47 protein-coding genes and 1 tRNA gene are annotated in these 47932 nt (G+C 68.1%); 34 read left to right on the forward strand and 14 right to left on the reverse strand.

Features of this window, described 5'->3' with window-relative positions; all coding sequences use genetic code 11:
• Positions 1–227: transposase (locus BLQ73_RS27155; RefSeq protein WP_338056656.1), on the reverse strand; the 227-nt coding region annotated here is incomplete at its 3' end.
• Between the two features lie 40 nt (positions 228–267).
• On the opposite strand from BLQ73_RS27155, the gene BLQ73_RS27160 reads away from it, so the two are divergent.
• The 4 genes from BLQ73_RS27160 to BLQ73_RS27175 all read left to right on the forward strand — a co-directional run bounded on the left by BLQ73_RS27160 (position 268) and on the right by BLQ73_RS27175 (position 2718).
• On the forward strand, positions 268–861 hold the full coding sequence (locus BLQ73_RS27160) for a DUF5753 domain-containing protein (RefSeq protein ID WP_275936329.1): 594 nt from the start codon (positions 268–270) through the stop codon (positions 859–861).
• Positions 852–1064: a DUF397 domain-containing protein gene (locus BLQ73_RS34735; protein WP_093174826.1), complete on the forward strand. Its 213-nt coding sequence runs from the start codon at positions 852–854 to the stop codon at positions 1062–1064. The genes BLQ73_RS27160 and BLQ73_RS34735 overlap by 10 nt, the downstream gene beginning before the upstream one ends.
• Positions 1065–1528: 464 nt before the next feature.
• Positions 1529–2023, forward strand: coding sequence for an FBP domain-containing protein (locus BLQ73_RS27170; protein ID WP_093174829.1), 495 nt, complete (start codon positions 1529–1531; stop codon positions 2021–2023).
• Positions 2020–2718 (forward strand): NAD(P)H-binding protein, encoded by a 699-nt coding sequence (locus BLQ73_RS27175; protein ID WP_245691460.1) that lies wholly within the window; start codon positions 2020–2022, stop codon positions 2716–2718. The genes BLQ73_RS27170 and BLQ73_RS27175 overlap by 4 nt, the downstream gene beginning before the upstream one ends.
• A 358-nt stretch (positions 2719–3076) precedes the next feature.
• On the opposite strand, the gene BLQ73_RS34740 is transcribed toward BLQ73_RS27175, so the two are convergent.
• Positions 3077–4588: a GNAT family N-acetyltransferase gene (locus tag BLQ73_RS34740; RefSeq protein WP_093174831.1), complete on the reverse strand. Its 1512-nt coding sequence runs from the start codon at positions 4586–4588 to the stop codon at positions 3077–3079.
• A 188-nt stretch (positions 4589–4776) separates the two neighbouring features.
• Between BLQ73_RS34740 and BLQ73_RS33595 the strand changes: the two genes are divergently transcribed.
• A complete protein-coding gene (locus BLQ73_RS33595) occupies positions 4777–5091 on the forward strand; it encodes a hypothetical protein (protein WP_093174834.1) in 315 nt (104 codons plus the stop codon).
• A gap of 311 nt (positions 5092–5402) precedes the next feature.
• On the opposite strand, the gene BLQ73_RS27190 is transcribed toward BLQ73_RS33595, so the two are convergent.
• Both BLQ73_RS27190 and BLQ73_RS27195 read right to left on the reverse strand, forming a co-directional pair.
• Positions 5403–6110 (reverse strand): hypothetical protein, encoded by a 708-nt coding sequence (locus BLQ73_RS27190; protein ID WP_093174836.1) that lies wholly within the window; start codon positions 6108–6110, stop codon positions 5403–5405.
• Positions 6111–6598: 488 nt separating this feature from the next.
• On the reverse strand, positions 6599–7630 hold the full coding sequence (locus BLQ73_RS27195) for a hypothetical protein (RefSeq protein WP_093174839.1): 1032 nt from the start codon (positions 7628–7630) through the stop codon (positions 6599–6601).
• Between the two features lie 666 nt (positions 7631–8296).
• On the opposite strand from BLQ73_RS27195, the gene BLQ73_RS32835 reads away from it, so the two are divergent.
• The 5 genes from BLQ73_RS32835 to BLQ73_RS27215 all read left to right on the forward strand — a co-directional run bounded on the left by BLQ73_RS32835 (position 8297) and on the right by BLQ73_RS27215 (position 13112).
• Positions 8297–8452 (forward strand): hypothetical protein, encoded by a 156-nt coding sequence (locus tag BLQ73_RS32835; protein WP_176955710.1) that lies wholly within the window; start codon positions 8297–8299, stop codon positions 8450–8452.
• A gap of 156 nt (positions 8453–8608) precedes the next feature.
• A complete protein-coding gene (locus tag BLQ73_RS27200) occupies positions 8609–10483 on the forward strand; it encodes a glycosyltransferase (RefSeq protein ID WP_143020464.1) in 1875 nt (624 codons plus the stop codon).
• A gap of 68 nt (positions 10484–10551) precedes the next feature.
• Positions 10552–11559, forward strand: a complete 1008-nt coding sequence (locus BLQ73_RS27205; RefSeq protein ID WP_093174844.1) for an energy-coupling factor ABC transporter permease — start codon at positions 10552–10554, stop codon at positions 11557–11559.
• Between the two features lie 3 nt (positions 11560–11562).
• On the forward strand, positions 11563–12324 hold the full coding sequence (gene cbiQ / locus BLQ73_RS27210; protein WP_093174847.1) for a cobalt ECF transporter T component CbiQ: 762 nt from the start codon (positions 11563–11565) through the stop codon (positions 12322–12324).
• Positions 12321–13112, forward strand: coding sequence for an energy-coupling factor ABC transporter ATP-binding protein (locus tag BLQ73_RS27215; RefSeq protein ID WP_420820043.1), 792 nt, complete (start codon positions 12321–12323; stop codon positions 13110–13112). The genes cbiQ and BLQ73_RS27215 overlap by 4 nt, the downstream gene beginning before the upstream one ends.
• On the opposite strand, the gene BLQ73_RS27220 is transcribed toward BLQ73_RS27215, so the two are convergent.
• Positions 13113–14141, reverse strand: coding sequence for a potassium channel family protein (locus BLQ73_RS27220; protein WP_093174852.1), 1029 nt, complete (start codon positions 14139–14141; stop codon positions 13113–13115).
• Between the two features lie 96 nt (positions 14142–14237).
• Here BLQ73_RS27220 and BLQ73_RS27225 point away from each other — a divergent pair, with 96 nt between their 5' ends.
• From BLQ73_RS27225 to BLQ73_RS27240, 4 genes are all read left to right on the forward strand, one after another.
• Positions 14238–14576, forward strand: coding sequence for an STAS domain-containing protein (locus tag BLQ73_RS27225; RefSeq protein ID WP_093174854.1), 339 nt, complete (start codon positions 14238–14240; stop codon positions 14574–14576).
• A 78-nt stretch (positions 14577–14654) separates the two neighbouring features.
• Positions 14655–15428, forward strand: a complete 774-nt coding sequence (locus BLQ73_RS27230) for an SDR family oxidoreductase (protein ID WP_093174857.1) — start codon at positions 14655–14657, stop codon at positions 15426–15428.
• A 7-nt stretch (positions 15429–15435) separates the two neighbouring features.
• Positions 15436–16209, forward strand: a complete 774-nt coding sequence (locus tag BLQ73_RS27235) for a crotonase/enoyl-CoA hydratase family protein (RefSeq protein ID WP_093174859.1) — start codon at positions 15436–15438, stop codon at positions 16207–16209.
• Between the two features lie 281 nt (positions 16210–16490).
• Entirely contained in the window at positions 16491–17138 is a 648-nt protein-coding gene (locus BLQ73_RS27240; protein WP_093174862.1) for a rhomboid family intramembrane serine protease, read from the forward strand.
• Positions 17139–17369: 231 nt separating this feature from the next.
• On the opposite strand, the gene serC is transcribed toward BLQ73_RS27240, so the two are convergent.
• Both serC and BLQ73_RS27250 read right to left on the reverse strand, forming a co-directional pair.
• A complete protein-coding gene (gene serC, locus BLQ73_RS27245) occupies positions 17370–18482 on the reverse strand; it encodes a phosphoserine transaminase (RefSeq protein WP_093174865.1) in 1113 nt (370 codons plus the stop codon).
• 373 nt (positions 18483–18855) lie between these two features.
• A complete protein-coding gene (locus tag BLQ73_RS27250) occupies positions 18856–19962 on the reverse strand; it encodes a citrate synthase 2 (RefSeq protein WP_093174867.1) in 1107 nt (368 codons plus the stop codon).
• A gap of 200 nt (positions 19963–20162) precedes the next feature.
• On the opposite strand from BLQ73_RS27250, the gene pdxH reads away from it, so the two are divergent.
• The 3 genes from pdxH to BLQ73_RS27265 all read left to right on the forward strand — a co-directional run bounded on the left by pdxH (position 20163) and on the right by BLQ73_RS27265 (position 24162).
• Positions 20163–20816: a pyridoxamine 5'-phosphate oxidase gene (gene pdxH, locus BLQ73_RS27255; RefSeq protein ID WP_093174870.1), complete on the forward strand. Its 654-nt coding sequence runs from the start codon at positions 20163–20165 to the stop codon at positions 20814–20816.
• A gap of 295 nt (positions 20817–21111) precedes the next feature.
• Entirely contained in the window at positions 21112–21816 is a 705-nt protein-coding gene (locus BLQ73_RS27260) for an iron-dependent transcriptional repressor DtxR (protein WP_093174872.1), read from the forward strand.
• Positions 21817–21933: 117 nt separating this feature from the next.
• Positions 21934–24162 carry an ATP-binding SpoIIE family protein phosphatase gene (locus tag BLQ73_RS27265; protein WP_093174875.1) on the forward strand — a complete coding sequence of 743 codons (2229 nt, stop codon included), beginning with the start codon at positions 21934–21936 and terminating at the stop codon, positions 24160–24162.
• Between the two features lie 67 nt (positions 24163–24229).
• Here the strand turns inward: BLQ73_RS27265 and BLQ73_RS32840 are convergent, their stop codons facing one another.
• Positions 24230–24391, reverse strand: a complete 162-nt coding sequence (locus tag BLQ73_RS32840; protein ID WP_176955711.1) for a hypothetical protein — start codon at positions 24389–24391, stop codon at positions 24230–24232.
• A 234-nt stretch (positions 24392–24625) separates the two neighbouring features.
• On the opposite strand from BLQ73_RS32840, the gene BLQ73_RS32845 reads away from it, so the two are divergent.
• The 5 genes from BLQ73_RS32845 (at position 24626) to BLQ73_RS27290 (ending at position 29785) form a co-directional block, all read left to right on the forward strand.
• Entirely contained in the window at positions 24626–25891 is a 1266-nt protein-coding gene (locus BLQ73_RS32845) for a hypothetical protein (protein WP_093174877.1), read from the forward strand.
• Positions 25888–26682, forward strand: coding sequence for a class F sortase (locus tag BLQ73_RS27275; protein WP_093174880.1), 795 nt, complete (start codon positions 25888–25890; stop codon positions 26680–26682). The genes BLQ73_RS32845 and BLQ73_RS27275 overlap by 4 nt, the downstream gene beginning before the upstream one ends.
• Positions 26683–26833: 151 nt before the next feature.
• Positions 26834–27721 (forward strand): hypothetical protein, encoded by an 888-nt coding sequence (locus BLQ73_RS27280; protein WP_143020467.1) that lies wholly within the window; start codon positions 26834–26836, stop codon positions 27719–27721.
• An 18-nt stretch (positions 27722–27739) separates the two neighbouring features.
• Entirely contained in the window at positions 27740–28537 is a 798-nt protein-coding gene (locus BLQ73_RS27285) for a class F sortase (RefSeq protein WP_093174929.1), read from the forward strand.
• A 102-nt stretch (positions 28538–28639) separates the two neighbouring features.
• Positions 28640–29785, forward strand: coding sequence for an acetyl-CoA C-acetyltransferase (locus BLQ73_RS27290; RefSeq protein ID WP_093174885.1), 1146 nt, complete (start codon positions 28640–28642; stop codon positions 29783–29785).
• A gap of 172 nt (positions 29786–29957) precedes the next feature.
• Here the strand turns inward: BLQ73_RS27290 and BLQ73_RS27295 are convergent, their stop codons facing one another.
• The 4 genes from BLQ73_RS27295 to BLQ73_RS27310 all read right to left on the reverse strand — a co-directional run bounded on the left by BLQ73_RS27295 (position 29958) and on the right by BLQ73_RS27310 (position 34318).
• Entirely contained in the window at positions 29958–30860 is a 903-nt protein-coding gene (locus BLQ73_RS27295; protein ID WP_093174889.1) for a carbohydrate ABC transporter permease, read from the reverse strand.
• Positions 30857–31762, reverse strand: coding sequence for a carbohydrate ABC transporter permease (locus tag BLQ73_RS27300; RefSeq protein WP_093174891.1), 906 nt, complete (start codon positions 31760–31762; stop codon positions 30857–30859). The genes BLQ73_RS27295 and BLQ73_RS27300 overlap by 4 nt, the downstream gene beginning before the upstream one ends.
• Before the next feature lie 70 nt (positions 31763–31832).
• Positions 31833–33104 carry an extracellular solute-binding protein gene (locus BLQ73_RS27305; protein ID WP_245691462.1) on the reverse strand — a complete coding sequence of 424 codons (1272 nt, stop codon included), beginning with the start codon at positions 33102–33104 and terminating at the stop codon, positions 31833–31835.
• A gap of 482 nt (positions 33105–33586) precedes the next feature.
• Positions 33587–34318, reverse strand: a complete 732-nt coding sequence (locus tag BLQ73_RS27310; RefSeq protein ID WP_093174894.1) for a class I SAM-dependent methyltransferase — start codon at positions 34316–34318, stop codon at positions 33587–33589.
• A 962-nt stretch (positions 34319–35280) separates the two neighbouring features.
• On the opposite strand from BLQ73_RS27310, the gene BLQ73_RS27315 reads away from it, so the two are divergent.
• Positions 35281–37311 (forward strand): ATP-binding protein, encoded by a 2031-nt coding sequence (locus BLQ73_RS27315; protein WP_093174896.1) that lies wholly within the window; start codon positions 35281–35283, stop codon positions 37309–37311.
• A gap of 64 nt (positions 37312–37375) precedes the next feature.
• Here the strand turns inward: BLQ73_RS27315 and BLQ73_RS27320 are convergent, their stop codons facing one another.
• Together BLQ73_RS27320 and BLQ73_RS27325 are read right to left on the reverse strand one after the other, a co-directional pair.
• Positions 37376–38431, reverse strand: coding sequence for an adenosine deaminase (locus tag BLQ73_RS27320; protein ID WP_093174899.1), 1056 nt, complete (start codon positions 38429–38431; stop codon positions 37376–37378).
• Between the two features lie 274 nt (positions 38432–38705).
• Entirely contained in the window at positions 38706–39923 is a 1218-nt protein-coding gene (locus BLQ73_RS27325) for a pyridoxal phosphate-dependent aminotransferase (RefSeq protein ID WP_176955713.1), read from the reverse strand.
• A gap of 254 nt (positions 39924–40177) precedes the next feature.
• On the opposite strand from BLQ73_RS27325, the gene BLQ73_RS27330 reads away from it, so the two are divergent.
• The 11 genes from BLQ73_RS27330 to BLQ73_RS27385 form a co-directional block, all read left to right on the forward strand.
• Positions 40178–40250: transfer RNA gene (locus BLQ73_RS27330), tRNA-Trp, on the forward strand.
• Between the two features lie 76 nt (positions 40251–40326).
• Positions 40327–40578 carry a preprotein translocase subunit SecE gene (gene secE, locus BLQ73_RS27335; RefSeq protein ID WP_093174934.1) on the forward strand — a complete coding sequence of 84 codons (252 nt, stop codon included), beginning with the start codon at positions 40327–40329 and terminating at the stop codon, positions 40576–40578.
• Between the two features lie 70 nt (positions 40579–40648).
• Positions 40649–41440, forward strand: coding sequence for a transcription termination/antitermination protein NusG (gene nusG, locus BLQ73_RS27340; protein WP_093174904.1), 792 nt, complete (start codon positions 40649–40651; stop codon positions 41438–41440).
• Positions 41441–41675: 235 nt separating this feature from the next.
• Positions 41676–42107: a 50S ribosomal protein L11 gene (rplK, locus tag BLQ73_RS27345; protein WP_093174907.1), complete on the forward strand. Its 432-nt coding sequence runs from the start codon at positions 41676–41678 to the stop codon at positions 42105–42107.
• Between the two features lie 151 nt (positions 42108–42258).
• Positions 42259–42978 carry a 50S ribosomal protein L1 gene (rplA, locus tag BLQ73_RS27350; protein ID WP_218126036.1) on the forward strand — a complete coding sequence of 240 codons (720 nt, stop codon included), beginning with the start codon at positions 42259–42261 and terminating at the stop codon, positions 42976–42978.
• Positions 42979–43246: 268 nt separating this feature from the next.
• Positions 43247–44089, forward strand: coding sequence for an SCO4651 family lipoprotein (locus BLQ73_RS27355; protein WP_093174912.1), 843 nt, complete (start codon positions 43247–43249; stop codon positions 44087–44089).
• A 422-nt stretch (positions 44090–44511) separates the two neighbouring features.
• On the forward strand, positions 44512–45036 hold the full coding sequence (gene rplJ / locus BLQ73_RS27360) for a 50S ribosomal protein L10 (protein WP_093174914.1): 525 nt from the start codon (positions 44512–44514) through the stop codon (positions 45034–45036).
• A gap of 72 nt (positions 45037–45108) precedes the next feature.
• Positions 45109–45501 carry a 50S ribosomal protein L7/L12 gene (gene rplL / locus BLQ73_RS27365; RefSeq protein ID WP_093174917.1) on the forward strand — a complete coding sequence of 131 codons (393 nt, stop codon included), beginning with the start codon at positions 45109–45111 and terminating at the stop codon, positions 45499–45501.
• 746 nt (positions 45502–46247) lie between these two features.
• Positions 46248–46742 carry a hypothetical protein gene (locus tag BLQ73_RS27375; RefSeq protein WP_093174922.1) on the forward strand — a complete coding sequence of 165 codons (495 nt, stop codon included), beginning with the start codon at positions 46248–46250 and terminating at the stop codon, positions 46740–46742.
• The gene (locus BLQ73_RS27380) at positions 46739–47287 is read left to right on the forward strand and encodes a hypothetical protein (protein WP_093174924.1); all 549 of its coding nucleotides are present in this window, start codon (positions 46739–46741) and stop codon (positions 47285–47287) included. The genes BLQ73_RS27375 and BLQ73_RS27380 overlap by 4 nt, the downstream gene beginning before the upstream one ends.
• Before the next feature lie 424 nt (positions 47288–47711).
• Positions 47712–47932: hypothetical protein (locus BLQ73_RS27385; RefSeq protein ID WP_143020468.1), on the forward strand; the 221-nt coding region annotated here is incomplete at its 3' end.

The raw sequence follows: 47932 nt of genomic DNA on the forward strand, positions 1-47932 counted from the left end.
TCGACTGTTCCGGCTCTGGTGTCCCATTCACGTGGCCGGTAGCCGTTGCGGTGGTTGACGCGGTCGTCGCTGCGCTCGCCGTAGCCGGCGCCGCACAGGGTGTCGGCCTCGGCCGACATCAACGCGTCGGCCATGGTCTTCACCATGGATCGCAACATGTCGGGGTCGCCGGTCTCGATCTGCTTCGCCAGCCAGGCGGCAGGGTTCACACTGTTGTTCGCGGCCATCGCCTGTTCTCCTTCGATCATGGTTTCAGCAACCTGAAGGATCACGCGATGGCCGTGTTCATTTCACGGTCGCCACGCTTGTGGCCAGGTCAAACTCGTACACCACTTCCGTGGACGCAACCCGTGGCAGCCGCTCCTTGTTCCGGGACTGCTGCAGACCGAGGACTATGCGCGAGCCGTACTGCGGGGCATACCCGGCGCGACGGAGGAGGAGATAGAACAGCTGGTCCAAGCACGGATGGAGAGGCAGAAGATACTTACGCGCTCGAACCCTCCGACGTTCTGGGTTGTGCTCGACGAAGGGGTGCTGCATCGGCCGATCGGAGGCAGAGAGGTCCTCCGGCTGGAGTTGGAGCATCTTATCCGGGCGGTCGATTCTCGCCGCGTGTCCATTCAGGTGGTTCCCTTGTCGCTGGGAGTCGCAACGGGTCTGCTGGGAGGGTTCATGATCGCCCAACTCGCGAGTGGTGGAGATATCGTGTACTTGGAATCGCCTAATGGGCACGCTCAAGTTACGAACCGGGTCGAAGACGTCAAAGAGATCAAGTTCCGATACGACTCCATACGCGTTGAGGCTAATCCCGCTCACGTATCGGTCGCGATGATCAGAGAGGCGGTGCAGGCGTGGACCTGACTGACGAGCTTCGGAATGCTGCTTGGCGCAAAGCCACGAAGAGCGGCCCCAGCGGAGGAGACTGTTTGGAGGTGGCCGCTCTGTCGGGTGGGCGTGTGGCTCTGCGTGATACGGAGAGTCCTGGGCAGGCGCCGTTCGTGGTGAGTGCCGGAGTCTGGGATGCGTTCATCGATGGCGCGAAGAACGGTGAGTTCGACTTCTAGCCTCATCGAGCCCAATGTGAAGGCCCTGTCCCGGGGCCTTCACATTGACTTACGTGGCCACGTCTCAATACGCCAGACTGGCGCTGCATCTGGCCTGACCCGGAACTCGGACCTACCGTCAGAGTGAATCGTCTTCTCTCGGAGGTTCCCATGAGCATGCCGAGCGGTCTCCCCATGCGACCTTGAGGCTTGGGGCGGATGACTGAGCATCTCCCGGAGTCGCCGTCGCTGTACGAAATGGTTGCGCTCGACCCCGTCACCCAGATCACCCACTTCTACGATGCATAAGGAGAGGATAGGTCTGATCGGATGGTGCTGGTGTCGCGGTTTCCGCTGGTCGTGGCACTTGCGGGCGTAGGCGCTCGATGGTCACTTCCGCGCGCGCCATGCGTTGCCTTACCTCACTCCACCTAGGGCTTTTAATGGTTTGCCTAGGACCTCTAGGAAAACTAGCGTCTCTTCTTATGAGACCGGTGACCGAGCGCGAGGTCCGCGCGTCCTTCGTGAACTGCACCAAAGGTGAGGCGAAGCGCCTTGCCGTACCTCGGAATCTGTCCACGTGGCCGTGGGAGGACCTGGACTTTCTGGGCTGGCAGGACCCGGCCGCGCCGGAACGTGCCTACCTGGTCGCCGAGGTGGGTGACGGTCTCGTGGGGGTGGCGCTGCGGCGCGCCGCGCCGCATGCCGGGCATGTACGGCGCAGCATGTGTTCGCTGTGCCTGACCACGCACTCGCGCGACGGGGTTTCGCTGATGACCGCCGCCCGCAGTGGCCGGAACGGGCAGCAGGGTAATTCGGTCGGCGCGTATTTCTGCAGTGATCTGGCCTGCTCCCTCTACCTCAGAGGCAAGAAGCAGGTCGGCCCCGGCGGGCGGCCGCATGAGACGCTCTCTCTGGAGGAGAAGATCCAGAGGACCGCGGAGTACCTGGCCGGGTTCCTGGGCAAGGTCGTCGCTTGACAGAGAGGTCGATCACGATCATGAAGGTGTTCCAGATCGGCGCCGCCGGCGGCGTGGGACGTCGGCTCGCCCGCCTGCTCGCCACCCTCGGTGACCAGGTGACCGGCATGCACCGCGACCCCGCCCAGGCCGAGATCGTGCGCGCCTCCGGGGCGGCACCGCTCGCCGGGGACCTCATCCACGACTCGGTGGAGGAACTCGCGGCGAAGATCGGCGGGCACGACGCGGTCGTGTTCTCCGCCGGGGCGCACGGCACAGGAGTGGACAAGACCAGCGCGATCGATGGCGCAGGGTTGGAGAAGGCCGCCGCGGCGGCCGACCGGGCTGGGGTGTCGCGGTTCGTGCTCGTGTCGGCTTTCCCAGACGCGGGCCGCGGACGCCAGACCACCGAGGGCTTCGAGCACTACATCCGGGTGAAGAAGGCCGCCGACGCCCACCTCGCCCGTACCGACCTCGACTGGCTCATCGTTCGCCCGGGCACTCTTCTCGACGACCCCGGCACCGGTCGTGTCACCGCCGGCCTCGCACTCGAATACGGCAGTGTGCACCGCGACGACGTGGCCGCCTTCCTCGCCGCCGCCCTCCATGAGCCGAGGCTGAACCGCGTCATCGTCGAACTCACATCCGGCGCCACCCCGGTCGCCGACGCGGTAGCCCACCTCGCGGCCACCACCCAGAGCCGTGCCGCCCGATAGGGCCCGGTAGGACCCGGTAGGAATGGACGACCGCGGATGAGCGGCGTCCACGACGCGGGCCGCTCTCTCCGAGAGCGACCGGATCAGCGTCCCCGTGGCCGGCGCCCCTGCGCGGCCACGCCTTCGGCGACGTCGTCGTCCTTGACGCCTGCGGGCTTGAGAGGTCACGCCCGCGAGCGCTCAAGGATGAGCGCTCCCTGGGCAGCGACGTGGCGTTGCGCGAACGCTCATTTCGCGGCCTGCGCCGACGCTGGTCCGGGCCGGGTTGGCGGTCGCCTCTGGGGAGGGGAGGTCCCACTGCAGCGGCCTTGTCGGGAGAGGTCGGGCCCGAGGTCGCCTCCGCGCGAAGGGCTTGGCGTTAGGGGAAGACGCGGTAGTGGTAGCTGTGCGAGTGGGTGAAACCGCTGCGGGTGTAGAGGCGGTGGGCGGCGGTGTTGTCCTCTTCGACCTGGAGGTAGAGGCGGGGGGCCGCGTGGGCGATGGCCCACTGGGCGGCGGCGTGGAGGAGGCTGCCGCCGACGCCGGTGCGGCGGTGGTCGGAGCTGGTGGTCATGCTGAAGATGCCGGTCCAGCCGGTGTTGGCGACGAGGAGGGCCATGCCGATGAGCTGGGCGTCCTTGACGGCGGTGAGCATGGCTGCGGGGGGAGGGGCGTGGCCGACGATGTCGGTGGCCACAGCGGTGCTGCCGGGGTTGCCGTCGAGTTGGGTGAAGACCTTGGCCATGGTGGCGGGATCGTCGGTCGCCCGGACCTCGACGGTGGGGGTGGTGGCGGTGATGACGTCGTGGGCGGCGGCTGTGAGCGCAAGGGTCGGGGCGGCGCGGCGGTAGCCCCGGTGTGCGAGAAGCTCGTCGAGCTGGGTGTGGTGTTCGGCGGGGCTTACTTGGATGAGGGCGGAAAGGTCACGCTCCTCGTAGAAGCTCACGATGTGTTGAAGCTCCCGATCGACGTCCGCGGAGATCTGGTACGGCGGGAGCGCGGAGTTGGTCCGTTTCCTGGTGACGCCGGGGGTGTGCCTGAGAAGCCATCCGTGCAGTTTTTCGATGATGGGGGCCGGCCAGGCGAGGGCGGCGCGCTGTTCGATCTGCCAGGGGGTGGAGGCGCGGCAGTGCCGTACGAGCTCGGGGATGAGTTTGGTGAGCAGGACGTGGTCTTCGGGACGCGCGGGTTCGTATTCGGTGATGCCCAGACCGATGATCTCGAAGCGCTCGGCGAGGGCCGAGACATGCGTGATCAGCTCGTAGGGAAGGAAGCCGGAGGGTTCGGGGACGCCGACGGAGGCGAAGGTGTCGGGGTCGAGGACATCAAGGTCGATGTGGATATAGACCGCGCGTGCGCCGGTGTGCCGGACTGCCTCGATGAGGGCTGACATGTCGGGTTTGCTGATGTGGGTGATGCCCGAGGTGTTGACGTAGTCCTGCTCGGCGGGGTCCAGGGCGCGTGCTCCCGCCAAGATCACTTGTTGTGGGCGGAGCCGGTGCGGGGGCAGGAGGTCCGGCGGGCCTTCGCCGAGGAGGGTGCGCAGCACCATGCCGTGGAAGGCGCCGGAGGGGGAGGTGTCGGGGGTGTTGAGGTCGGCGTGGGCGTCGAACCACACCACGGCGAGGTCGTCGCCGTGCTCGCGCACGGCCGCCGAGACCGGCGCCAGCTCGACGCCGCAGTCGCCGCCGACCGTGACCGTGAATCGCTTGGCCGCGTCGGTGAACACGGCGTGGGCGCGAGCTGCCGTTTGGGCGAGCGCGGGGCCGGCCTCGACGGTTATGCGCTCGGTGCCGTGGGTGAGGTCGGCCAGGATCGCCGCGCCTTCCCGCAACCTTTCGGCTGTGGCGGAGGACGACCCCTGCCACTGGGGCACCTCGACGACGGTCATATCCGGCAACTGTCCGTCCTTTCACCATAAGGATGGTTACGGGGTTCTTCTCCTATGGTCGCATCGTCGTAGAGAGATGTGGTGTCTCCGCGATCTGCTGGCTGCGTGGTGCTTGCGTGTCAGGAGGGGGAATCGGGCCTCGGCGGGCTGCTGAGAGTGTCTGTGGTGAAAGCAACTGTTTCAATCGCGTGCTCGAAGTCTCTGGCGAGGTGGTGGAATTGCCGGAGGCATCGAGGCTTCGCCAGGCGGACGTGCCGCTCTTCGTGCCGGCCGTGGGAATGATCGGCACCATCGGAGGGCGGTCGGCGGTCGACGCGGACCGTGTATTCGAGATGCTGCCGCGACCGGTGTGGGCACCCGATGTGGTTGTCCGGTGGGGCATGGGCGGTGGGGCATGGGCGGTGCTGCATGGGCGGTGGGGCGTAGGCGGTGCTGCGTCCGCTGATCGCCGTGGCCGGTCGGCCGGCCTGGCCGGCGAGGGCGTGGCCGGGTCGGCGAGGTGAGGGCGTCGCGCTCCGCCACGGTGGTCGGTCTATGCGCTGCGGCTCGTGTGCAACATGCCGTGGGCACCGGTGCTTTGTGGGCTTGGCGCTTTTCTGTCGTGCGGCACACGGCATGGCCTCGCGCTGATCGTCGCGCTGTCCGGGATTGATCGCGGTCGGCGCGATGAGGGCGGATCAGGCGGTCGGCTGGGGTGCTGCTTGTGCCGTATGTGCCGGGGGTGACTTCGCTGCGGCCTTGAACGCGGGGGTGTGGCGGCTCAATCAGAGGGCGACCGGGTGGAGGGAAGGCGCCGGGGCTCCGGTCGGGTGGGTCAGGGGGTGTCGCCGAGCAGGGTGTCGATGAATTCCTGGACGCTCAGGTGGACGTCGGTCTCGGGGAGTTTGATCGGACGGCGTGTGGTGGGACGCAGGTCGAGTGTCACCAGGCGGGGCGGGAGTGAAAGCTCGGGGTCGGGGGCGTCAAGGCCGGGGATCTCTACCTCGACGGTGTTGACGAAGCCGTCGGGGGAGATGGTCACTTTGCCGGTGGCGCGCTGCCGGGAGAGGCCGGGGTGGTTTTCCTCCAAGCCCTCCTTCAGGGTGGTGCCGAGGCTGGGAGGGGAGTCGTGCACGACCTTGGCGAAGTCGACGTCGATCTCGATGGAGCGGGTGGCGGGCCCGGCGGTGCGCTCGGTGGCCGAGGTCACGCCGTAGAGCCAGTAGAGGGGGGCGACGGGGGTGACGCCGATGCCGTGGACCTCGATCTCGACCCACTGGACGGGCTCTTCGCTGACGCGCTGGAAGACCGACTGGTGTGAGAAGAAGCCGGGCATCGTGACGATGTCACCGCCCTCCTCGGACAGCACGTCGAGCACCATGCTGGTCGCGACGGCGGGGATGGCGAGGTCCATGTAGCCGTTGCCGCTGCCGCCGAGCGAGACCCCCTCGCGGGTGCCGACGAACCAGTCGAAGTTAAATGTTCCATGCTTGAGGGTCTTTCCCAGCGCTGTCTGGATTTTTCCGATTTGGTTGGTTGTCACTGCTGTCTCCTGGTGGTGCGTGTGTCATTCCCGGTTCCCTGATAGGCGAGATTTACAGGTCGATCGGGGGCCCATTAATGGTCGGGGCCTGGCGCTAAGGAAGTTTACCCGCACTATCGACCGCTGATCGACGGGTAGTCGATCAGAAATTTCTCTCCTCGACCCCCATTGGAGACGGTGCCGTGTTTTCTGCCTTTTCTCGGTTAAGGGTTGGAAGCCGGGAATGGTGGTGATCGGATGGGGATGAATACCCGTAGGGCTCTGGTCTGGAGCGAAAGAAGAGCTCGCCGGACGAGCCCCGGAGGGCGCGGGCCGCAAACGACGAGTGGCCTGGTCGTGGTCGCGAAAACGCTGCCACGGCCAGGCCACATCATCGGACAATGCCACCGGGATCGGCTTACGGGTGCGGTGCGGGGAAGGGCTTTCGCTCCCACTTTCGCCCGTCGGCTCCGGCATGGACCGGCTGACGGGCGAACGCGCCCCCGGTGTCACCAGAAGCGTCTGCAGCCCCCGTGACAGCTCCGCGCCTTGGAACCGCACACGGCCACCATGCACGCGAGAACAGCCGACATGAATATCAGTCCCCTGCACCGCATGGCGGGCGCGGCGCAATTGGCTCCGACACAGGCCAACATGCAACTGAAATACTGCCGCGACCCGGCGGGGGCCGCCAGGGCACTCGGCTCGGCCGCGCTGATCGTGAAATCGTTGCGGTCGACAGTGTTCTTCTTCTTGATGACGTCAAGGTCGGCGGCCACATGTTCCACAATGGTCTTCGGGCGATCGAGGTCACCGCCGAACTCGTGGGAGAGCACGGCGGCCCGAACCCTTGCCTCCCTCCTGTCCTCCGGAGCGAAGAAGAGCATGACGAGTGTCGAGCCGGCGTCGGTGGCGAAGGCCACGGTCTCCTTGATCTCACCGCCGAACCCGCTTTGCGGAAGCCGGGCGATGGCGTCCTTCACCTGATCGGTCGAAGTGGCGGTCCGGACGGCCCGCTTGAGGTCCGTGCCCTTGAGGAGACCGGACGGGTCGTCGGCCGAAGATCGCGCGGCGGAGGTGCCGGTGCCGAGGGTGAGGCCGAGGAGGGCGAGTGCGCCGGTGCCGGTGGCGCGGAGCATGGCGCGGCGGCTGGTGCCGCCGCCGGCGGCGGCGGTGGCGGTTTCGCGGGTGATGCGGCGGGCGATGCGGGCGGCGCGGCGGATGCCGACTCCGGCGGTGAGGCGGGCGGACATGGCCAGGCCGGTGGCGATGTGGACGGTGGTGCCGTCGTCGATGACGAGGGTGGGCCGGTGTTTCCAGCCCGGCTTGTGGGTGTCGAGCAGGGCCTTCATTTCGGGATCGTGGAGGCTGCGGGTTTCGAGCCACTGCCCGGCCTCCTCGTCGATGCCCTTGGCCGTCGAGGTGCAGACGTGACACCCGTCGTCGAACAGCAGGTATCGCTTCACGATGTTCCTCTTTCCGATCGGTGGAAATATCTCGGGCTGCTCATCGGCCTCCTTGGTCAGATCCGTGAGTCGCAAGACGTGTTCCGCGGATCGCGAGGGGGCCTGGTTCTTCGTCTCCTCAAATGCCGGATTTATCGTGGCGATGGGGGCGGCACGGGTGTTCCCCGGGCCGTGTGATCCGCCTGGGCCCGATCCCGTTCGGGGTCGGTGGCGGACATCTGGATGAGCGGTGTTCTCTGAATAGGCGTATTGCGGTCGGGTCGAGGACGGAGAAGGCGACGGCGGTGGAAGGCGGTGAATTCGGTTTGCGCTTGCTTCGGTGCTCATAGGCAGTGCGATCGGCGAATCGGCGAATCGGCGAATGAATCACGGATGGCAGGCCGAAAGAAATTGTTATGGCTTGACTGAAGAGTGCTGGGCAGGCGGCAGGCCGTCGATGCCGTCGGTGTAATTTTTTCGGGTGCCTGTCGGGTCGCGCACAACAGTATCTTGCTCTATTAGGCCGAGCCGAACATCCACGGGGAGAACTCCGAGGGTGTGTCTCATGGCAGAGGCGGAAAAATCACCTCAATTTCGGGAGTGGGGGACGGGAGATGTGAGGAATCTCCTAGACTCCCTTTCGGTTCCTGAGTTACTTGAAACTCGGATTTGTCACGCCATTCCAGAGGAACAGCCGGTCCGGTCCGCCGCCCGTGAAGGTGGCCACGCGCTTCCGGCGTCCACTGCCGGGCCGCTGCCCCGTTGAACGCCCGCCTGTCGATGCCCACCCCGTCGAACGTCCGCCCCGTGCGCGCCTGGCGGGTGCCGTGCGGCGGGTGCCGTACGGCGGGTGCCGTGCGGCGGGTGCCGTACGGCCCCGGCGAGGCCGTGCGGCCCGGGCGGAAGCCGTACGGCTGAAGGCGCCGCGCCCGAAACATGCCCCGAAATATGGCGTTATCGCTGGCAGTGCCCCCAGCAGTCGCCCAACGAACAGGGGGGATCGCCCACGCACGGAGGCACCTTCATCACATACTGAAGCGTAAGAGAAGCGTTACGTAACCGCAGGGGGCGACGGTGGCGAGTCTGATCAGCCGTATGGCGAGGCAGTCGAGACCTCCAGAGGCGGGCGGGGGCCCTCACCGCATCGACGAGGGCGATATCGACGTCACCGTGATCGTGCCCGTGCGCAACTGCCGCCCCTACCTCGACACCTGCCTGACGTCCATCCTGGTCCAGCGGGTCGCCAAGGAGATCGTCGTCGTGGACGACGGCTCGACCGACGGGTCGCGCGAGCTGCTCGACCTCTACGCGAGCTACCACCGCGGAGTGGTCAAGGTCGTGCGGCACGAGCACTCCGGGGGCGCCGGCGGACCGCGCAACACGGGGCTGGCGCACGCCCGCGGGCGCTATGTGTTCTTCTGCGATGCCGACGACCACATGGGGCCGGAGGCGTTGGAGCGCATGCTCGCCATGGCCGACGGCAACGGCTCGGACATCGTGCTGGGCCGCATCGTGGGGCACGGCCGTCGGGCGCCCGAGTCGATGTTCCACCAGAACCTCGACCGGGCCGATCTGGGCGACAGCCCCGTCTACAACAGTCTGAGCTGCTTCAAGCTGTTCAGGCGGGAGATGCTCGTCAAATACGGCGTCCGCTTCGACGAGAGGCTTCTCGTGGGGGAGGACATCGTGTTCACCACCCACGCCTACTGCCACGCCGACGTCATCTCGGTGCTCGCGGACTACGACTGCTACCACCTCGTGGACCGTCCCGACGGCAGCAGTGTCATGCAGCAGCCCGGAAGCCGAGACCCCGTGGCGTGGCTGCGCATGATCAAGGGGCCGATCGAGCTCATGACCAAACATGTCCGGCCCGGGCCGCTCCGCGACCACCTGCTGCGGAGGCATTTCCGGCTCGACGCGCTCGCGCAGCTCGGACGGCCGTTCCTCGTGGCCGAGGAGGTCGAGCGCAAGCAGATCGCCGAGGAGGTGGCCGAGCTGTGCGACGAGTGGATGACCGAGGGCGTGCGCAAGCGGCTGCCTTCGATCGACCGCCAGCGCCTCGAATCCCTCGCCGACATCGACAGGCTCGTACGGCTGGCGCAGATCGAGGCCGCCTCCGTGGACAGCAGGCTCACCGGGCTGTGGTGGCAGGAGGGCAGCCTCGCGGTCGCCGGCACGGCGACGCTCGAAGGGCTGGAACCCCCCGGCGATTACGAGGTCGCCCTGGTGCTGCGCCTCCGCCGGGGAGGGCTTCACGATGTCACGGTGCCGGTGTCCGGGGGGCCGCGCGGGTTCACCGCCTCCGTGGAGGTCGCCGGGTTGGCGTCGGGCGTGTGGGACATCTACGCGGCGGTCACCTGTGAGGGCGTGACACGGCTCGGCCGGCTCGGCGCGGACCGCGACGAGAAGGTCGTACGGCCGTCGGCCCGCGTACACGACGACATCGTGCTCATGCCGTACTTCACGCGCACGCACGGCAACCTCAGCATCGACGTCGGCGGGCATGTGACGTCGGTGCCGGGGCGGGTGCGCCTGCGCGGCACGCGGTGGGCGTTCGGGCACAGGCTCGTGGTGGACGGCGAGGTCAAGGTGGGGGAGGGCGAGATCGGAGGCGGCGGTCTGCGGCATCTGGTCTGGCGTGAGCGCACTTCGGGGCAGGAGCACCTTGAGCGGGTGGTCGCGCACCCGGGTAACCTGTTCGCCGCGCGGACCGCCGCCGGTCGGCTCGGTCCGGGCACGTGGGACGCTTATCTGGAGGTCCGGCTCGGCGGCCCGCCCGCGAGGTTCAGGATCGAGGCCGAGCCCGAGGCAGTGACGAGGCCGAGGAGCTGGTGGCGAGGGCCGGTGCGGCGCACGGTGCGGCCCTATGTGACGAACGGCAAGGGCAGGCTGAGCGCGACGGTGAGGGTCATGAGGCCGACCGCCGCCCTCAGGCGGTTCATAAGTTGATGCCACCCTCTTGCAGGTGCGAATAGACGGCGTAACGTGGTGGGCGATCCAGCACCACGGAGGCCACTTTGCATGTTCCCGATGGCTTCTTCAACCTCGCCGTTTCCCTCTCGGCGGGTGTGGTCGCAGCAGCCGGTGTGGCGGTGTGCCTGCGCGGCGCCCGGAGGGAGCTCGACGATCGCGCCGCCCCGATGGCCGGGCTCGTCGCCGCCTTCATCTTCGCGGTTCAGATGCTCAACTTCCCCGTGGCGGCGGGGACCAGCGGTCACCTCCTCGGCGGGGCGCTGGCCGCGATCCTCGTCGGCCCCTACACCGCGGTGCTGTGCATCACCGTCGTGCTCGCCGTACAGGCGTTCTTCTTCGCCGACGGAGGGCTCACCGCGCTGGGCGTCAACATCACCCTGATGGGCATCGTCACGGTGCTGGTGGGCTGGGGAGTGTTCAAGCTTATCGCCCCGCGTAGGCCGCCCGCGGTGGTGGCAGCGTCGTTCGTGGCGGCTCTGGTGTCGGTGCCGGTCTCCGCACTGGTCTTCACGCTTCTGTTCTGGATCGGAGGCAATGCCCCGATCGAGGTTTCCACGGTCGCCGCGGCCATGGGCGGCGTTCACGTGCTCATCGGTCTGGGCGAGGGCGCGATCACCGCGCTCACCGTGGGGGCGGTGCTCGCGGTGCGCCCCGATCTCGTGTACGGCGCCCGCCGCCTGGCCCCCGCCCTCACCTTGAGGACGGCCGACGGCGAGGTGCCGGTGGCGGGTGCCGCGGCGGGCGGGGCGCCGCGCCCGGCCCGGCCGGGCGGTTTCATGGTCGCCGGCATCGTCGTCACCGCGCTGCTCGCCGGGGTGCTCAGCTTCTTCGCCTCGGCCTCTCCCGACGGGCTTGAGCGTGTGGCGCAGGACCAGGGGTTCGGCAGTGCTGCGGTCGATCACGCCCTGGGGAGTCAACCATTCGCCGACTACGGTGAGGCGGGCGGCGTCCCGGTCGGCGTCGCCGGGGTGATCGGCGCGGGCGTGACGCTCGGCGTCGGCGGCGGCCTGTTCCTCGCCGTACGGCGCAGGCGCCCGAAGGCCCAGGTCTGACCTGTGGGAGCGGGGCACCACCACCGGATCTTCCGGCCAGGGGATTCGGTCGTCCACCGGCTGCCGCCGGAATGCAAGATCCCGGCGCTGGCCGGGTTCGTCCTGGTCGTTGTGGCCACTTCGCGCGAGTGCATGTGGGCGTTCGGCGTCTACGCCCTGCTGCTGGCCGGTGTGGCGGTCGCGGCGCGCGTACCCGCCGGGTTCGTTCTCAAGCGCATGGTGATCGAGACCCCGTTCGTGCTGTTCGCCGTGATCATCCCGTTCATCGGGCTGGGTGAGCGGGTCGAGGTGGCGGGGCTGTCGCTGAGCGTCGAGGGCCTCTGGGCGGCGTGGAACATCCTCGCCAAGGCAACGCTCGGCGTGGTGGCCGGCATTCTGCTGGCGGCCACCACAGAGCCGCGTGCGATGCTCCTGGGGGCGCGGCGGCTCAAGGTGCCGCCCCTGCTCGTGCAGATCGCGATGTTCATGCTGCGCTACATGGACGTGATCGTCGATGAGATGCGCCGCATGCGCGTCGCCCGCGAGTCGCGCGGGTTCACCCCCAGGGACATCAGGCACCTGCCCGTGGTGGCCCGCTCGGCGGGGGCGTTGTTCATCAGGTCCTACGAACGGGGGGAGCGCGTGCACCTGGCCATGATGAGCAGGGGATACGCGGGCGCGATGCCGATGGCCGACGGGCCGGGCGCCTCATGGCGGCAGTGGGCGACCGCGGCGGCGCTGCCGGCGGCGGCGCTGGTCGTGGCCGTCGCGGGGAGCCTGTGGTGAACGCACCGCCGTCCCCGTCCCCATCCCCGTCCCCGTCGCGGTCGCCGTCCCCGTCGCCGCCGTCGCTCGCGGTCCGATCGCTCGCCTACGCCTACCCGGACGGCACCCAGGCGCTGTACGGCGTGGACCTCACGATCGCGCGCGGGGAACGCGTCGCCCTGCTCGGGCCGAACGGCGCGGGCAAGACCACGCTCGTGATGCACCTCAACGGCATCCTGACCGCCGGGCACGGCTCGGTGAGCGTCGCGGGCCTGCCGGTGCGGCCCGACACGGTCAAGGAGATCAGACGCCGGGTCGGCCTGGTGTTCCAGGACCCCGACGATCAGCTTTTCATGCCCACGGTCAGAGACGACGTCGCCTTCGGACCGGCCAACATGGGCCTGCGCGGCGAAGCGCTGGACCACCGGGTCAAGCACGCGCTCGACCGGGTGGGCATGCTGGACGTCATCGACCGGGCGCCGCACCACCTGTCGTTCGGGCAGCGGCGGCGGGTGGCCGTGGCCACGGTCCTCGCGATGGAGCCGGAGATCCTCGTGCTGGACGAGCCGTCGTCGAACCTCGACCCGTTCTCACGCCGAGAGCTGGGCGAGATCCTGCGGGGGCTGGACATCACCCTGCTCATGGTCACCCACGACCTGCCGTACGCCCTGGAGCTGTGCGAGCGGTCGCTGATCCTGTCGGGCGGGGTGATCGCGGCGGACGGCCCGACGAGGGGCGTCCTCGCCGACGCCGAACTGCTCGCGGCGCACCGGCTGGAACTGCCGTACGGCTTCGCGCCCCCCACCTGATCAACTGTGGGTCTGGCCGGTGTCCGGCGCGTGGATCACGACGAGCCGGTCCCCGATCTTGAGCGTGGCGGCGCGCGGGTCGGCAAAGGTCATCACGGTCCCGTCGCGCACGACGGCGACGATGATGTCGACGGAGTCGCGCGGGGATCCGCCGATCTCCTCCGCCCTGACGGTCCGCTCGCAGAGGTCCAGGCCGCTCCCGTAGACCAGGAAGTCCTCGATCATGGAGCTGACGGCCGGGCTCTGCGTGGCGATGCCCAGCATGCGGCCCGCGGCCTCGGAGGAGGTGATGACGACGTCGGCGCCGCTCTGCCGTACCAGGGGGTCGTTCTCGGCCTCGCGGACGGCGGCCACGATCGTGGCGGCCGGGTTGAGCTGGCGGGCGGTGAGGGTGACCAGCGCGCTGGTGTCGTCGCGCTGGGTCGCGATGATCACCTGCCTGGCCTCGGCGATGCCGGCGCGGTTGAGCACGTCGCTGCGTGTGCCGTCGCCGACCACCCCGGCCAGGCCGTCGCGGTTGGCCTCCTCCACGGATTCGGGGCGGGGGTCGACGACGACGATGGTCTCTTTGGTCCGCTCGTTCTCCAGCAGGGTGCGGATCGCGGCCCGGCCCTTGGTGCCGTATCCCACCACGATGGTGTGGTTGCGCAAGCGTGACCTCCAGCGTTTGGCAGCCATCTCTTCCCGCGTGCGCCTGGTCAGCACTTCAAGGGTGGTGCCCACGAGGATGACCAGGAAGACGACCCGTAGGGGAGTGATCGCCACGATGTTCACTAATCGGGCCGTCGGTGTGACCGGGGTGATATCACCGTAACCTGTCGTCGAAACGGTGACCGTGGCGTAGTAAAGCGCGTCCAGGAGCGACACGTCCCCGTCGTAGTTGTCCTTGTAGCCATCAAGATCGATCGCGACCAGCAAGAACACCACGGACAGCGCGACTGCCGCGTAAAGCACGCGGAACATGACCGCACCGAACGGGCTCACCGCAATAGACGGCAGGCGGACGGCGGTTCTCTTGTCCCCCTTCATGTAGATGATCCTAGAGTTGCGTGCCGTCGCCTCCGGTGATGGCCGAGTAAAGTGGGGCTGCCTCATCGCCGCGATATCCGCCATGAGGAGGACTGGATGAAGCTTCGGCTAGCGCGGCGCGTCATCGACGGCGCCGTAGTGGTGGCCGTCGAAGGCGAGCTCGATCTGTATACGGCCCCCGTTCTGCGGGATGAGGTGCGGGAGGCGATCCGCCAAGACGGTCCGCGACTGGTGCTCGACCTCGAATCCCTCTCGTTCATGGACTCCAGCGGCCTATCCGTCCTCATCGAGGCGTGGCGCCTCGCCACGGGCGACGGGGGCGGCGTGTGCCTGGCGAGGCCGCAGTCGCCGGTGGCCCGCATCCTCGCCACGACAGGGCTCGACCGGCGCATCAAGGTCTATCCGGACGTGCAGGCCGCCGTCGACGGCGTCTGACGGCGGGCCTGAGGACCCGCCCTCGGCAACCGGCACCCCGTGGAGAACTTTCTTCGGTGCCCGCGTTATGGTCCCGTCATGGACCTCAATGGAGCAGGAGCAATCGTCACCGGCGGCGCCAGCGGTCTCGGCGCCGCCACGGCCCGTGAACTCGCAGGCCACGGTGCGAAAGTCGTCATCGCCGACCTCGGCGAGGAGAAGGGCAAGGCTCTCGCCGACGAGATCGGCGGCGTCTTCGTCAAGTGCGACGTCTCCGACGAAGACCAGGTGCAGGCGCTCGTGGACGCCGCGGTCGCCTCCGGCGCCCCGCTGCGCGTCGTCGTCAACAGCGCGGGCATCGGCTGGGCCGGCCGTACGGTGAACCGCGACGGTTCCCCGCACGCCCTCGCCGACTACCGCAAGGTCATCGAGGTCAACCTCGTCGGCACGTTCAACGTGATGCGCATCGGCGCGGCGGCCATCGCCAAGACCGAGCCCACCGACGCCGACGGCCAGCGCGGCGTGATCGTCAACACGGCGTCGGTCGCCGCCCTCGAAGGCCAGACCGGGCAGATCGCCTACTCCGCGTCCAAGGGCGGCATCGTCGGTATGACGCTGCCCGCCGCCCGCGACCTCGCGGCGATCGGCGTGCGCGTCAACACCGTCTGCCCCGGCATCATCGACACGCCGATCTACGGGTTCAACCCCAACGCCGAGGAGTTCAAGGCCAAGCTGGTCGCGCCGGTCGTGTTCCCCAAGCGGATGGGGCAGCCGGCGGAGTTCGCCCACCTCGTGCGCGCGCTGATCGAGAACGACTACATGAACGGCGAGGTCATCCGTTTCGACGGCGGCATCCGATTCCAGCCGAAGTGAGGGGCCAGTGTCTGACGAGGTAGACGAGGTACTCGTAGAGTCCGCGGACGGCATCGCCGTCATCACGATCAACCGGCCTCGGGTCAGGAACGCCGTCAACGGCGCGGTGGCCAGAGGCATCGCCGCGGCGCTCGACGAGCTGGAGGAGCGGTCCGACGTCTCCGTCTACGTGCTGACGGGCGCCGGCGGCACCTTCTGCTCAGGGATGGACCTCAAGGGTTTCCAGGCCGGTGACATCCCGCGCGTCGAGGGGCGCGGCTTCGCCGGCATCGCCGAGGCCCCGCCGCGCAAGCCGATCATCGCGGCGGTCGAGGGCTACGCGCTGGCGGGCGGGTTCGAGCTGGCGCTGTCCTGCGACCTCATCGTCGCCTCGGAGCAGGCCGTCTTCGGGCTGCCCGAGCCCAAGCGCGGGCTGATCGCCTCGGCGGGCGGGGTGCTGCGGCTGCCGAGGCGCGTGCCGTACCACGTCGCGATGGAGATGGCTTTGACCGGTGACCACTACCCGGCCGCCAGGCTCTACGAGATCGGCCTGGTCAACCGGGTTACCCCCGTCGGGGAGGCGCTCGCGACGGCCAAGGAGCTCGCCGCGCGGATCGCCGCCAACGCGCCGCTGGCGCTCGCGGGGACCAAGCGGCTGATCGTCGAGTCGCGTGACTGGCCCCTTGGTGAGATGTTCGCCCGGCAGAGGGAGATCACCGACCCGGTGTTCACGTCCAAGGACGCCCTGGAGGGCGCGGCGGCCTTCACCGAGAAGCGCGCTCCGCGCTGGAAGGGCGAATAGGCCGGCCTTCTTCCTTCCCGCGGTCCCGTGGTCCCCGGTTCCGCGGTCCTCTCATGGTCCCGTGGTCCCGCGGTCCCAGGCCCCTCTCGTGGTCCCAGGCTCCTCTCGTGGTCCCCGGTCCGGCGAACGGGCCGGGGACCGCGCGTGATGGGGCCGTTTCGCCGTACGGCGGGCTCAAGTGTGTGCGAGGCGCGATTTTTCGTATGCGAGGCAGAATGGTCCACAAGAGCAGTTGTGCGGCCGACCCCGCATAACGCCGGTTCCACAGGCCAGGAGTGCGCATGACTGGACTTCCCCCCGCAGGCCGATCCCCGTATGACGACGCCCGGAGCCGTTCCGTCAGTCTGCTGGCCGGGGCGGCGGGCAGTGCGATCCTCATGGTCCTGATCGTCGCCGCCATGTGGGCGGTGGAGATCGCGGACTATCTCCTCCCGGGCGACCTCGACCGGTTCGGCATCCGCTCCTGGGACCCGGACGGCCTGCCCGGCATCCTGTTCGCGCCGTTCCTCCACGCCGGCTTCGGCCATCTGATGGCCAACTCACTGCCGCTGCTGGTCCTCGGCTTCCTTGCGGCGCTCAGGGGGGTCGGCAGGTTCGTCGGGGCCAGCGCCATCATCGTGCTGGTGAGCGGCATCGGGGTGTGGCTGACGACGCCGCCGTTCTACATCACGGTGGGGGCAAGCGGCCTGGTGTTCGGGTATTTCGGGTTTGTGGTGGCCCGGGGGCTGTTCGACAGGCGGGCGTTCGACATCGTCGTGGGGATCGTGGTCGCGGCGGTCTACTACTCGCTGCTGTGGGGCGTGCTCCCGAGCGAACAGGGCATCTCCTGGCAGGGGCACCTGTTCGGCCTGATCGGAGGCGTGATCGCGGCCTGGGTCCTGCGCCGCAAGCGCCCCGCCGTCACCCCGGTGCCGTCGCCTTACCTCTGAGGCGCCGCGGCCTTGGAGGAGCCCCCATCACTGAGGCTCTGTGATCTTTGAGGCGCCGTCGCCGCACTGCCGTGCCGCCTGCGCGTCGCCGGTGTACGGCCTGCGCCCGGCCGACAGGGACCGCCTCGGCGTGCGGGGTGCCCGGTGGCGGGGGCTGTGCCCTACAAGCCCTTGGAAGGCGTGGAGGGGCGCCGGAACGGCGCCCCTCACGGGCCGGTCGGCGACGCGCGGTCAGAGGCGCTCGACCACGTGGTCGATGCACACGGTGAGGGCCTCGACGTCGGCCGGGTCCACCGCGGGGAACATCGCGATGCGCAGCTGGTTGCGGCCCAGCTTGCGGTAGGGCTCGGTGTCGACGATGCCGTTGGCGCGCAGCGTCTTGGCGACCGCGGCGGCGTCGACGGAGTCGGCGAAGTCGATCGTGGCGACGACGTTGGACCGCTGGGCCGGGTCGGCGACGAACGGGGTCGCGAACTCCGACTTCTCCGCCCAGGTGTAGAGCCGCTGCGCGGAGTCGGCGGAGCGTGCGGCGCTCCACGCGAGGCCGCCGTTGCCGTTCATCCAGTCGAGCTGCTCGGCCAGCAGGAACAGCGTGGCGACCGCGGGCGTGTTGTAGGTCTGGTCCTTGACCGAGTTGTCGACCGCGACCGGCAGGCTGAAGAACTCGGGCACGTAGCGGTCGGTGGCCGCGATCTCGGAGACGCGGGCGAGGGCCCGGGGCGACATGATCGCGATCCACAGGCCGCCGTCGGAGGCGAAGCTCTTCTGCGGTGCGAAGTAGTAGACGTCGTATTCGCTCGCCTGGACGGGCAGGCCGCCGGCGCCGGAGGTCGCGTCGACGAGCACCAGCGAGTCGTCGTCGCCGACCCGCGCGATCGGCATGGCGACACCGGTCGAGGTCTCGTTGTGGGTCAGCGCGTAGGCGTCGACACCGGCCTCGGCGCGGGCCGTCGGGTGCGTGCCCACCTCGGACTTGATGACGCTCGGGTCGGCCAGCCAGGGGGCCTTCTTCGTCACGGCGGCGAACTTGGAGGAGAACTCGCCGAAGGTCAGGTGCTGGGAGCGCTCGCGGATCAGCCCGAAGGCGGCGATGTCCCAGAACGCGGTCGTGCCGCCGTTGCCGAGCACGACCTCGTAGCCCTCGGGGAGGTCGAACAGGCTCCGCACCCCGCTGCGGACCCGGTTGACGAGGCCCTTGACCGGCTTCTGCCGGTGGGAGGTGCCCATCAGGGAGGCTCCGGTGGAGGCGAGCGCCGCGAGCTGCTCGGGTCGAACCTTGGAGGGCCCGCAGCCGAAACGGCCGTCCGCGGGCTTGATGTCAGCGGGAATCACGATGTCAGCCACCCGCCAAGCCTACTGAGTGCCGAGATGGTCCAGACCATGGGCTCACCTGTTAGGCCCCGATGCCCGACGACGGCCGAACAACAACCGAACAATGGCCGGACGACGGGCGAACCGCGGCCGCTCGGCGGCGGCGCGACGGCGGTCTGACGGATGCACGGCGGCAGCCTGGCGGATGCACGGCGGCGGCCTGACGGCGGCCTGACGGAGGCACGACAAAGGCCCACGATCTTCGTGATCGCGGGCCTTGACGTGAGATGCCGTCGCCCTCGGCATCAGCGCCCTTGAACCGACCGGTCTGAACGGACCCCTGAACCGGTCAGGCCGGTTTCGCGGTCCTCAGGCATCCGCCGGCGGGGAGGGCACTCGGTGTTCCTCAGACCTTGCCGACGACCTCGGAGGCACCGGGGACCTCGTCGATCGACCGCTGCGGAGGTCCGACGTAGTTCGCACTCGGGCGGACCAGCCGACCGGTGCGCTTCTGCTCAAGGATGTGCGCCGCCCAGCCGGCCGTGCGCGCGCACGTGAACATCGACGTGAACATGTTCGCGGGGACGTCGGCGAAGTCCAGCACGATGGCCGCCCAGAATTCCACGTTCGTGGCGAGGGTCCGGTCGGGCTTCCTGGACTGGAGTTCGGCGAGAGCGGCGTTCTCCAGCGCGACCGCGACCTCGTAGCGCGGTGCGTTGAGCTCCCTGGCGGTACGGCGGAGCACGCGGGCCCGCGGGTCCTCCGCGCGGTAGACGCGGTGGCCGAAGCCCATGAGCCGTTCGCCCTGGTCGAGGGCCTGCTTGACGTAGACCTCGGCGTTGCCGATGCGCTCCACCTCTTCGATCATGTGGAGCACACGGGCGGGGGCGCCGCCGTGCAGCGGGCCTGACATGGCGCCCACCGCACCCGACATGGCGGCGGCGACGTCGGCGCCGGTGGAGGCGATGACGCGGGCGGTGAACGTCGAGGCGTTCATGCCATGTTCGGCGGCGGAGGTCCAGTAGGCGTCGATGGCCTTGACGTGCCTGGGGTCGGGCTCACCGCGCCAGCGGATCATGAAGCGCTCGACGATCGACGTGGCCTCGTCCACCCGGCTCTGGGGAACCATGGGCAGGTCGAGGCCGCGCGCGGACTGAGCCACGAACGACAGCGCCAGGACGGAGGCGCGCGCCAGATCTGCCCTTGCCTGCTCGTCGGAGATGTCGAGCAGCGGCTTGAAGCCGTAGGCCGGGGCGAGCATGGCGAGTGCGCTCTGCACATCGACGCGGATGTCACCGGAGTGGACGGGAACGGGGTACTGCTCCGCAGGGGAAAGACCCGGCTGGAACTCGTTGTCGACGAGCAGGCCCCACACATGTCCATAGGAGACATGGCCGACCAGCTCTTCGATGTCGACGCCCCTGTAACGAAGAGCGCCCCCTTCTTTGTCCGGTTCCGCGATCTCGGTCTCGAAAGCTACGACGCCTTCGAGCCCGGGTTTGAAGTCGGACATTCTCGGCTGCCTCCCTTTCATAGCGGTTCTTGATCCAAACGGGCAAAGCCTTGATGTCGAGATACCGGCGCTCATATTCAACCCCCTGCCTTGCTCTGCTCCGCCCCCGGACCCGCCCAAAGGCCATCCTCGCTGGTAGGAGCCCTGTTTTTGATGGGTGGGCACCGCTTGCCCGGTCAGGCGAGGAAGAATGCCTAACTGTGAACGCCACTTCCCGCCCGCCCTCCTTGGCGGGGCTCCGCCGTACCTATGAGGGTGAGCCGTTGATCGAGGGAGACCTCGCGGCCGACCCTGTGACGCAATTCACCTTGTGGTTCGCCGATGCGGTCGCCGCCGGGCTGCCCGAACCCAACGCCGTCGTGCTGGCCACCAGCTCCGCCGGGGGGCGCCCCTCGGCCAGGACCGTGCTGCTCAAGGGGTTCGACCAGCGAGGCTTCGTTTTCTACACCAACTACGAGTCACGCAAGGGCCGTGATCTGGCCGAGAATCCCCGCGCCTGCCTGATGTTCCCGTGGCATCAGATCCGCCGGCAGGTCCGGGTCGAGGGCCAGGTCGTACGGCTGCCGCGCGAGGACTCGGCCGCCTACTTCCACTCCCGCCCGTACGGCTCCCGCATCGGGGCCTGGGCCTCCCGCCAGTCGGCGGTGGTCGCCTCGCGGGAGGAGCTCGACGCTCGTTACGTGGAGCTGGCGGACCGGTGGCCCGAAGATCCACCCATGCCAGACTTCTGGGGTGGTTTCCGGGTGATTCCCACGGAGGTGGAGTTCTGGCAGGGCCAGACCGACCGGATGCATGACCGGCTGCGCTACCGCCGTACCGCCGTCGGATGGGTTCTGGAGCGTCTCGCGCCCTGAGAGGCCCTGAGACACTGGGACCTGAGGCGGAAGCCCTGAGGCGGAAGCCTTGCGGCGGAGGCCTTGACTCAGCCCTGAGTCGCCGTCACGCACAGTGACTTGTTGTCCCAAATGTGTGCGGTGAGTGTTTAGGGAAGCAAGATGGCCCCTCCGGTGTTGCTGTCCTTTGCCACCGTGCACCGTTCTGCCAATAGGGTCGGCAGCAGCGTTAAGGGAAACGAGCTTGGAACGCTGCCATGGCCACGGGGAACACACGGTGCGACGGACGTAGCATCGAGGTAGGACGGGAGGAACCTTGACCGCACATGGCTTGATCGACACGACGGAGATGTATCTCCGGACGATCTATGAGTTGGAGGAAGAGGGGATTGTCCCGCTGCGTGCGCGTATCGCCGAGCGCCTGCAGCAGAGCGGCCCTACCGTCAGCCAGACCGTCGCCCGTATGGAGCGAGATGGCCTGGTGAGGGTCGAAGGGGACCGTCACCTTGCGATGACCGAGCTCGGGCGCACGCTTGCCACGCGTGTCATGCGCAAGCACCGTCTCGCGGAGCTCCTGCTGACCCAGGTGATCGGCCTTCCATGGGAAGAGGTCCACGTGGAGGCGTGCCGCTGGGAGCACGTCATGTCCGAGTCCGTGGAGGCGCGCCTCATCGTGCTCCTCGACAACCCTGTGATGTGTCCTCACGGCAACCCGATCCCCGGCCTTGAGGAACTGGGCATGAAGACCGGGCCGGACGCCGGTGAGGACGCCATCCTGACGATGGTCGAGGCCGCGGGCCCGAAAGACGTGCCCGTTGTGGTGCGTCGAATTAGCGAACAAGTGCAAAGTGATCCTGCTGTGATGCTTAAACTCAAGCAAGTTGGGATACAACCCGGACGCGAGGTCACGCTCGCGGCGAGCGACGACGGTGTGCGGGTGACAGGTGACGAGAAGGCGGATGGCACTCCTGCGGACCTCCCGCGCGACGTCGCCGTACACGTCTTCGTCTCCAAGCGCTGAACCCGGTCCTGCTTGGTTGAATCCCCGCCGGGAGACCCTCCTCTCCCTTCAGGCCAAGACTGCAGGAGCGCCCGTGGCCCCCTTTGCGCACATGCCTCCCCGAGGAGTGGTCCCCCGATGAAGAGATGGGGGGACCTGTCGAAGGACGTGGCTGAGCACCTTGAGGCTGATGCCGTGCTCGACCACGCCGAGATGGCGGTGGTCGTCACCGACAGGTTCAGCAATCTGCTCTACTGGAACCCCTACGCCGAGACGCTCTTCGGACGGCCGGGCACCTCCGGCGGTCGCGACCAGTCGCTGCTGGGCGCCGGAATCACGGAGAAGGACCACCCGCTCGCGGTGGAGCTCGCCAAATACGTCCTGAAGGGCGGGGTCTGGGAGGGCACCTTCGACGTCAAGCGCGGCGACGGCACGATGATCTACGTGCGTGCCCAGGCCGTGCCACTGCGGCATCCGTCGGGTTCGGTGTCGGGCATCGTGATCACCGCCCGCGAGGCGATGCGCAGCAACGAGCGGGAGAAAGACCGCTTCGGCCTGCTTGAGCGCATCGGAGAGCGCCTCGCAGGCTCCCTGTACGTCGAGGAGACGCTCAAGCGCGTCGCGGAGATGCTTGTCCCGCAGTTCGCCGACCACTGCTTCATCGAGCTGGTGGAGGGCGACCGGATGATCCGCCGGGTCTCCCAGCACGTGCAGGGCTGGACGCCCCCGCCCGGCACCTGGACCCCCATCGGCGGCGACATCCGCTATCCGGCCGGGCATTACGCCGACACCGCCGTGCGCCGCCAGGAGACCATCCTCGTCGAGGACTTCTCACAGGTGAGCTACCCCGCTCCGAGCCCCGGCAGCGCGCGCCTCGCCGGCGAGATCGGTCTGACCTCGGCCATCGTGGCGCCGCTGTGCGTGCGCGGCCAGACCCTCGGGCTGATGTATCTCGGCCTGTCCAACCTGACCGACCGGCGCAGCCCCCACTACGACGCCTTCGACCGCGACTTCGTCGGAGCCATCGCCACCCGGGTCGCCCTCGCCGTCGACAACGCGCTCCTGTTCGAGGAGGAGCGCCACACTGCCGAGTCATTCCAAAAGCACCTCCTGCCGCGCGAGCTTCCCCAGCTCGACGGCATGGAGATCGCGGTGCGCTACGAGCCGGCGGCGCCGCTGGCGAGCCACGGGCAGGGCATCCAGACGCAGGTCGGTGGCGACTGGTACGACGTGATCCCTCTGTCGGCGGGCAGGGTCGGCATCGTCATCGGCGATGTGGAGGGCCGGGGCCCCAAGGCGGCGGCCATCATGGGGCAGCTCCGCGCGGCGCTGCGGGCGTTCGCCCAGGACGACAAGCCGCCCGCGGAGATCCTCGCCAGGCTCGACGAGTGGACGCGCATCCTCGCCACCCCCGAGCGCGACGAGACGGGGGCCGACATCGGTGTCCCGCCCATCGTCACCTGCCAGTACATGGTCTACGACGCGTGGTCGCGGGAGCTGTCGCTCGCCAACGCCGGGCACGCCCCACCGCTGCTCCTGGCCGACGGCGCATGCGGCGAGCTGGCGCTCAGCGAGGTCGGCCAGCCGCTCGGCGTGAGGGCCAAGGGCATGCCGGTGGACCTTGTCTACAAGGAGGAGTGCATCACCCTCGCGCCGGGGGCGGCTCTGCTGCTCTACACCGACGGGCTGGTGGACCGGCGTCCTCTCCGGGACGCGGATGGCAGAGCACAGGAGGAGGACATCGTCCTCACGACGCTGTGCGAGAAGCTGGGCAGGATGTCGGGCGCCTCGGTCGAGGCGATCGCAGACAGCGCCACCCAGGCGGTGCCCGGCGACATCGACGACGACATGGCCGTGCTGGTGGTGCGCTCCAGCGCCGTCGACCTCGATGTCGAGGAGCGGGTGTTCCCCGCCCAGCCGATCATGGTCGGTGAGGCGCGGCGCATGGCGGCCGAGGCGTTCGCGGGATGGGATGTCCCCGAGGAGCGGGCGGAGCTCGCCTGCCTGCTCGTCTCCGAGGTGGTTACCAACGTGGTGCTGCACGCCGCCGGAGCGGGGGTGCCGCGCCGTGAGCTGTCCATGGACGGTCCGCCACTGCCGTTCGACGAGTCCTGGGACGTGCCGGGGTTCGAGGACGAGGTGAACGGCGACAAGGAGTTCACGCTGAGACTGCGGCGCGGCGCCAAGGCGGTCTGGGTCGAGGTCTTCGACCAGGATCTGCGCCTGCCGCGCATCCGCAGCGCGGGGGAGAACGACGAGGGGGGCCGCGGCCTCTACCTCGTCGACCAGCTCGCCCGGCGCTGGGGCTCGCGTCCGACGCGGGAGGGCAAGGCGGTCTGGTTCGAGATCCCGATGAGGAGCCGCTGAGACCGTCGGTCGGTCGGTCGGCCGCCCCGCCGACCCTGTCGGCGGCTGGGGCGGCGGACGCGCGACGTCAGCCGTGTGACTGGGCCCAGACCAGGCCCATGAAGACGATGAAGGCGATCATGACGGCCGAGTAGGCGGCCGGGCCGAACCCGAGCCGTCTGCGCACCCGGTTGAGCAGCCAGGCGAACAGGAACGCCAGGAAGAAGAGCAGGATCAGGCCGCTGTTCAATCGTTCACCGCCTCCGGGAGGAACGTCCGTTCCCAGTATGCGGTGACGATCGCCCCCATGGGGGGTGTGTCGCGCGACCAGATCACAACTCCGCCACGGTCAACGCTGTTCACAGGCATTCCCCTGAAAGTTGAAAGTCTTATGATCTACTTTCGTTTGCTTGCACTTTATGTGCGCAACGGAAGTTGATCCAGTACGGCACAGCCGAAAAGACGTCGTGAACGGAGCGTTGTCGTGGACCGGTGGGGAACTGGGCTCCGAAGAGCGGCCCTGGCCGCCTCCGTAGGGCTGACGACGGCCGCCGTCGTGGTGATCCCGGGGAGCGCGAGCCATGCGGCCGGGCCGTACTGGTTCGAGTGCAGCGGCCCGCTCGCCCAGGGCGGGAAGGTGGCCGTCGACATCGCGCTGTCCTCACGAGAGCTGTCGCTCGGGGAGCCGTTGCAGGTGACCTGGCGGCTCGGCGAGCCGCAGTCCCCGCTGGGGGTGCCGAACCCGAACGACCCCAACCTCGACCAGGGCGCCCACCTCGCCGTCACCGGCCGGGTGGGTGTGCACGACCTGTGGACGGGCGGCGGCACGATCGACGCGACCGGCACCCGCGTCGTGGACGCCGCCCGGCTCCGGGACGACAAGCCTTTGGAGTTCGGCACCCTCAACACCGGGCGGGTCGTGGCCGACAAGGTCGGAACGGGAACGGTGTCCGTGGGGTCGCTCATTCTCGACCTCGCGCCTGTCGAGTCGACCTACAACGACATGTTCACATCGGTCGGTGATTTCTCGGCGAACTATCCGGGCACGTGGTCGCCATCGACGGATTCCAGTGGTCTCGGGCACTACAACGGGGACGTCCAGGAGAGCACTACCGACGGTGACAAGGCTGAGTTCACCTTCGTCGGGACGGGCGTGGACCTGATCACCGACCGGCACGTGGACATGGGCAAGATGGAACTGGTCGTGGACGACCTGAACCGGCCGGTCACCGAGGTGCAGACCCTGGACGCCTATCAGGCGCCCGAGGTGCCCCGGAAGGTCCAGCAGAAGTTCACGGTGGCGAGCGACCTGCCGTATGGGAAGTACCGGCTGACCGTCACCAACAAGACCCAGGACAAGCACGCCCGCATCGATGCCTTCCGCGTGCGTGCGGGGACGGCCAACAATCACGCGGTGTCGCCGTACCGGACGGTGTGCGAGCCGACGGGCACCCTGCCGAAGATCCAGATCACGGTGAAGGGCCCGGACTCCACGCCTACGCCCACGCCCCCGGCGACACCCACACCGCGGCCGACGAAAACGCCGACGCCGACTCCCACGGGCACGGGCACTAAGCCGCCGTCCGGTGCCGCGGCTCCGGTGCCGTGGGGCACCCACACGAGCGTGAGCGTCTACAGCTCCAGCACTCCGCGCCCGACGACGACGGTGACGGCCACCGTGACGGCGCGTCCGCAGGTCACCGTGACGCCGAAGGGCGGCGCCGACACCGGGGAAGGACACGGCGGATGAGCGGGATCGACTCCGGGTCGGCTTTCAGGAGCGCCGGCCCCGACAAAACCCCCCGCGGCCGGCTGATCGCCGCGCTGCTCGTGGCGGGTTCGCTCGGCACGATCGCCGTCATCATGGCCGCGCTGCTCACCTACCTCGCGCCGCCCGCGCCGCAGCCCGACGTTCAGGCCGACGGCGCGGAGCTGTCGCTGACGAACATGGCCGAAGCCGGGTACTTCGCCCCCGTGGTGGGGCCCGGCGGCCCCGGCGTGCTCCTCACCGCCGCGCAGCCCAGCGCGCCGCCGCCGGCGCCCGCCGTACGGCCCGTCGCCGGGTTCGCCAAGAACTCCAAGGTGCGGCCGTCGCGCATCGTCATCCCGTCGATCGGCGTCTCGGCTCCGCTGACATCGCTGGGGCTCCAGCCTTCCGGCGCGGTCCAGGCGCCCTCGAAGAGCCGCCCCAACCTGGCCGGGTGGTACAAGCACGGCCCTGAACCCGGTGAGACCGGCCCGGCGGTGATCCTCGGTCACGTCAGCACCAAGCGCGGCGCCGCGGTGTTCAACCGGGTGAAGGATCTGCAGAAGGGGCGCAAGATCCGGGTCGTACGGTCGAACGGCACCGTGGCCGAGTTCACCGTCAGCGGCATCGAGCAGGTGCGCAAGGACGCGTTCCCGACGCAGCGGGTCTACGGCAACGTCAACCGGGCTGAGCTGCGGCTTGTCACGTGCGGCGGGGTGCTCAATGCCAAGGACCACTCCTACAGCGACAACATCATCGTCTACGCCACGCTCTCGGCTAAACGCGCGCGGTAGTCGAGTGGCTTAAGTGAATTTTGGGGTGGTTTTTCGGTCTTTCTCGCATTGGTGGGGATCTCTCCGTAGGATCGCTACCAAACCGTGATCAGAGCCTGTAACCCTGGTATGCCATCGAGAACCGGTCCCCGCCCCGAAACGGAGATTGATAGTGCTCAAGTCCAAGGCGCGACGGCGTGCGATAGCCGCTAAATCAGCCATGGCGGGAGCACTGGGCGCGGGCGCTTTTCTCGCCGTCTCGGTTATGGCCAACGTGGCGGGTGCCGACACCAAGACCGTCAGCTACGCCTGCGCGCCTCCCGCGGCAGGAAGCACTACCTCCACGCCGCAGATCGGGGTCACCCTGACCGCCCCGGCCCAGACTCCGACGATCAACCAGGGAGTGCCGCTCACCTGGGTCAACGGCACACCTGCGCAGTCGCCGCTGGTGGCTCCGACGGCCATGGTGTCGGGGGACAGGGTGGTGTTGGAAGGCGAGATCATCGTGACCGGGCCCAACCCCACCGCCACGGTGACGGTCAAGGCCTCCGGCGTCGCGACGATTCCCGCCGTCGGTCTTGCTCAGAACAACCCTCTTCCCATGCCCACCATGCTGGCCACCGTGACGCCCACCGCCTCGGGCACGACGTTGGCGAAGGTCGGCAGCTTCTGGCTGAAGGTCGGGTCGGGTGTCGCGCAGCCGACGGAGATCTACAAATGCACGATCGCGACCGCCGGCACCAACATCCAGCCCGCCTCCGTGCAGTTGGTGATCGGGGCCTCCGCGTCGCCTACCACCCCCTCGTCGTCGCCGACCACGCCGACGTCCACCCCCACGACACCGAAGCCGACCATCACCGAGACCAAGACCAAGTACGTCACCCCGGAGCAGGACCAGGACGCGGACGAGGAGAGCACCACGCCCAAGGGTGGTGCCGACACCGGCGGCGGTGGCGCGGCGGGTCCGGACGGCAGGATGTTCGTCCTGGTCGGGTCGCTGATGGTGGGTGCCGCGGCGATCGGTGGCCTTTTCCTGCGCCGACGTGCCATCGGGCGCTGATCGGGCGTCGCGGTGACGATGCAGGGGCCTCCGGGCGGCTACGCTGGCGGGCCCCCGCCGTACGGCTATGGGCCTCCGTGGGAGGAACCGCAGCCGGAGCCGGATCGCGGCGGCAGGATCCTGCGGTCGACGCTGCTGATCGCCGCCCTGGTGGGGGTCGTCACCGTGATCGCGGGTCTGCTCATGGTGTTCGGCAATCCGGAGGAGTACGGTCTGGCGGACGAGCGGACGGCGCTGGAACTGCAGGTGCAGCCGAGCGGGAGCCCCGCCGATTCCGGAACGGCGCACTATTTCACTGGGCCGCCCGAGGCCGCCGCGCCGCTGCCGGACATTGTGGCGGCCCCTCCGATGATGCCCGCCACGCCGAAGCGCATCACCATCAAGAAGCTCGGTGTGAACGCCCCGATCACGTCGGTCGGGTTGAACAAGCGCGGCGCGGTGGAGGTGCCGCCGGTGTCGAACGCCAACCTGGTCGGGTGGTACCGCAACATGTCGACGCCGGGCCAGGCGGGGCCGGCGGTGCTGCTCGGGCACAAGGACACGCGGACCACGCCCGCGGTGTTCCGGCGGCTGGGGGAGCTGCGCCACGGCGACGTGATCGAGGTGGAGCGGCAGGGCGGCACGGTGGCGGTGTTCACCGTGGGCGGGGTCGAGCAGGCGGACAAGAGGCTGTTCCCGACCGAGCGGGTCTATGGGAAGTATGACAATCCGCAGCTTCACCTGGTCTCCTGCGGCGGCACCTACAACCATTCCACCGGGCACTACACGGACAACATCATCGTGTACGCCACGATGACCTCGTCGTACCGGCGCTGAGGGCGGGGCTCCCGCCGGAAAAAGATTCTGTTGTAGCCTCGAAAATACCGAACGCTACTCGGTTTGATGTGGCTATGTGCGGGATCGGATCCTGGAGGCATCGTGACAGAGGCGTACATCGTCGGAGCGGTCCGCACCCCCGTCGGACGGAGAAAGGGCGGACTGTCCACCGTTCATCCCGCGGATCTGGCCGCGCATCCGCTGAAGGCACTGATCGAGCGCACCGGGGTCGACCCGGCGGCCGTCGATGACGTGATCATGGGGTGCGTTTCGCAGTTCGGCCCCCAGACCATGGATATCGCCCGTACGGCATGGCTTTCGGCGGGGCTGCCGGAAAGCGTGCCCGGCGTCACCATCGACCGGCAATGCGGCTCCTCGCAGCAGGCGATTCACTTCGCCGCCCAAGGCGTGCTCTCCGGCACCCAGGACCTTGTCCTGGCCGCCGGCGTGGAGTCGATGAGCGTCGTCCCGATGGGTTCGACGGTCACGGCCGCGCTGGAGGCCGGTTTGCCGCTGCCGTACGGCGAAGGCTGGGCCGAGCGCTACGGCACCCAGGAGATCTCGCAGTTCCGGGGCGCCGAGCTGATGTGTGAGAAGTGGGGTTTCTCCCGCGATGAGCTGGAGCGGTACGCCTACGAGAGCCACCAGCGCGCCGCCAAGGCGGTGGCGGGCGGCCATTTCGCCGACCAGATCGCCCCGCTCGCCGGTGTGACCGACGATGAGGGGCCGCGCTCCGACACCACCCTGGAGAAGATGGCGGGGCTCAAGCTTCTGCGGGAGGACGGCAGGCTGACCGCGGCCACGTCGTCGCAGGTGTCCGATGGAGCCGCCGCGGTGCTGATCGCGTCAGGCCAGGCCGTACGCGATCACGGCCTCGCGCCGCGTGCCCGCGTCGTCACCCTCACCCTCGCCGGCGACGACCCCGTCTACATGCTCACCGCGCCCATCCCCGCGACCCGCAAGGCACTCAAGCGGGCCGGGCTGACCATCGACGACATCGACGTCGTCGAGATCAACGAGGCGTTTGCGCCCGTGCCGCTGGCCTGGCTGAAGGAGCTCGACGCCGACCCCGCCAAGACCAACCCGAACGGCGGCGCCATCGCCCTCGGCCACCCGCTCGGCGCGACGGGGGCCGTCCTCATGACCAAGCTCCTGCACGAGTTGGAGCGCACCGGCGGACGCTACGGCCTGCAGACCATGTGCGAGGGCGGCGGTCAGGCCAACGTCACCATCATCGAGCGCCTCTGACGGCTCTGAACGCGCGGCGGCCCGGTCCCCGAGATCTCGGAGACCGGGCCGCCGCGCGTCCGACGTTCGATCGGTCGGATCGCGTGGGATGGGACTCTCGCGGGGTTGTGGCCTGCGAGGTGGGGGCCGGGGCGGCCGGGTACGGAGCCCCGGGGGTGGCGGGCTGCGCGCGTTACTTGATCGATCCCGCGGTGAGGCCGCCCACGACCTTCCGCTCGATCAACGCGAACAGGATGATCACCGGGATGGTGGCGATGACCGATCCGGCGAACAGGTTCTGCCAGTCCACTTCGTACTGCCCGATGAAGGAGTTCAGCGCCACGGTGAGTGGCTGATTCTCCGGGGAGGTCGTCAGGGTCAGTGCGACGACGAACTCATTCCACGCCGCGATGAAGGTGAAGATCAACGCGGTGATGACACCTGGCAGGGCCAAGGGCAGCGTCACCCTGAACAGGGCGCCCCAGCGGCCGTTGCCGTCTATGAAAGCCGCCTCCTCCAGCTCCCGCGGGATCGAGCTGAAGTAGGCGTTGAGGATCCATACGGCGAACGCCAGGTTGAACCCGCCGTTCACCAGGATCAGCGACCAGATCGTGTCGATCAGACCGAACTGGTAGAACTCCCGGTAGATGCCCACGAGCATCGCGGTCGGCTGGAACATCTGGGTGATCAGCACGACGATGAGGAACGCCGTGCGGCCCCGGAAGTTGTGCCGGGCGGTGTAGTAGGCGGCCGGGAGGGCCACGATCAGCACCAGGATGGTCGAGCCGGCGGCGACCTGCAGGGTGACCCACAGGTTGCCGGCCAGGCCGCTGGTCCAGAAGTTGGTGAAGTTCGACCAGGCGAAGGTGCTGGGGAGGTAGGTCGCGTCCTGGAGTTCGTCCTGCGGCCGGAGCGCGGTGAGGATCATCACCAGGTACGGGAACAGGAAGATGAACGCGACCAGATATGCGCTCGCCGCGATGATCACAGTCTTGATCTTGGGCAGAACCCGGTTGGGTCGGGGCCTACCGCCGTGGCGGGAGACCTGACCGCTCGCGCGGGGGCGGGACACGGTGGGTGTTGTTGTCGTCGTCATCGGGCCACCTCGGTGTTCCAGCGGCTGACCTTCAGGAATACGGCCGTCAGCACGATCACCATGCCGAAGTTGACCACGGACATGGCGGCGGACTCGCCGATGTCGGTGCCCTTGAGGATGAACATGAAGATCGTCGATGTGGCGGTCGAGTAGCCGGGCTGCCCGTGGGTCATCGCCCAGATGATCGGGAAGTTGTTGAAGACGTTCATCACGTTGATCAGCGCCGCGACGGTGAGGGCCGGCCGCAGCAGCGGCAGCGTGATCGACCAGTACACCCGCAGTTTGCGCGCGCCGTCCATCTTGGCCGCCTCGTAGACGTCAGAGGGGATGGTGGCGAGCCCCGCGAGCAGGGCATATGTGGTGAACGGCAGGGATACGAAGACCGCGACGAAAACCAGCCACGGCATCGCCGTACTCGCCTTGCCGAGGGGGTCGGCCTCGGCCCCGCCGAGCGCGTCGAGCAGGCCGAGGTCGACGAGGATCATGTTGACGAGCCCGGCCTCGGGGTCGAGCATCCACTTGAAGATGATCGCCGTCATCAGGACCGAGGCGGCCCAGGGGGCGATGAGCGCCCACCGCGCGACCCGTTTGAGGGGAAACTTCTGATTGAAGAGCTGCGCCAGGGCCAGCGACAGCACGACGGTGAGCACCACGACCGCGACGACCCAGATCAGGCTGCGGAACATCACGCCGCCGAAGTCGGGCTCGTCGAACAACTTGGTGTAGTTGTCGAACCCATTGCCCCCTTGGACCACGCCGAACCGGCTGATCTTCTGGAAGGAGGACTGGATCATCACCACGACGGGCCAGATGACGACCACGGCGATCAGGATCACCGCAGGCCCGATCCAGATGAGCGGCGTCAACGCCCGGCTCATCCGGCTCTGGGATTTCTGATGCATGACTGCGAGTCCTTATGGATAGTCGTACGGCTTGCGCCGCCCGAGCGAAGGCGGCGCAAGCCGTACGGGTTCAGCTCCCCGTCGCGATCTTCTGGATCTTGCCGAGGACCTCGGCGGCGTCCCCTGTGATTGCGCCGCCGATGGACTGCTTGACCTCGGTGTTCACCTCGGTCCACTTGGGGTCGGTGAACGGGTAGAAGGTGGCGTTGGGGAGCGCGTCGAGGAACGGCTTGAGCTTCTCGTCGCTGCTCAGCTTCTGGATGCCGGAGGTGGTCACCGGGAGCAGCTTGTAGGTGTCGCTGATCTTCTGGGCAGCGGTGCCGGAGTAGAAGAAGTCGAAGAACTTCTTGATCTCCGCCGCGCGGCCGTTCTTGTTGAAGGCCATGATCCAGTCCTGGACGCCCAGCGTCGTCTCCAGCACGGCGCTCTTACCGGGGATCGGGGCGACGCCGAAGTTGGTGAGCCCGGCCTTCTCGAACTGCGGGATCGACATGGGGCCGCCGAAGGCCATGCCGACCTTGCCGGCGCCGAAGTCCTCCCAGACGTCCTTGCGGTTCTTGGTGCCGGGGTTCGGCGTGGTCAGCCCGGCGTCGTGCAGGCCCTTGAGATACTTGAACGCCTCGATGTTCTGCGGCGAGTTGATCGCCCAGTTGCCCGAGGCGTCCTTGTATCCGCCGCCGGCGCCCATGAACCACAGGAACGACTCGCCCTGGGCCTCCTCGTTGCCGAGGGGAAGACCGAACGGCTGGGCGACGTCGGCCTTCTTCAGTTTCTCGGCGGCGGCCTTGAGCTCGTCCCAGGTCTTGGGGGGTTCGGCGATGCCGGCCTTGCTGAACAGGTCCTTGTTGTAGAAGAGGCCGCGCGCGGAGGACACGAACGGGATGCCGTAGGCGGCGCCGTCGACCTTGCCGAACTCGGCGAACTTCGGCAGCAGGTCGGCCTGGGTCTGCGGAGACAGGATCTCGTCGACCTTGTGCAGCAGACCTTCCTTGACGAATCCGGAGTAGTCACCGGTCTGCAGAATGTCGGGGAACTGCCCGTTTTGCACCATCGTGGCGACCTGCTTGTCGATGTCGTTCCAGTTGATGACCTGAACGTCGACCTTGATGTTGGGGTTCGCCGCGGTGAACTCGTCGGTCACGCCCTTCCAGAACTTGGCGCCGGAGTCCTCCGCGGTCGGGCCGCCTCCATAGTCGGCTGCCACCATCTTGAGCGTCACCGTGCCGCCGCCCGAGCCCTTGTCGCCGGAGCCGGTCCCGCTCTCGCCGCCGCTTCCGCAGCTAGTCAGTACCAGTGCTGCGGCCACACCCAGCGTGGCCGCGCCCACGAGCTTCTTGTTCACCGTTGCTACCGCCTTGGTCGTCGGACGTCGGACGTTGGATCAACGGAGGCCGGTAGCCGGTCCGTACCAGTGGGATCCGCCGTCCCAGGGGGGTCGAAACCGCCTGAGCAGGCCCATCTGCGATGCCGTAGCTCAGATCGGTGCCCTCACAGTAGGCGCGATTTTGCGATCTGGTCTATACCGGTTGATATCGTTTTGACAACGGCACATCGAATCTGACGAATCGGTCTAGACCGCTGAGGGAGAAATTCAGCGATATTGGGGGCCTGAGCTGGGGAGACCGGTCCGGATCTCTGGGCGGCCCGCATCACCGAACGCGGCGATTCATTGCGACGCACGCCAAACTCAGCCCGCATTCATCAACGAATCCGGCGCATACGAGTACGGCGCATACGAGTACGGCGCATACGAGTACGGCGCGGCCCCCGTGGTCCGGGGGCCGCGCCGTACTCAGATCGCGTGGGCGGGGAAGCGGTGGTGGGTCAGCCGGGAACGCGCGCCACGCAGAGGACGGTCTGGCCGAACGGCGGGCGCACGAAACGCTCGATCAGTCGCGTCGCCGGCACGACCGTGCGGTCGTAGATCTTCACGAGGCGGGGGTCGGGATAGCCGACGCCGCCGCGGCGGACGGCCAGCCACCACGCGATGCCGCCGAGGAAGTTGATGGGCTTGAGCACCTCGGCGTGGAGACCGGCGGCCACGACGGTCCTGGCCAGCGTCTTCGGGGTGTAACGGGTGACATGGCCGACCTTGCGGTCGAAGTCACCGTAAAGCTGCATGTAGCCGGGCACCCAGATGATGATGCGACCGCCCGGCGCGGTGACACGTGCCAGGGAACGCAGCGCCTCGACATCCTCCTCGATGTGCTCAAGCACGTTCATCAGTACGACCGTGTCCACCTTGTCCGCGAGGGGGATGTCGGTCGGCAGGCCGAACTGGAGCACATCAACGTCGTCACGCGGGCCGAAACGCTTGCGGAGCTGTTCGACGCAGTAGGGGTCGAAGTCACTCACCACGAGGCGATCGAGACGCGGCAGGAACAACTCGGCGAAGTGCCCGAGCCCCGAGCCGATCTCCAGCATCGACTTGCCCACATGCGGCGCGACCGTATCGAACTCGTATTTCCGGTAGTTCTTCCCCTCGTCTCCTCCGAGGTGGTTTTCCAGCGCCCCGTCTCCGGCCGCCGGTTGTACTACACGGTCATAACCAGACATGCGGTTCCGTCCAGCTCATTCATACAAAACCGTGGCCCACGGGCCACGGACCGGTCGGGGCGAGTCTAGTGTCTGCATACTTCAGCCACTCCGCTTCCCGAAGACCGAGTCACCCCGTCGAGTCAAGTGTTCAACGCCGAGTCGCCGGCACGGCGGCGCCGAACGGGCCTGCCCGCCATGTGCCGCTCCGCGACCCGCCGGGGTGGACCGCGAGTCGTGCGCGCCGCCGGAGAGACCGCCGTGGCCTATATGTGCGTGTGGCCTATATGTGCGATTGAGGATTGAACACGAAAATATCAGCCGGGCGACCGAGTTTTTCGTCAACGAGTCAGGTGCCTTTGAAACCGGGCTCGAACTCACCGGCTCGCTCCGGCGCCTCCGATTCGCCGCGCGCCTCAGCGAAGGGCTTCGGTGAAGGGCCTCAGTGAAGGGCTTCGGTGAAGGGCGGCAATATCTTGAACGCGCACCCCGATCGTCCACGGATTCCACGTCCATTCTTTTAAAGGGCTGGGGCGCGACCTTCCGAGAGGTGTCCGGAGGGGTGCGCGGGGGGATGTCCGGAGGGATGCCGGGAGGGATGTGTGGAGGGATGCCGGGAGGGATGTGTGGAGAACGGCAGGGCGGGGGAGCCGGACGAAGGGTGCAGGGCGGTCGATCGTCGGCGGTGCCGTACAGCTCGTGGGCACGCACGTTCCCCCACCTGCACGGTGGGACACCGGTCGGCAAGTCACCCCGAGGTAAGAGTCCCCATGCCTCGATTCCGCGCGTGCGGTGCCCGGACCTCACCGCGACGGTGAAACGTTCGCTCCGGAAGAAGAACTCTTCACCCAACCTGTGTATGCGGCCATTTCTATGAAGTTCTCCATGGTTAGCTACTAGCCGTTTCACGCGAGAGGCGGGAATCGGTGACTGAGACACCACTATGGCGCCCGGGTGCGGTCCCGGCGGAGACAAGCAGTTTCGTGGGACGGCAGCGTGAATGCGATGAAGTCCGGGAACTGCTGCTGCGGTCGAGAGCCGTCACGCTCACCGGTCTCCCCGGCGTGGGAAAAACCCGGATCGCCCTCAAGGTCGCGGGGGACGCGCGGAGCTCCTACCCCGACGGCGTGTGGGTCGTCGACCTGTCCGCCGAACGCGACGGCGACCTGGTGCCCCACGCCGTCGCGGGCGTCCTCGGACTGCGCGAGCAGTCCACGCGGCCGCAGACCGAGGTGCTCGCAGAGTTCACCAAGGACAAGGACATGCTGCTCGTGCTCGACACCTGCGAGCACCTGCTCGGCGCCTGCAGGCAACTGATCAACCGGCTCCTCGCCGAGTGCCCCCGCGTGCGGGTCATCGCCACAAGCCGTCAACCCGTGGGCGTGGCGGGCGAACAGGTGATGGCCGTCGAACCGCTTCCCGTCCCCGAACCCGGTGACACCGACCCCGCGAGCCACGACGCGGTCGTCCTTTTCGCCGAACGGGCACGCGCGCTCATGCCCGATACCGCGCCCGACCCCAACATGGTCGCCCGCCTGTGCCGCCTCCTGGACGGGATCCCCCTGGCCGTCGAACTGGCCGTGTGCCACCTCCGCGCCCTGACCGTCGAGCAGATCGCCGAACGGCTCGACGACAGGTTCGCACTTCTCGCCGGCGGCCGCCGTACGCCACTGGGGCGGCACCGGACGCTGCGGACCGCGGTCGGGTGGAGCCATGAGCTGTGTACGCCGGACGAGCGACTGCTGTGGGCGCGCCTGACGGTGTTCGCGGGGTCCTTCGACGTCGAAACGGCCACCGCGATCTGCGGCGACGAATGGGTCGACGAGGTGAGCGGCCTGATCCGCCGCCTCGTCGACAAGTCGCTGCTCATCAGCGAGGGCGGGCGCTACCGCATGCACGGCGCCGTCCGCGACTACGGGCGCGAATGGCTGCGCAGGCTCGGCGAAGAGGACATGATGGTCCGCCGCCACAGCCTGCACTACCTCACGCTCGTACGGCGTGCCGCCGCCGAATGGTACGGCCCTGACCAGCTCGCCTGGGCGGCCTGGGCCCGGGCCGAACTCCCCGACCTGCGCCTCGCCCTCGGCCGCAGCCGAACCGAAGACACCGGCCTGGAACTCGCGGGACTCCTGTGGTTCGCCTGGGTGTCCTTAGGTGAGCTCCGCGAGGGGCGCCACCACCTGGACCGCGCGATCGGGCCGCACACCGAACCCCGGCCCGCCCATACACGGGCGCTGTGGGTACGGAGCTGGATCGCCGACGCCCAAGACGACCTCGACCTGCGCGGACAGGCGGAAGAGGCGCTGGTCGTCGCCATGGAGCAGGACGACCACCTGGCCGCGGGATACGCGGCGCGCACCGTCGCGGTCTTCGCCCTCCGCGCCGGGGAGTTCGACAGGGCCGCCGCGGCCCTCGCGCGCTCGTCCGAGCTCTTCGACCGCGCCGGCCGGCCCGCCGTCGGGCCGGCCGTCACCGAGGCCACCCAGGCGATGCTGTTCAACGCGCAGGGGCGCTACGAGGAGGCGGCAGCCGTACTCCAGAAGCAGTGGGCCCGCTGCGCCGAACGCGGAGAGCTGTGGGCGCGGGCATACGGCGACCGGGTGAGGTCCCAGGCCGAGCTCGGGCGGGGGGAGATCGGCGCGGCGGAGGCGCACGCCCGCGCCGCGCTGGACACGGCGTGGCGCTTCGGCGACGTCGCGGCGAGCGCGACGGTGTTGGAGCAGCTCGCCGCCACCGCGGCGGCGGGCGGCGACGGAGGGGCCGCCGGCCACCTGCTCGGCGCCGCGCGGCGCATGCGGACGACGTTCGGGCTGCCGCGGGACGGGGTGCCCGGGTGCGCAGGGCTGAGGGACGACACCGAGCGCCGCGCCCGGGAGCTCGTCGGGGACGCGGTTTTCGAGGAGGAGCTCTCCCGTGGTCTGACCGTGCCGCCGGACACGGCGGTGGCGGGCGTCCGCGGGGGAGCACCGTTGCGCGACACCGTCGACCAGCGGCCTTTCACCCCCAAGGCTTGAAACACCGCCCTGATCAGTGACGTGCTCTGATCACTGACGTGCGTCGATCACTGACGTGCGTCGATCACTGACGTGCTCTGAGCACTCGCGTCTCGTCGTGCGGGTCGGGTGCGGCCAGCCAGGCGTCCACACCCGCCAGCAGCTCCTTGCGCACCCCCTCGGGCGCGGCCGACGACCTGATCGACTGCCGGGCCAGTTCGGCCAGCTCGGCGTCGCTGAACCCGAACTCCTCACGGGCCAACTCGTATTGCGCGAGCAGCCGCGACCCGAACAGCAGCGGATCGTCGGCCCCGAGCGCGATCGGCACCCCCGCGTCGAACATGGCGCGCAGCGGTACGGCGGAAGCGTGCTCGGCCACCCCCAGCCCCACGTTGGACATGGGGCACACCTCACAGGTGACCTGGCGGTCGGCCAGCCGGTCGAGCAGCCGCGGGGACTCCGCCGCGCGCACCCCGTGGCCGACCCGGTCCGCGGCGAGGTCGTCCACGCACTCGCCCACGCTCACCGGCCCTGACAGCTCGCCGCCGTGCGGAACCGACAGCAAGCCGGCGCGGCGCGCGATGCGGAACGCGCCGTCGAAGTCGCGCGCCCGCCCTCGCCTCTCGTCGTTGGAAAGGCCGAACCCCACCACGCCCCGATCTGCGTACTGCGCCGCGAGCCGGGCCAAGGTCTTCGCGTCCAGGGAGTGGCGTGTGCGGTTGGCCGCCACGATCAGCGCGATGCCGACGCCTGTGGCCTGCGACGCTCGATCGACAGCGTCGAGGACCAGTTCGAGGGTGGGGGTCAGGCCGCCGAACCTCGCGGCGTATCCCGACGGGTCGACCTGGATCTCCAGCCATCTGGAGCCCTCCGTCGCCTCGTCTTCGGCGGTCTCGCGCACCAGGCGGTAAACGTCATCCGGGGTGCGCAGCACCGAGCGGGCCGTGTCGTAGAGCCGCTGGAAACGGAACCATCCCCGCTCGTCGGTGGCCCGCAGTTTCGGTGGCCAGTCTCCGACGAGCGCCTCCGGGAGATGCACGCCCTGCTCGGCGGCGAGCTCAAGCAGCGTCTCGTGACGCATTGATCCGGTGAAGTGCAGGTGGAGGTGGGCTTTCGGCAGCTCGGCGAGGGGACGTGGCATTTCCATATCCTGCCGTATCTCGCGCGCTTCCCGCCGGGATCTTCCCTCATCCCCGGAAGCGTCCTCGGACTCGTTTCCCCGGCTCATCCGCTCGGGCTCATCCGCTCGGGCGTGGTTCTCCGGTGTGGTCGTCCGGTGTGGTCGCCCGGGGCGGTTCTCCGGTCGGCTCGCGGGCGGGAAAGGCGAACGGCCCGGCGGGTGGCGCTGGGCGCCTCCTGCCGGGCCGTCGTCGATGCCCATTGGTCCGCTTGGTCCGCTGGGCGTCCGCTGAGGGTCAGCGGGCCTGCGAGAGCAGCTTGGAGATGCGGGTGACGCCCTCGACGAGGTCATCGTCGCCCAGAGCATAGGAAAGGCGGACGTATCCGGGAGTGCCGAACGCCTCGCCCGGGACGACCGCGACCTCGGCCTGCTCCAGGATCACCTCGGCGAGCTCGGCGGAGGTCTGCGGGCGCGTGCCGCCGATCTCCTTGCCGAGCACGGCCTTGACCGACGGGTAGACGTAGAACGCGCCGAGCGGCTCCGGGCAGACCACGCCGGGGATCTCATTGAGCATCCGGACCATGATCTGGCGGCGGCGGTCGAATGCCTCGCGCATCTCCGCCACGGCGGAGAGATCGCCCGTCACGGCCGCGAGCGCCGCGGCCTGGGCCACGTTCGAGACGTTGGACGTGGAGTGCGACTGGAGGTTGGTCACGGCCTTGACCACGTCGGCGGGGCCGATCAGCCAGCCCACCCGCCAACCGGTCATGGCGTAGGTCTTGGCGACGCCGTTCAGGATGACGACCCGGTCGGCGAGCTCGGGCACCGCCGTGGCGATGGAGGTGAACTTCGCGTCGCCGTAGACCAAGTGCTCGTAGATCTCGTCGGTCACGACCCACAGGTCGTGCTCGGCCGCCCAGCGGCCGATCTCGATCGTCTGCTCGGCGGAGTAGACCGCGCCGGTGGGGTTGGACGGCGAGACGAAGAGCAGGACCTTGGTGCGCTCGGTGCGCGCCGCCTCAAGCTGCTCGACCGAGGCGAGGTAGCCCGTCGTCTCATCGGTCACCACGTCGACCTGGACCCCGCCGGCAAGCTTGATCGCCTCGGGGTAGGTCGTCCAGTACGGCGCGACCACGAGAACCTCGTCACCCGGGTCGAGCAGGGCCGCGAAAGCCTCGTAGACGGCCTGCTTGCCGCCGTTGGTCACGACGATGCGTGAGGCGTCCACCTCGTAGCCGGAGTCGCGCAGGGTCTTCTCCGCGATGGCCTGCTTGAGCTCCGGCAGGCCTGCGGCCTGCGTGTACTTGTGGAACCTGGGCGTACGGCACGCCTCGACGGCGGCCTCGACGATGTAGCCGGGGGTCGGGAAGTCGGGCTCGCCCGCGCCGAAGCCGATGACCGGCCGTCCGGCGGCCTTCATCGCCTTGGCCTTGGCGTCCACGGCCAACGTGGCCGACTCGGAGATGGATGAAATGCGCGCTGAGACGCGGCGTCGCGTGGTCATGGTTCCCATCGTTTCAGACGTGGCGAACGGGTGTCCGCCCGATATCGGCATGTGGGCGGTGGCGCCGCCGTACATCCCCGGAGGGGAAGGCGTTCGGGGGCGCAAGACCCCCACCTGGGCGATCATCCCGGATAGCGGCTCTGGTTCGACGCGGGGGGCAATCCTGCGTACACTCCTGCTTGGTTCTGCTGACGCCTGTCGGCAGAGCCGTGGTGTGCCACCGACATTCTTCCGGCTCGTCGGGGTATGGTGGTTCACAACCTAGGGCACTAGCGCAATTGGTAGCGCACCGGTCTCCAAAACCGGCGGTTGGGGGTTCGAGTCCCTCGTGCCCTGCGGAGTGCGGTCCGCGCATCAAGGGCGTGTCAGCGCGCCGCATGTTGCGATGGACACGACAGAGCAGGTGAGGACTGTGGCGATCGACACGCGCGGCGAAACCGCAGACAAGCCAGGCAGGCCGAGCGGAGAGAAGAAGCGTACTTCTCCCGCCCTTTTCTATCGGCAGGTTGTCGCGGAGCTGCGCAAGGTCATTTGGCCCACGCGCAAGAATCTCATTAATTACACCATTGTTGTCCTGGTCTTCGTTTTGATCATGGTGGCTATCGTGTCCGGGCTCGACGCCCTTCTCACTGAGGGTGTGCTGGCGGTCTTCGGCGGAAGCTGAGCCGAATGAGCGGCGGCCCCGCCCAGCCGGGAGCCACCAGTCCGACCGACGTTAGAGAGAAAGAGCCACCGTGTCCGAGTCCCCGCTTTCCTCCGGTGATTCCCGCAAAGAGTGGGAAGGTAAGCCGGAAGAGGCCACCGACGCCGTCTTGGCCGCCGAGGAGTCCGCCGGCGACGACGCGCCCGCCGATGGCACCGACGAGAGCGGTGCCGCAGGCGAGGACGCCGCCGCCGAGGCTGCTTCCGTTGACGAAGACGGTGACATCGTCCCAGACGTCGACCCCGTGCAGGAGTTCCGCGCCCAACTCGTCGGCCTGGAGGGCGAGTGGTACGTGATCCACTCCTACGCGGGTTACGAGAACCGCGTGAAGTCCAACATCGAGAGCCGCACCGGTTCGCTCAACATGGAGGAGTTCATCTTCCAGGTCGAGGTGCCGACCCACACGGTGCTTGAGACCAAGAGCGGCAAGAAGACCCCGGTCAAGGAGCGTGTGCTGCCGGGTTATGTGCTCGTCCGCATGGACCTCACCGACGAGTCGTGGGCCGCGGTGCGCAACACGCCGGGCGTGACGGGATTCGTCGGCCTGTCCAACAAGCCGAGCCCGCTGAGCCTCGACGAGGTCGCCAAGCTTCTCGCGCCCGAGCCGACCGAGGAGGCCAAGAAGGTCTCCGCCAAGGCGGCCTCCGCCACGGTCGACTTCGAGATCGGCGAGTCGGTCACCGTCATGGACGGCCCGTTCGCCACCCTGCCCGCGACGGTCAGTGAGATCAGTCCCGAGTCCCAGAAGCTCAAGGTGCTCGTGTCGATCTTCGGCCGCGAGACCCCGGTCGAGCTCTCGTTCAACCAGGTCTCCAAGATCTGAGGTTCCGAGACGCGCTGGATCATCCGGCGCGTCTCGGCCTTCCAGCATGCGTCACCCGCGGCCGTCCCACCCTCGCCCGTGAGGGCGGGGGCTTACGTCGTCGGCCCTCCCAGCAGGGGGTTCGGGCGGTTGAGGCCCCGGTGCTCGCATAGACTGGCCAGTCGTCCCGTGAGCGTGGGAGCAGTTCACCGCGCCTACGGGGGTTTTGTAGGACAAAGGACCCGGAGAAGGATAAATGCCTCCGAAGAGGAAAGTCGCCGCGCTGGTCAAGGTTCAGCTTCCCGCCGGCCAGGCCACGCCCGCCCCGCCGGTCGGTACCGCGCTCGGCCCCCACGGCGTCAACATCATGGACTTCGTGAAGCAGTACAACGCTGCCACGGAGGCTCAGCGGGGCAACATCATCCCCGTTGAGATCACCATCTACGAAGACCGCAGCTTCACCTTCATCACCAAGACGCCGCCGGCGCCTGAGCTGATCAAGAAGGCCGCGGGTCTCGACAAGGGTTCCGCCAACCCGCTTCGCGACAAGGTGGGCAAGCTGACCAAGGACCAGCTCCGCCAGATCGCCGAGACCAAGCTGCAGGACCTCAACGCCAACGACATCGAGGCCGCCGAGAAGATCATCGCCGGCACCGCCCGTTCCATGGGCATCACGGTCGCCGACTAGTCGACTCGACGTTCGTTTCGAAGATTCCAGAAGAACGAGCCCCCGCATCCACGGACATCCCGGTGATATCGGATGATCCTCGATGAGAAGGCTCAGTGGGGTGGGCCAGGCGCTGGCCCTCGAACCACGGACTCCGCGAAGGAGAGAGCAAGTGAAGCGCAGCAAGGGCTACCGCAACGCATCGGCCCAGGTGGACCGCGACCGTCTCCACACGCCTGTCGAGGCGGCCAAACTGGCCAAGGAGACCTCGGTCACCAAGTTCGACGCCACCGTCGAAGTGGCTCTGCGCCTGGGTGTCGACCCGCGCAAGGCCGACCAGATCGTCCGCGGCACCGTCAACCTCCCGCACGGCACCGGTAAGACCGCCCGGGTCCTGGTCTTCGCGACCGGCGACCGTGCCGAGGAGGCCCGCCAGGCCGGCGCCGACATCGTCGGCGCCGACGAGCTGATCGACGAGATCAGCAAGGGCAACCGCCTGTCGGAGTTCGACGCGGTCGTCGCGACCCCCGAGCTCATGGGCAAGGTCGGCCGCCTCGGTCGAGTCCTCGGTCCCCGCGGCCTCATGCCGAACCCCAAGTCCGGCACCGTCACGCCCGACGTGGCCAAGGCCGTCACCGACATCAAGGGCGGAAAGATCGAGTTCCGTGTCGACCGGCACGCGAACCTCCACTTCGTCATCGGCAAGGTCTCCTTCCCCGAGCGCCAGCTCCTGGAGAACTACTCCGCAGCCCTCGACGAGGTTCTCCGTCTCAAGCCGTCCGCCGCCAAGGGCCGCTACCTCAAGAAGGTCACCTTCTCGACCAGCATGGGCCCCGGCATCCCGGTCGACCCCAGCGTGACGCGTGGCGTGACCTCCGAGCTCGACGCCTGACAGCCGCCCGGAGCCGCCTCTGCGGCTCTGAGCGCGCTTCTGAGCCCCTGCCGTACGGCAGGGGCTCTTCTTATGCGATGCCGTACGGCGAGAGCCTGGTCCGCCCTTCCGTGCCTGCGAGTGGCCGACTCCCGGGACCGGGGGTCCTGGGCCTCCACCAAATGGCCATTTTTCCGGGCAGCCAATCCTCCCTTTGGTGGACGCGGATCGCCCGGCCGGTGCGTAGGGTCGAGGCTAAGTGAACGGGGACACGAAGGGACTAACACCGATGCGCCGGACAACGCTTGCGATCGCCGCCCTGGGATCGGCCGCTCTTCTGGCGGTCACCGGGTGCGGATCGAACAGCGTGCAGTCTCTGGGCAACATCCAACTGAGCGCTGCGGAAGCCGTTGCCGCGAGCGCAGAGAAGGTTCAAGAGGTCACGTCCTACACCGTCGACGGCGTCGCCAACTTCAATGGAGGCGATAGCGAGACGGGCAAGGTTCAGGGCCGCATGATCTACCAGGGCAAGCCCCAGCTCGCGGTGGACATCAACGTGGACAGCGCGTCGTTCGGCAGCCAGAGCCTGCCCGGAGGGGCGCGGGCGATCCTTCTCGGCGACACGGTCTACGTGAAGCTGGACATCCTTCAGAAGGTCGCGGGTGCCACCAAGCCGTGGATCAAGGTGCCGCTGTCCGAGGCCGACAAGGAGGGCGTCGACACCGGACAGCTCCTCGGCCAGGTGCAGCAGTTCGACCTCGCCAACGCGACCAAGATGCTGTCGACCTCCAAGGACGTGAAGGCGGTCGGCACCGAGACCGTGGGAGGCGTGGAGACCACCCACTACAGCGGCACCTTCCCGGTCGACGCGGCGGTCGCCCAGCTGCCCGCCGAGGCCAAGGAGCGCGCCACGCGGAACTTCGCGGAGCTCAAGAACGTCAAGTTCGACCTTTGGGCCGACGCCCAGAGCCTGCCTCGCAAGATCACCCTGAGTGGTGGCGACGAGCATGGCAAGGCCGACCTCGCGCTCGAGTTCAAGGGCTTCAACGAGCCCGCAGACATCAGCGCTCCTCCCGCCGACCAGGTGGGCGAGTTCCCCAAGGAAGCGCTCGGCCGCGCTGCCCACAACTGAACCTGAATCGATGACCGACCGCGGGCCAGGCGGTCGGCATGCCGTGCCCGGCGATCTCGATCGAGATCGCCGGGCACGCCCATGTTCACAGGGCCACGTTCACCGGGTTCTCGGGCACAGGGTTCTCGGGCCAAGGGGCGGTCGGTGCGGTCTGCGGGAATGTGGCTTGGGACGGTTTGCTCTCGGGGGCGGGGGAGGGTAGCCTGTCCGTGCCGAAGACCGCCGGTCGTCGTCGAGTGCCCTTATGCCTTGACGGCCGAAGAGTTCACGTGAGTGGACGGCCAGCGCAGGTTGTGATTCGAGTTTCCATGTGGTGGATGCGGCCCTGGGCCGCCGTCCTCGCGTGAGAGCCCCGTGCGCCTGCGCCGGGGCTTGTTTGTTTTCCTCTGTCCTTCGCCGGCGGCACATCTGGAAGGAGGCCCATGGCGAGGGCGGACAAGACGACGGCGGTCGCCGAGCTCAAGGAGCAGTTCTCGACCTCTCAAGCCGCTGTCCTGACCGAGTACCGCGGTCTCACCGTCGCGCAGCTCAAAGAGCTCCGCGTCTCTCTCGGTGGGAATGCGAAGTTCGCCGTGGCGAAGAACACGCTGACCAAGCTCGCGGCCCGTGAGGCCGGGGTGGCCGTGCAGGAGGACCTCCTGCAGGGCCCGACCGCCATCGCCTTTGTGAAGGGCGACGTGGTCGAGGTGGCCAAGGGTCTGCGTGACTTCTCCAAGGCCAATCCCCTTCTGGTGATCAAGGGTGGCGTCGTCGACGGCAAGTCGATGACCCCGGCCGAGATCACCAAGCTTGCCGACCTCGAGTCGCGCGAGGTTCTCCTCGCCAAGCTGGCCGGGGCGATGAAGGCGAAGCTCGGCCACGCGGCCGCCGTCTTCAACGCGCTGCCCACCAACATGGCTCAGCTCGCCGAGGCGCTTCGCGCCAAGCGCGCGGAGTCCGGCGAGTAGATCCCAGGGGATTCACCCGCACACCGCGGTTCTCGTTCCCAAGTTTTTCAAGACCCACATGGAGGAACCACCATGGCGAAGCTCAGCAACGACGAGCTGCTCGACGCTTTCAAGGAGATGACCCTCCTTGAGCTCTCCGACTTCGTGAAGCTGTTCGAGGACACCTTCGACGTCAAGGCCGCCGCGCCCGTGGCCGTGGCCGCCGCCCCCGCCGCCGGCGGTGCCGGTGAGGCCGCCGCCGAGGCCGAGGAGCAGGACGAGTTCGACGTCATCCTCGAGGCCGCCGGCGACAAGAAGATCCAGGTCATCAAGGAGGTCCGCGCCCTCACGAGCCTCGGCCTGAAGGAGGCCAAGGACCTCGTCGACGGCGCTCCGAAGCCGCTCCTCGAGAAGGTCAACAAGGAGGCCGCTGAGAAGGCCAAGGCCGCCCTTGAGGGCGCCGGCGCCACCGTCACCGTCAAGTGACCTCAAGCCACCTTGTTTGACCGGGCCGGTTCGCCGGTCCGCAGCACGCCTCGAAACGGGGCGGATCCACCTAGGTGCCGGGTGGATCCGCCCCGTTTCGCATGTCCGGACTCCGGCGGCCTCCCTGCTGCTCTTCTGTGCTTTCGCGGCATGGGGGATCTTCGGTTGCGGGGACAGAGGTCCGTGTCGTCCCGCAGGCGGGGTGCGGGGGTGTTCGGCTCGGAGGCCGGTGCCGTACGCGTGGGGGACGGGAGAGGGCGGACCCCCGGCGGGAGCCCGGCGCGTTCGATCGGGACAATTGGAAAATCGTGTTATTCAACGGAAATAGAGGATTTGTAGAGATCTGTGGTCGCTTTTAGTCCTTGTGGGTGATTTTGGGGAGTACGGGGATAGGTTCGACCTGGGTGAGTCATGTGAACGGGGCAGTCGTTGGTGGCGTGGTACGGGGGGAAATGGCCTGCCGTCGGGAAAGGCGGCTGTGCCGATGAAGGCAGCGGGTTATGATCCGGCGACTGGCGGGCCGAGTGACCCCGAAGGGCGGTGGCGCGTGCGCAAGAGGCCGTGTTCGACCGGCTACGGGAGGGACGGGGGCGCATGGCGGTGAGATCGGGCGGTTCTCCCCAGCCGATCGAGGCGGCGGCGGAGTTGATCTATGCTTTTGAGGACACCTTGCCCTCCGGCGGGCATATCCGTATCAACCCAATTCCGCGGAGCTTCAGCCTGATGAGGCCGTACCTGGGGTTGATATGAGGAGCGGCCGGGTCGGACTGGTCATCCTGGCGGCCCTGGGCACTCTGATCGTCGTGCTGGCCCTGCTGGCGGTATGGCTGTGGTGGCGGCTCTCGGACGCGCAGGAGGCCGCGGACACCCGTGCGGGAGCGCTGCGCGCGGCGGGGCTTCATGCCGTGAATATGCTGTCCGTCAGCCATACGAGCGTGGATGACGATATCAAGCGTGCACTCGGCAGTTCGACGGGGAAGGCAAGGGAAGAATTCGCCCAAAGTTCGGCGTCGCTCAGAAAGACAACTCTCGACAACAAGGTCCGTCAGGACGGGGTGCTCCGCGCGACGGGGCTGGTCAGCAGCGACGGCCGCACGGCGACCGTGCTGGTCGTCGCCGACTCGCTGGTGAGCAGGGAGGGCTCCAAGGCCGCTCCTGAGACGCGTTACTTCAGGTGGAGCGTGGAAGTGACCAAGGTCGGGGAGTCGTGGCTGGTGTCCGACATGGTGCCTGTGTCATGAGCGGGGAGTGGGAGCCGGGGCGCGGCGGTGCCGTACGATCTTCGCCGGTCGCGACCTGGGTCGTCGCGCTGCTCGCCGCTGTGGCGCTCGCGCTCGGGGCCGCCGTCGGAGTGATGTGGATGGACCTCGGAAGGCTGCAGGCCACGGAGACGCTCGGGCGGGAGGCGCTGGCGGCGGCGCGCATGGTGGCTCCCGACATGCTGTCCTACGACTACCGCACGATCGAGCAGGACATGAGTCGGGCGCAGGGTCAGACCACAGGAGATCTCACGCGGCATTACCGCGAACTCGCCCAGACGCTGGTGCCGAGGGCTAAAAGCCAGCAGGCCGCCCAGCAGGCGACGGTGTCAGGGGCGGCTGTGGAGCGGGTTGAGGGCGACCGGGTGGACGTGTTGTTGTTCATGAACATCGAGGTGACCAAGACTCCCGAAGGGGAGAAGGAACCACGTCATGAGTTCATGCGTAATCGTGCACGGTTCGTAATGGTGAAAAGTGGATCACGTTGGCTCGTCGCGGTCGTGTCGACGCTCCTAGGCACGGCCTGACCTGCGGTTACTTAATTGTTAGCAAAGTGTGTGTTTGGACATCCTGGGCTCTTGGGTAGTTCTGCCACAGCAGTGTCGATCGTTGGCAAGGGTTCGACCCTCCGCACGACTGGGCGTTAGCCGCTTCAACTCGCGGGTATCGTCTTGGACTCGGTGGCGCTTTCAGGCCGTGCGAGGGGGAATTCCCAGCGTGTCGGTTGTAGCTGGTTGAAATGTCGGCTCTCGGGCTTGACGTTTCGGGCTGGACGGGCGATGCTGCGACCAACGTGGAGCATGCAGCGAGAGTTGAGTGGACAGGTGTATGCCGTTCGGCTACACTGCCCCTTTGCGCTGCCCTTTGACGACCCGCTTCTCAGAGTAACTGTTGCGTTGTCGTCTGGCGTGCGTGTAGTCAGTCCGCCGCGAGCCCTCGGAAGGACATCTGTTGGCAGCCTCGCGCATCGCCTCCGCCGTACCCGCCGGTCCCCGTCGCGTCTCCTTCGCACGGATCCAGGAACCGCTTGAAGTTCCGGACCTCCTCGCCCTGCAGACCCAGTCGTTCGACTGGCTCCTCGGCAACGAGAAGTGGAAGGGCCGGGTCGAGGCGGCTCGCCAGGCCGGGCGCAAGGACGTTCCGACCCAGTCAGGTCTCGAAGAGATCTTCGA

Origin of the sequence: Sinosporangium album (genome assembly GCF_900100605.1) — a bacterium.
Taxonomy (GTDB): Bacteria; Actinomycetota; Actinomycetes; order Streptosporangiales; family Streptosporangiaceae; genus Sinosporangium; species Sinosporangium album.

Excerpts from the sequence above, each read along its gene's own strand:
- BLQ73_RS27170 (WP_093174829.1), top strand. The coding sequence starts at position 1,529 with ATGAGACCGGTGACCGAGCGCGAGGTCCGCGCGTCCTTCGTGAACTGC.
- BLQ73_RS34740 (WP_093174831.1), bottom strand. The coding sequence starts at position 4,588 with ATGACCGTCGTCGAGGTGCCCCAGTGGCAGGGGTCGTCCTCCGCCACA.
- BLQ73_RS27220 (WP_093174852.1), bottom strand. The coding sequence starts at position 14,141 with ATGAAGGGGGACAAGAGAACCGCCGTCCGCCTGCCGTCTATTGCGGTG.
- BLQ73_RS27225 (WP_093174854.1), top strand. The coding sequence starts at position 14,238 with ATGAAGCTTCGGCTAGCGCGGCGCGTCATCGACGGCGCCGTAGTGGTG.
- BLQ73_RS27230 (WP_093174857.1), top strand. The coding sequence starts at position 14,655 with ATGGACCTCAATGGAGCAGGAGCAATCGTCACCGGCGGCGCCAGCGGT.
- BLQ73_RS27240 (WP_093174862.1), top strand. The coding sequence starts at position 16,491 with ATGACTGGACTTCCCCCCGCAGGCCGATCCCCGTATGACGACGCCCGG.
- BLQ73_RS27250 (WP_093174867.1), bottom strand. The coding sequence starts at position 19,962 with ATGTCCGACTTCAAACCCGGGCTCGAAGGCGTCGTAGCTTTCGAGACC.
- BLQ73_RS27265 (WP_093174875.1), top strand. The coding sequence starts at position 21,934 with ATGAAGAGATGGGGGGACCTGTCGAAGGACGTGGCTGAGCACCTTGAG.
- BLQ73_RS27275 (WP_093174880.1), top strand. The coding sequence starts at position 25,888 with ATGAGCGGGATCGACTCCGGGTCGGCTTTCAGGAGCGCCGGCCCCGAC.
- BLQ73_RS27285 (WP_093174929.1), top strand. The coding sequence starts at position 27,740 with ATGCAGGGGCCTCCGGGCGGCTACGCTGGCGGGCCCCCGCCGTACGGC.
- BLQ73_RS27295 (WP_093174889.1), bottom strand. The coding sequence starts at position 30,860 with ATGACGACGACAACAACACCCACCGTGTCCCGCCCCCGCGCGAGCGGT.
- BLQ73_RS27300 (WP_093174891.1), bottom strand. The coding sequence starts at position 31,762 with ATGCATCAGAAATCCCAGAGCCGGATGAGCCGGGCGTTGACGCCGCTC.
- BLQ73_RS27310 (WP_093174894.1), bottom strand. The coding sequence starts at position 34,318 with ATGTCTGGTTATGACCGTGTAGTACAACCGGCGGCCGGAGACGGGGCG.
- BLQ73_RS27320 (WP_093174899.1), bottom strand. The coding sequence starts at position 38,431 with ATGCCACGTCCCCTCGCCGAGCTGCCGAAAGCCCACCTCCACCTGCAC.
- BLQ73_RS27325 (WP_176955713.1), bottom strand. The coding sequence starts at position 39,923 with ATGGGAACCATGACCACGCGACGCCGCGTCTCAGCGCGCATTTCATCC.
- rplK (WP_093174907.1), top strand. The coding sequence starts at position 41,676 with ATGCCTCCGAAGAGGAAAGTCGCCGCGCTGGTCAAGGTTCAGCTTCCC.
- BLQ73_RS27355 (WP_093174912.1), top strand. The coding sequence starts at position 43,247 with ATGCGCCGGACAACGCTTGCGATCGCCGCCCTGGGATCGGCCGCTCTT.
- rplJ (WP_093174914.1), top strand. The coding sequence starts at position 44,512 with ATGGCGAGGGCGGACAAGACGACGGCGGTCGCCGAGCTCAAGGAGCAG.
- rplL (WP_093174917.1), top strand. The coding sequence starts at position 45,109 with ATGGCGAAGCTCAGCAACGACGAGCTGCTCGACGCTTTCAAGGAGATG.
- BLQ73_RS27375 (WP_093174922.1), top strand. The coding sequence starts at position 46,248 with ATGAGGAGCGGCCGGGTCGGACTGGTCATCCTGGCGGCCCTGGGCACT.
- BLQ73_RS27380 (WP_093174924.1), top strand. The coding sequence starts at position 46,739 with ATGAGCGGGGAGTGGGAGCCGGGGCGCGGCGGTGCCGTACGATCTTCG.